Here is a 56013-nt window from a genome sequence, read left to right on the forward strand (position 1 = left end):
GCCTACACCGAACGGCTTTTGTCCTCTGTTCCGGAAATGAATCCGGACTGGCTGACAAGGCTGCTGGCCAGTCGGAAAATCTGACTTCGCAAGGCGGACAGGAAGAGAGCGTCGTCCCGCCGCGATCTCCTCCGCATGAGTTTCGAGCGCGAAGTGGCCCGCGTCGAAGAAATGTACCCTCGCACGGGGAATATCGCGCCTGAAGGCTTCAGCGCCGCGCGGCAAGAAAAACGGATCGTCTTTCCCGAGACCGCCAGGCAGCGTGGCTTGTGAGTCCGAAAGTAATTTTGGAAAGGTCGGGTAAAGCGTGCTCTTGTAGTCGCTTAACAAATCCAGCTGAATCTCGCCCGCGCCATCGCGTGCTAAATAAAAATTGTCGAGCCTAGCTGTCCAGCATCCAGATCGCCTTGCTGGGACCATCTCCCAGAACGGCAAAGCGTACGAGGCGGGGCTGAGCGAGGGTTTTGATCCCGTTCGCACCTATTGGCAAGAGCCGTCTGCAGCAAACCGAGCGGCGCTCCGCAGCTTCCTCGCGGAGACAACTCGCTGGCAGCACACATGGTGAGCCTGATAAAGCTGTGATCTCGCCGGATGGCTATATCCGTGGCGACTCGACCTCGACTGGCGCTGGCATCAAATGGCACTGCATCTCAGCATCAATCCGGACGCTCATGCGATCCGCGAGCTCGACCAGATGCATTAGGGTGTCGAGATGGCTCGCAAGGGCGGTGTCCCTGCTAAGCGGGTCCTGAACGCGATGCGCTTGGCGGCTTTCCTTGCGCATCTCGTACGGCGCAGGCAAACGTCCTAACCTGCTTGTACGCCCAGCCTATCAGCGCAGGAGTCCATCCTTCTCAAAATCTTCCCAGCCGCGCAAACTGGAGTGCGAGTTCTCATCGGGGCCATACCCAGCTGAAGCTGCAGTTCCGCGACCGCTTCCTTGAGCGCGTTTCATAGCGGCTTTCCCCGCGGCTCGCCGCCTATTCTCTGCAACTGTCGCTGCGTCCTGTTCGCGCCAGACCGTAACTAGGTCCCGGTCAAGCACATCCTCTACGTGCTGCGGGTCGAACACGTGAAAGGTGATGTTCCTTGCCCGCCCGCGGAGTTTCACCGTTTTCGTCCCGGCGCTTTGCAAGCGACCATCTTTCAACCAGCGGTGCCGTTCAGCCGTCGAGATCGTCAGTATGTCCTCAATTTCACGGGGAATTACGGGCAGGTTTTCGATCTTCTGCATTGCTTTGGCTACGATCCCGAATGCCACCTGCACATCTGTCTCGGCGCCTTCAGACAGCCGCAGGGTAAGCACGCGGGACTCGATATGGAGCAGTTTCATGAACTCCGTTGGAAGGCGGGCGCGTATTTCGAGAAAAATACCCTTCGCTCTGACGGAAGATCCAAGCGTTGCAGCCGGGCTTAAGGGCCACTCTCCAATCAGCTTCTCTGTTGCTTTGTTTTTTCGGCGCGTGGACATGCCCCTTATATAGGTCACCGATTGTCGGCAGCGATGAGCCGATCGCGAAGCCAACGTGAGTTCTAACCTGCCAGCGGTCTGAACACGATGTCCTACAGGCGCAACCCGTGCTTAGCACGGTCTATTCCTTGCTGGCCGGCAACATTCGGCAGGCTGGCGTCGCTCAGCGACGTCCGCTCCGCAGGAATCTCGCCGTGGCTATATCCATGGCGTGCTGGGCGCAAGCGGTTGGTCGCAGAGCCGTAGTCGTGATTTGGTTTGGTCAGCGCTGGAATGACGCTGCTGTCACTTTTCCGCTTCAGAGGAAATGTGGCGTCGCCATCCTGCTCGCCCGATAAAATGCGCGGATTGGCGCTTGAGACACCGTCGTTCTTTCCGCCTTTGTGGTGCTTTTCTGATTGGCCTCGCGCGTCTGCTTCAGGCTCTTTGCCAGAACGCTTGCCAACTTTATTGTCGTCGGAATTTTTCGCCATCAGGGCTCTCCTTTGCGAAGCAATGGCAACTCTTCGGTCGGTCTGAGGTTCCGGGACCCGCCTGCTTCGCGACGACGGGAATGGCGCCGCGAAATCTATTCCGACATTTGTCACCGTCCGGAACAAACCTTCCGCCAGGAGGTTGGAGTTCATCGTCCTCTTCAGCCAAGGAACCTCAGCATGAGAATCAAACTACGCGTGGCGTCGCTGTCGATCGCCACCGCCATGGCCTTTGTACAGCCTGCCTTGTCAGCAGAAACGGCCCAGGATTTCGTCACGAAGGCCGCGATCGGCGGGATGTTCGAAGTGCAGTCCAGCAAGGTCGCTCAAGACAAGCTCCAAGATCGGACCCTCAAGGATTTCGCTCAGAAGATGATCTCCGACCATGGTGCTGCGAACGGCAAGCTCGAAACTATTGCCGGCGAACAAAAATTGCAGGTGCCCTCCGACCTCGACGCTGCCCACAAGAGCGAAGTCGACAAGTTGCAGTCAGCTGCCGCGCCAGTCGATGCACCGTATGCCGACATGCAGAAGGCGGCGCATGCCGACGCTGTAAGCCTGTTTGAAAGCTACGCCAAGGACGGCGACAATGCCGCTCTCAAGTCGTTTGCAAACGAGACGTTGCCGACGCTCAAAATGCATCAGGAGATGATCGGCAAGGTCGCGGCTGGCGCTCCTGCCGCCGATAGCACCGCGCCAGCCGTGTCCAATGCGGACACCACAAATCCTGCAGCGCCGGTGCCTGGTGCCAACAGCTTCACCGAGGACCAGGCCAAGAGCGCCATCGAGAAGGCAGGTTACTCGGACGTCTCCGCCCTGACGAAGGATGACAAGGGCATCTGGCGTGGAACCGCGAGCAAGGACGGCAAATCCGTACCAATCGCTCTCGACTTCCAAGGCAACGTCGTTGCCGGCAACAATTGATCACAACCAAGGACAAATTAGATGAAAACCGTAACAGGCCTCTTCGACAACTACGATCAAGCAAGCGACGCTGTGGGCGAGCTTGAAGCCACAGGCGTTCCGCACGACGATATCAGCATCGTGGCCAATAACTCGGGCGGCTGGCACACAGGCGAAGCGTCTGAGGCTGGCGAGGATGCGGCAGCCGGGGCTGGTGTCGGTGCTGTTATCGGCGGGGCCGGCGGCCTGCTCACCGGCCTTGGCCTGATGGCGATACCTGGTGTCGGTCCCGTGGTTGCCGCAGGCTGGCTGGCAGCTACTGCGGTGGGCGCGGTTGGCGGTGCTGCGGTTGGTGGCGCCGCTGGTGGCATCATAGGCGCGATGACGGAGTCCGGTGTGCCTGAAAACGACGCACATGTTTATGCCGAAGGCGTTCGGCGTGGCGGAACTATGGTCACAGCCAGGGTCGAAGACGATCTTGTCCCGAACGCGGAACAGATCCTGAAGCAATATGATTCCGTAGACATCGCCGGCCGGCGAAACGAATACGAAGCAGGCGGCTGGACTGGCTTCGATCCAACGGCGGATGTCTACCCAGCAGATGACCTGGAACGCGCCAGAGGTCGTCGCAACGTTTGAGTTGAAATGACAAGTTCGGCTACAGCCGCCTTGTCCTACCTTCGCGATGTGCAGCCACGCTCTCACCCAGCCGCGATCGTCCCTGAGCAGTGAGCAAGAAGTTCGCGCCCAGCTCAGGGTCGAGCCGGTTCAAAAGCGATCTGGTCGCTGCCCTGTCGGGGCTTCGAAAAGTCCGGGTCGTCCCTAATTCTTCGCGCAGATCGCGATGCAACCAAAATCAAGCTCCGTCGTTTTGTCCGGTTCGCTATGGGGGGCGTCTTGGCAGGATTGAATGAGGACACGACGACGAGCGCTGTGTCGCGCAGCGCCGGTGAAATGGCCAACCGCATCGGCTCGTTCGCGTGGAGCGAAACGGCGATCGGGCCAGCATCATCCTGGCCAACAGAGCTCAAGACACTCGTCGATCTGATCCTCAACTCTGCACAGCCCATGTTTGTCGTCTGGGGCGCTGAGCGCATCTGGCTCTACAACGATGCGTTTCTACCTATACTGGGCCGGAAGCATCCAAGTGCTCTCGGGCTTCCCAGCCAACAGGTGTGGGCTGAAGCATGGGACATGATCGGCCCGATGTTCGATCGGGTTTTTGGAGGCGAGTCCGTGCACATGGATGACCTTGCAATCCGGATCGACAAGCATGGCGCGCCGGAAGAGGCGCATTTCGCGTTTTCCTATAACCCGATCCTGGAGCCGACCGCCGGCCGGGTCGGAGGGCTTTTTGGCGTTTGCACGGAAACGACGGACCGGTTTCTTGCCGAGATGCGCGAGCGCCTTGCTGCCGAACGGCAGATCCATCTGTTCGAACAGGCGCCCGGGTTCATCATCATCATGCGGGGTCGCAACCACGTGGTGGAATTCGTGAATGACGCGCATCGTCATGTATTCAACAGTGGCGATTGGCTAGGAAAACCCATCCGAGATGCGTTTCCGAGCCTTGAAGGACAGGGGTTCTTCGAGCAGTTGGATAACGTTCTCAACGGTGGCAAGACATTTGAAGCGCAAGGCGTTCCGGTGCGCTTTCGTCGCTCCCCGGAAAGCCAGGAAGAGGCCCGCTATCTGACCTTCATCTACGCGCCGCTTTACGACGGCAGCAGCACCGTTACGGGAATACTCTGTGAGGGGTTCGACGTGACCGAGACATACCGCGCGCGAAAAAGAAGCGCTGCGCTCGCCGAACTCGGAGACGTGGTGCGTCTAATTGAAGACCCGGATGACCTTGCCTACGCCGCAGCCGAAATCATCGGTAGGGAGCTCGAGGTGAGCCGAGCCGGCTACGGCACGATTGATCTGGCGAAAGAAACCATTTCGATCGAACGCGATTGGAACGCGCCTGGCATCAAAAGCCTGGCGGGAGTGCTGCATTTTCGCGACTATGGCACCTATATCGATGACCTCAAACGAGGCATCACCGTTGTCTTCGAGGATGCGGACAAGGATCCGCGCACAAGCCATAATGCGGCAGCGCTAAAAGCAATTAGCGCCCAATCCTTGATCAACATGCCGGTCACCGAAAAGGGTGGCTTTGTGGCGCTCCTCTACCTCAACCACAACAGGCCCCGGCGCTGGTCTGAAGAAGAGATCGAGTTCGTTCGCGAGATGGCGGAGCGAACGCGTACGGCGGTTGAACGACGGCGAGCGCAGGCAGAATTGCGCCAGAACGAAAGCCGGTTGCGCTTCCTCGATGCACTGGGAAAGGAAACGTCAAAAAGTACAGACGCAGACGCGGTCCTTGAGATCACCACCAGGATGCTGGGCAAGCGTCTCGGCGTCGCGATCTGTGCATACGCCGATATGGACCCCGACCAGGACCACTTCACGATCCGGGGAGATTGGCATCGGCAAGGCTCTTCCAGCATTGTCGGTCACTATAGCCTCGAAGCCTTTGGGCAACTCGCCGTTCTCAGACTTCATCAGGGACTGCCACTGATAATCAATGACAATCGTGTCGAGCTGGCACCGGAGGAAGCGGCCACGTTCCAGAACATCGGTATTGCCGCGACCATTTGCATGCCCCTCGTCAAGGAGGGGCGTCTTACGGCATTAATGGCAATCCATGACAACGTGCCACGGGTCTGGACCCCGAATGAGCTGGCGCTTCTGACCGAGGTCACCGAACGGTCCTGGGCGCATATCGAACGCGTAAGGTCGGATCAAGGCGCTGCCGAAACTGCAGAAAGGCTGAGTCTTGCAACCCGGGCGGCCGCCATCGGGACCTGGGACTATGATCCTGTTGCCAATCATTTGCGTTGGGACACACGGTGCCGTGCGCTTTTTGGCATCGCCTCGAGCTCCGATGTTTCTTATGAGGCGTCCTTTCTCGCAGGACTACATCCAGATGACCGCGATCGTGCGGACGAAGCTGTGAGAAAGGCCCTCTCGCCCGACAGCCTCCACCCTTTCAACATTGAGTATCGAACAATTGGCTTGGAGGACGGGATCGAACGATGGGTGGCGGCAAGCGGTCACGCCATTTTCGAAGACGAAAAGGCGATTCGCTTCATCGGCACCGTGATCGATGTTTCCGACCGCAAGAAAGCCGAGCGCCATCTTAAGATCGTGAACGATACCGGTGCGGCTGTCGCGGCCGAGTTCAATCTCGACAAGATCGTCCAGATTACAACCGACGCCGGCGTCCAGCTGTGCGGAGCACAGTTCGGCGCTTTTTTCTACAATGTCCTCGATGATCAGGGCGGCAGCTACCTGCTCTATGCCCTCTCCGGTGCCCCGCGTTCGGCATTCGAGAACTACCCGATGCCGCGTGCCACGGCGGTGTTCGAACCCACGTTCCTTGGTACGGCCGTGGTTCGTTCAGACGATATTATGAAGGACCCGCGCTATGGCAAGAATTCGCCGCGAAAAGGCATGCCGGAAGGCCACCTGCCCGTGCGCTCATATTTGGCGGTGCCCGTCGTCTCGAACTCCGGTGAGGTTCTGGGCGGGCTGTTCTTCGGCCATGCCGAAATTGGAAAGTTTCTGCCTGAGCACGAGAGTGCCCTGCTAGGTATTGCCGGACATGCCGCCACGGCAATCGACAATGCAAGGCTGTTCCAGGCGGCCGAACGAGAGCTCGCTGAACGACGACGCGCGGAGGCCGCGCTGCAGACGCTCAATTCCACCCTTGAACAACGCGTGATCGAGGAGGTTGCGGAGCGGTCGAAGGCGGAGGAGCAGTTGCGACAGGTGCAGAAGATGGAGGCCGTGGGCCAGCTGACCGGCGGCATCGCCCACGACTTCAACAACATGCTTGCCGTCATCATCGGTGGGCTCAATCTGCTTCAGCGCAAACTGTCGAAAGGCGAGACGGATGTTGGCCGCTTTGTAGAAGGCGCGATGGATGGAGCACATCGCGCCGCCGCCCTGACACAGCGGTTGCTGGCCTTCTCACGACAGCAACCACTCAAGCCAGAGCCAATCAATGCAAACCGCTTGATGGGCGGCATGACCGATCTCCTTATGCGAACGCTGGGCGAGACCATCAAGGTCGAGACTGCCTTCGGCGCCGGCCTCTGGCAGGTCGAGACGGATCCCGGACAGTTGGAAAGCGCCCTTCTCAATCTCTCTGTCAACGCGCGGGATGCAATGCCGAAGGGCGGCAAGCTGACCTTCGAAACGTCAAACGCGTACGTAGACGAGCGATACGCTCGCGAGTCCGCCATCGCCGCCGGACAGTTCGTATTGATTGCTGTGACCGACACAGGCACGGGAATGTCTGCAGAAGTTCTCGCCAAGGCTTTCGACCCCTTCTACACCTCCAAGAGTGTCGGCAAGGGCACGGGGCTTGGTCTGAGCCAAGTCTATGGCTTCGTGCGACAGTCCGGCGGAAACGTCAAAATCTACTCAGAACCGGACGTTGGCACGACGGTGAAGATTTACCTGCCGAGATATTACGGCAGTGCCGAGCCGGATGCCGACCAGACGCAGCCCAGATCGATCGATGGCGGCCTCGCGAGCGAGGTCGTCATGGTGGTGGAAGATGAAGATCGCGTGCGTGCGGTTTCCGCCGAAGCGCTGCGTGAGCTTGGCTACACGGTTGTTGAGGTCAGCGGACCCAGCGAGGCCATCAAGATGATCGAGGCCGGGCAGGAATTGTCGCTGTTGTTCACCGATGTCGTGATGCCGGAGATGTCCGGGCGTCAGCTCGTCGATTTGCTGCGCAAGAAGAACCCGAAGTTGAAGGTCCTCTACACCACCGGCTACACACGCAACGCCATCGTTCACAATGGCATTCTCGATCCCGGCACGCAGCTGTTGCCAAAACCCTTCAGCCTTGAAGACCTTGCCGAAAAGGTGCGGACCATTCTCGACACCCCTTCCTAGGCAGTCAGTCAGGCACGACCGCCGCAGGGCAAACCGGCGGTGCAGAGGAACGATACAAACGCAGCGTCGTTTGCCCTGAACTGAAACAGGGCTAGATAAAATGGTTTCGCCGCGTGCTGTGTGGAAGGGATTGAGAACAGCACATTGTCGACCGACGCACCACCATCATCAGGGTTGGCTTCGCCTAACCTCCGAGAGTTCTCAGGCGAGCAAGGGCAAGGTAAGGCTCGCTTGACGAGGGCCGCCTGGCAGCCAGACGGGCTCACCGCCAACTTTGAAGCTGGGACGCGTTCGAGGACGAGGAATTGTTGCGCTGACAACGAATAGGAACCTTTCGAGCCGTCTTGCGGACGAAACAGCTTGCTGGCTGGACGCGACACTCGCATTGACGCGGTCCAGTAGTAAAGTTCGTTCGGAACTCCCATCGGATGACAGCGTTCTCGCTCAATCTCTCCACCGGCTCGACGGCATCAGGGATTTTCTAATAGTTGATGCTTGCGGCAGGTGGTGCGCTACATCGCCTGCCGAAGAATTGCGACCGCCATGGTTGGAAGCAGGACGAAATGAGATCAATCATGGCGATTCCGGCACCGCGATGACAGGAAAATCAGCAGTCATGCAAAGCGCTCAGCAGCCATGGGCTTCGGCTCGCTGGACAAGTGGTGGGTAAAGTACGGTCCCTCAGAAAGTAAGCGTCCCTTCGCTCAGCTTGGCGGCGATCCTATTGCGAGTTGGGCAAGCCAGGCAGCATCTGCCTCAGCACACGATCGTGGAGGAAGACATGGTGAAAGATAGCCGCGGCGGCGTGCAGGCTGGCGAGCCATATGAGGACATCGCCGAGCGTGCCATGGATATCGGCAAGGGATGCGCCGGGGCCCCATGCGCCAAGGAATGGACCAAGGGCGCCGATGCCGTATACCGTGACCGGGTGGCTGCCAAACCATGCGCCGAGCATCGCCGACGCGGGGACGGCGAAGAGCAGCGCGTAGAGCGCCCAATGCGTTGTCTTTGCCGCGACGTCCATCCAGAGAGGCATGGGCGGCGACTCCGGAATACGGTCGAAAAAACGCCAGGCCAGGCGTATGACGAGCAGCACGAAAACGGTGAACCCGAGCGATTCATGAAGCTGCAGGGTGGCAGCGTTGGCCGGCGCATAGACGCGCGTTGGAGGACCGCCTTGCGAGACAAGGAAGGCTACGAGTACGAGCAGCGCGGTAAGCCAATGAAAAGCCTGGGCGAGGCTGCCGTAGCGAATTCTTGTACCAGCTAGCGACATGAAAGGGCTCCGAAACGGTATCGGAGACTATTTTCTCCGAACCTGGCGTTAATGTGCCTGTGCAGCAATTGTTTATTCAAGCACAACGAAGTTTCGATGCGGCTGAGCCGACGGAGCGGCCCGAACGAGGAAGAGCGTGCTTAGTGATCGTCGATTGGCCACGTCGAGAGCGTTCAGCGGCGCGCGGGGCAGTATCCAAGAAACCTGTGGCCGTCCAAAAGCGCCCCCCAGGATGCGATCCATCAGTTGACTTCAACGAGGCGATGCCCGGCACGGTGACGCCGTTTACTACGTCGCGGACCAGACTGGACAAGAAGGTATCGTCTCGAAGCGCCGGGATAGTCTCTATCGCAGCGGCCCGACGATGAGCTGACGAAAGATCAAGTGCTACGATGAAAAGGAGATGGACATCATTGGCGTTCAGCGCGATCGGGGAGGCGGCAAGGGTTCTTATGGCTGACAACAGCCGCTATCTCGGCACCGGTAACGTCAATCTCTAGATATCGACAAGCGCTTGTGGGACCTAAAACTAATGACAATGATATTCGCCGGTCTTGTGGTTCGTATGGCACCCGTTGCTATCAGTGCCGCCACTATGCGCATAGGCATTGGTCACAAGAGCCATAGTCAAAGCGGTCAACGCGGCCATAATTGCTGTTTTCATATTCCCCTCCGAAGTAATGTCGGCACCAAAGCACTATTCGTGCGTCGGCACAACGCCTGGGGAGAACGTTTCTCGCGTTCGGCAAAAGAAGTTGGCCGGCGCCAGGGTGGGAGCTGTTGGGCTGTGCGGCGCCGGCCAAGCGGACATCAGGTCCGCCGCCCAACACACATCGACGATTCTTCCAGGCGAAGTTATGGTGTGATCACGGAAGAACAGAAGCTGCTACCTTTCGTGGGCTGATACCGCGACACCCTTCGCCGGCAGCTTTCCGAGCTAAGGGACGGTGAACTGGTGGGTTCCGTTTATCGGCGCACAATGCCTGCCCAGCCGATTGAAGCGGAGCACGACATGCCTTCAAAGCATGTAGGATGCCAGGTGCCTGGGCGCGGTTGCGACCGCGCGATCGGTGCTTCAGTCGGCATGAAGCCCGTCAGCAGCGACAAAAGATGCTATCAACCAAACGCATAAAACTCACCGGTACATACATCGGCTACTTGGGTTTCTCCTCAGGCTTTTCATCCCCGAAAGAATTGCCTCCCAGGTGCGGCTCGATATCCGAAGCTTGACGATTCTATCCCACATCCGCCTCACGTCCGCACCCTCAGCGCCTGCTCCAGCCTGTCGGCAATCTGTGTGACGATATAGGCAATCACCATATAGATCACGACGGCAATCACGAAGGCTTCGAGGTAGTAGTAGTTCAGCGCGGCGGTCAACTGGGACTGGGCGAAGATATCGACAACCTCGATGGCGAATCCGAGAGAAAGGGCCTTCATGATGACCATCATCGAAGTCGTCAGGTCAGGAATTGCCGTGAGAGCCACCTGGGGAAATAGGATCCGTCGGAACAGTTGGCCGCCCGTATAGCCCAGCGAATGGGCTGCGTCCGACTGACCGGTGTCGAATGCATTCAGGGCTCCCTTGATAATCTCCGATTGGAACGCGGCGACACAGCCGGTAATCGCAACTACAAGGATGACCCAATTGGGGGTTTCGTGGGCGTTGAAGTTGATCCCCAGCAATGAGAACAGGAACTGGAATGCGGGCGGCAGACCGAAATAGGCGAGGAAAATAACGATGACCATCGGAACGCCCTTGAAGACGATCTTGTAAGTCATGATGAGCTCTCGCAGCCCCGGCACCCGTCTGTATTCGATAAGCGCGAATATGCTGCCGACTATCGTCGACAGGACGAAAATCATGAGCGCCATTCCAATCGTCACGGGTACGGCACTCAGAATTTCCTGCGTGTCCTGGAGCAAAATATCCGTATCAAACATGGTTGAATACCCTTACGTCAGACGCTCGCGAGGAGCTCGTTCTTGATCGGAGTTGTTGTCGTCGCCTCAGGCGCTTGCATCGGTGATCGAAGCTCGAAGAAGCGCACGACGAGCCATGCGACCAGACACATCAGCGAATAGATGACCGCCAAGACGAGGTAGGTTTCGAACTGGAACTGGTTGTAGTCGCGCTCCATGATCAGATGCGCAGTCGCCATGACGTCGGCCGCCCCGATGTACATGACCAGCGCAACGTTATGGATCAGGTAGATGATGGAGTTCCCATAGCCCGGCAAAGCGAAGTGCACCGCTTGCGGGCCGACGACGCGAGTAATTTTCTGTCGGAACGTATATCCAAGGCTGTCGGCCGCATCGTGCTGGCCGCGATCGACGGCCAGGTATGCAGGCCGCATGACTTCCGACAGATAGCCGCCGTGGTAGAGGCTCAACCCCACCATGGCAGCCATCGTCGCTGAAATAAAATCTTTGGCGCCGAACAGGATCACCAACAGCGGAAGCCCATAAAACGCGACGAACAACTGCAGTACGACAGGAACACTCCGGGCATAGGACACGTAGAGGTCCACCAGGTGACTGATGACTGGCACCCTGCGGACCCGGAGGGTTGTCGCGATGAGAGCCAGGCAAAACCCGGAAATGAGGGCTGTAAACGTGATGGCGAGCGTCAGCGGCAGTGCCGAGAGCAACTCGGGAATCATAGCAGATACATCCACTTTGAAACGCTCCTTCTTGCAATTCAGCCTTGCCGCTGACTAGCGAATATGGTCGTCGACGGCCGTGCTATTTCATGTACTGGACGATGCCCTCGCCGAACCACTTCTGCGAGAGCTTTTCGATCGTGCCGTCGTCTTTCAATTCCTTGAGAACCTTGTTCACATCGTCGGCCAGAACCTTGTTCTCGTCAGATCTGTGGATCAGCATGTAGGTGTTGTTGCTGAACACTGGTTCGGACGCCACGATATCGAGTTTCTTTTGCTCGATGACGGTCTGCTCACCGAGATTCGACGGCAGGACGAGAGCGTCGAACTTGCCGTTCTGAACTTCGTCCAGCCGGTTCGGGTAGGGGATACCGGCACTCGATGCCGTGACTTCGAGCTTGTATTGCGGGTTTTCTTTCTGCCAATTCATGATGAACTTGTAGGTTCCACCACCGGCCGTGGTCGGAACGATCCTCTTGCCGACCAGGTCTTTCATTTCCTTAATGCCGCTGTCTTTCTTGCTGTAGATCTTCATCAGGCTGGCGCCCATGGGATTTTCCGGAATGAGGAACTGCTTGGAGCGCTCGGGCGACTTGTAGTAGCCACCGACCGCGATGTCGTACTTGCCCGTGGCGAGGCCGGTTTCCTGGGCAATGTCGGAGACGCCTTCCATTTCGAACTTGTACTGCGGCAGCTTTGCGTTGATCGCCTTCAGAAGATCGGGCTCATAGCCTTGCGGCTCGACGCCGATCGCGCCCCATGCAAGCGGCTTGGATTCGGCAGACGTAGCGATCTTGATCGTGCGAACGGTCTGGCCATAGCTGATCCCCGCCGTTGCAAGGGCAATCGCGATGCCGCCGGCGATGGCCAGGGCATAGCGGCGAGAGAAACTGGATGTGATCGCAGACATGTCTTAGGTTCCCTTCTTGTTGGATTATTGAAAAGCGAGTTCTGACTGCAGAAATTGAGCAAGTCGTGGGCTGGACGGTGCGTCGAAGATGTCAGCCGGGCTGCCATCGGCGGCGACCACGCCACGATCCATGAAGACGATCCGGTTGGAGATGTTCTTTGCGAATTGCATCTCGTGGGTCACAAGCAGCGAAGTGATCCCTGACGAGGTGACATCCTTGATCACCTTTAGAACTTCACCGACGAGCTCGGGATCCAGCGATGACGTAGGCTCGTCGAAGAGTATCACGTCGGGTCGAACTGCCAGGGCGCGCGCAATGCCTGTGCGCTGGAGCTGGCCGCCCGACAGTTGGGAGGGATAGCTATCTCGCTTCGGGGTGAGCCCGACCCGCTCGAGCTCCCGCAAGGCGATCTCCCGCGCCTCGTCCGCGGACTTGCGCTGCACGATCACCAGGGGATCCATCACGTTCTGCAGGACCGTCATGTTCTTGAAGACGTTGAATTGCTGAAAGACCATCGCCGTTCGCAACCGGATCGCCTGGACAGCGGTCTTATCGGCACGCTGGTAATCCATCCGAATCTGATCGAACGCGATGGTTCCTGAGGACGGCTTGGCAAGGTAGTTGATGCATTTCAGCAACGTGGTCTTGCCGGTGCCGCTGGGGCCGATGATCGACACCACGTCACCCCGCTTTACCGAGAGATTGACGCCGTTCAGAACCTGCGTGCTTCCGTAGGACAGCTTTATATCTTTGAGTTCAAGCATTCTGGTTGGTGCCCTTCACAGTGTGGGACGGAGTGCTTTGACCGCATGCGACATCATCACCCGCTCTCCGCATGGCCGAGAACGTGCATCAGCCGGTTTGCCCAGCCGAAGATCGATATGGCGTGGATCAGATCGATGATCTCGCGGTCATCCATGCCAACTGATCGAAGCGCGGCGATGTCGTCTGCCGTCGCTTCCGACGGCGCCGCCGACAGGCGGCGGGCAAAGCTGTAGATTGCCGCATCGCGTTGGCCGAGCGCTTCAGGTTTGTCGAGATAAAGTGCGGTGACCACTTGGTCGCTCTTGGTCAACTCCGCATGCCGGCGGGCGTGGACAACGGCACAGAATTTGCAGCCATTGACGATCGAGGCCCCCAATGCGCCAAGTTCGCGGTCGGGACGGGCGAGCCCGCCTTCGACATACATGATTGCGTTGAACAGAACCGTGCGGGCAAGATAGCTCTCTGGGTCATGCGCAAGGGTGCGCACATATTCCGAAACTTTCTTGGCCGAAGGCGTAACCTTCATCGCTTCAAGCTGTTCCGGCGTGGCTTCGGATAGCTTGACCGGCGCGATGTATGGCTGCCAGTTCAGCGGCTTCAGGCGCACCGAGGAAATCATGCCGACCTCATCAATCGCAAGCCGGTCGCTACCCGCGTCTGGAAGTTGACGAAGGCAATCAGTTCGGAGAGCGCAACGATCTGAGGATTGCTCAATCCGGCCTGGGCGAGCAGGGCGATGTCGCTCGCCTCGGCCTTTTTTGGCGTCACCGTGACCAGGTCGGCGTGCCGGGCGATAGTCGCCAATGGTTCTTCCAGAGCCGTCTCGCCCTGGGCTACAGCCAGAAGCTGCTCTGTAGGATCAAGCTGATCCAGCTGAACATCATATTCGGCCACCAGGACCGGATCGGCATTCAGGGCGGCCATGCGACGGGCAAGAGCAACACGCAAATTCGGCGCCAGCCCCTGATCGTTTGCCGGGTGCAGCACCGAGAGGCGACATTCCTCGGCCCCTCGCACGAATTCGGGCCGAAACCGCCGTGCAGCGAAAAGGGCATCGTCCGGTGAAAGACCCGCTGCCTTGTCCATTGCGTCAATCACAGCGCGGCCTCCTTGTGCAACAAGGGTGTTGAATCGACCCACTCGTCGCCCAGAAGTTCGGGCGTGTCGTAGGCGATCAGATTGGCGAAGTGGGTTTCGACATCCTCGGCAAACAGCGATGCGGCAATGCCGCGCACAAGACGGTCGGCACCGGCGCTGACGGCCGGGATGTCGCCGGAGACCTTGCCGTGCGTCAGCATGGCGGCGTCGTTGAAGCAGTGGATATGTGCAAGCATCGGGCAGGAGCCGGGGACGCGTTCGCGAAACTCGAAGGCAGGACCGAGATCCGGCGCGTCCGACATGCCTGCACGACCCGGCCCCATATCCGGCCTATATCGGCCATCCGACCAGGTGCGGATATGTGGGGCGATCGCCGCGAATTCCGGGCGGCCGTTGAAGTCATTTGAAAAGCCGGTTGCCGCGATCAGGAAGTCGTAGCACATTGGCCCTTGTGTTGTTTCGATCAGCAGGCCATCCGGATCTTCCCTTACCGCTACGATGCCGCAGTCGAGAAAGAACCGGGCATTCGCGTGGCGAGACACGCGAAGCGTGGATGAACGCGGCGGCGGCGTCTGGGTGGAGGCGGTGTAGTCGAAGAACTTCCACTTCCAGGCATCGGGCAATTCATGCATGCCGAGTACGACACCCGGGCTGCCGATGCCGGTCAGCTTGTTGATGCGCGGCATCTCCTTGCGCCGGATCAACATGTCGACAGAATCGGCGCCCGACTCGAGTGCGGTCGCAGCATTGTCCATGGAAGAGGCACCGGCGCCGATAACTGCCACACGCTTGCCTTTCAGCGCATCGAAATCGATGTCGTCGGCAGAATGGGCCCAATAGGCGCGATCGATCCCGTTGAGGAAATCGGGTACGGCAATACCGCCCAGACCGGAGCGACCGGTGGCCAGAACCAGACGACGGGTGAGAACCCGGCCGGATTCCGCGCCTTCGATATCGATCGCAATCAGATCACCAACGGGTTCGACGGCGGTCATGCGCACGCTGTTGCGCAATGGCAGAGCCAGGACCTTGCGGTACCAGACCAGGTAATCCATCCACTGGCCCTTGGGGATTTTGTCCAGCGACCGCCAGGCCTCAACGCCCCATTGCGCCGTGAACCAGGCGCGGAACGTCAATTGCGGCAGGCCGAGCGACGGACCGTGCAGGGTTTTCGGCGACCGGAGCGTTTGCATGCGGGCAAACGTTACCCACGGCCCTTCGAGCCCTGCCGGAGCCGCGTCATAGGCGACGACATTGGTTATCCCCGTCAGCACCAGCTTTGCCGTGGCAGCAAGTCCACACATGCCGGCGCCGATCACGACGACATCACGGACCGGGGCGCCCTCATGCATGCGTGTGGGGACCCAAGGCTTAGCAGGCAATTCGAGGAAGTCGAGATCCTGCGCGAGTTGGGCTTCCAACGCGGCAAGGCCTGTCGATGCTGCCGGGGTAGGAGTATGCTTCATATTCCCGTTCCGTTATTTGTGCCCGACGCGGGATCGTTCACCAATTGGCTGGCCAAGGCCGGATCGAGTTTCTTGAAGCCGACAATCGACCGTTCAGCCACCGCTTCGACCGCCTCCATCAGCGCCTGCGCGACTGGGCGAAGGGGACGTTTTGCGGCAGCCACGACACCCCAATAAAAGAGAACGGTCGCGTCAATCGGGCGGATGGCGACCCCTGGCAAGGCCACGCCATAGGCGGTGAGGGGATCAATGACAGCGGCAACGCCGGTCCGGCGCACAAGCTGCAACGCGCCATAGGCAGTATTCGTGCGGATCACTGGCCCGGTGTCGATACCCCTGGCCGCCAATGCCTTGGAGACATGCAGTTGGAAACGCAGCGGGTTGAGCAAGGTAGCGACGCGGCGACCGGCAAAAGCTGAAAGCGGTATGACGTCAAGTTCAGCCAGCGGATCGTCCTCCCGCACAGCAGCGACATCGGGCGCCGAATAGAGCCGCAGGACATCCAGACCGGGCGTATCGAGCGGCAGGCTTGAAAAGCCGATCTCGGCACGACCGCTGCGCACTTCCTGGGCGACGATGGAGGGAAGAAACTGTCCGAGATGTGTCTCGTGCGGAAGCTCGATACCCTTGAGCTCGGCCATGGCCGTCGGGATTAGGCCAGTGCCGATCGCAGAGGTTGTGACAATCTGCAGGATCCGACCCCGGCCGGCGGCGATCATCTTGGCCCGCGCCGCGAGCTCGGTGAAGGACATCAGCAGTCGCCGCGCTTCTTCTTCAAATGCGACACCCTCTTCAGATAGCTGCACCCGTCGACCGACCCGGTGCAGCAATTCGAAGCCAAGTTCGCCCTCAAGATCCTGAATGGTGCGTGTCACCGCAGGTTGAGAACGCCCGAGCATGTCAGCCGCCTTGGTAATACTGCCGCTGGCAGCAACCGCAAGGAAGGTCTGAAGGTCCCGAGTTTCCATATTCTCCCTACATGTGAAATCCGTATGATTGACATCGTCTCATTCATTTTTGATATATGTCAAGCGGAAACTAATGTTCGCAGCGGCGCTTGCCGGCTCAGAGCCGGAGCCCTTGATCGAAACGGCCAGGGGCAACCGACGTGACTGCAATTCGAAACCTCGTGATGAAAAAACTTGCAGGCGGGGACAGCAAGGATTCTCGAACCATAAAGCCTGCAACAGGAGGAATGTTATGCGCGTGAGTATTCTGGGCGCCGGAGCAATTGCCTATGGCCTTGCGGTCTATTTGGCACAATCGGGACACTCGCCAACACTTTGGTCACCGTCCGGACACCGCACCAGAACGTTGGCTGCTGGCGAATTATTGAAGGCGACGGGGGATATCGAGGCGACGGTGCCGGTGCGCATTGCCAAGGATTGTAGAGATGCTATCGACGACGCGGACGTGGTGGTGATCGCGCTTCCGGCTTACGGCCACAAGATGGTGATGGACGCCGCCGTCCCTCATCTGGCAGATGGAATTCCGGTCATCATCAGTTCGCACAGTTCGTTCGGGGCGCTGTATCTCTCCAAGCGGTTGGCCGAACGCAAAGTCAGGTTGCCGATCGTCGTTTGGGGCACAACACTACTGACTGGGCGCCAGCTCGGATCAACCGAAGTCAATGTCACTTCCATTCGCCAGAAGCTTGATGTTGCGACGCTGCCTTTCGATGCGCTCGACCAAGGGTACGAGCTTTGCACGGCCTTGTTCGGCGATCGTTTCGTCAAGCGGGATGGTCTGCTGGCGATTGCGCTCAGCAACCTCAATCCGCAAAACCATCTGGGAATTGCCCTTCTCAATCTCACACGCATGGAGAAGGCCGAGCAGTGGAGCCAGGGGGGAAATGTCACTCCTGCCGTTGGTCGCTTGATCGAGGCTCTGGATGCCGAACGGTTGGCCATCGCTGCCCATTTCGGTATCGCGGTTCGTACCGTCCAGGAACATTTTTCATTGTCGTTCCACGTCCCCATGGGCACTGTTTCGGAAATGAACCAGGAGATGGATCGTCTAGGCCGCGGCGGGTTTGGCCCGACAACCATCCAGAGCCGCTATATTCTCGAGGATGTTCCGTTCGGCCTGCTACCGACTGCCGTTCTGGGGAAGATCAGCGGAAATCCGGCGACACTCCATGAATCCGGAATTTCCATCTTGTCGGCGGCTTATGGCCGGGATCTCAAGGGAGATAATGATATTCTTCCTGCGCTCGGCATCGAGGAAATGACAAAGGCGGATCTTGAAACCCTTTGCCGCAAGGGTTTTTAACAGCTTCCAGTGCGCTGTAGCCCAGCTGCAGTGAATATTCTCCCAGCCCGGCATCGGCAGGGTCCTTGGCCGCAAGCAGCGTCTCTGCCCGATCAGGAAGGATGATTGAAGCGACGAGCGCGTTGCGCGATCAGGGCGCTATCCATCGGTGTTGGGTGGCATAGGCCTCATTGCCAACCATTGCTCATGCGACATCGTTGGCAGGTCAAACTGGTGGCGGGTGGTCGAATAACCGTGTCCACCCATTCTGCCGACGGCGTCTAGCGCGAGTTGATCGATATAGAAACGCTCCTGGTCAACAAGATCCTCACGAATGTGCATCCGCATAACTTGACCAAGGACAATCTCGCGCGACTTACCCAGGCCAAGCGTCAAATGTCGGCGGCATTCGAAGGCTATAGGCGCTTCGAAAATGTAGGGGCATTGGACCGTCTCACCGGGCACAGGCGTCAGTCCGGCCTCGGCCAGTTCGTCAATGTGGGAAGGAAATGGGACGGCACAGACGTTCATGGCGTCAACCAGCGCATGGTCCACGATGTTGACTGTGAATTCCTCAGTCAGTCGGATGTTGAGCGTCGTATCTTTGAAGGACATGTCACTATGGTTCTCCACACCCAGGGCTAGGATTGGAGGATCGGCCGAGAGGCAATTGAAGAAGCTGTAGGGCGCAGCATTGACAGTCCCGTCGGGGTGTCGTGTGGTCACCAGAGCGATTGGCCGAGGCACCACTGCCCCGATCAGCAGCTTGTAGCGTTCGCGTGCCGAGATGCGGGCGAAGTCGATGCTCACGCGGCTCCGCTGCCCCACCGGCTCGGGCTGGGGGTTGAGCATTATATCCTCCTGAATTTTGCCAAGCTGCTTGAGAGTTGGTCACCCTGCCTGAGCGTATGTACTCAGGATGGAGCGAACGTCGGGCTCAGTTTGATCGCTGATTTGCGCCCGAGCCTCGAGTGCCTCGAGATGGTGTTCCATCGCATGCATGGCGCGCTCGGGATTGTGTTGGCGCAGCGCCTGAATGATTTCGACGTGTTCGTCGACGCCGCATTGATCGGAGTGCGGACGGCTGTACAAGGCTAGGATCAGCGAACAGCGCGATACAATCTCGCTGACATATCGGGTCAGCGGCTTCGATCCCGTGAGTTCGGCCAGCAGAATGTGGAATTCGCCCGCCAGCCGTATCGATAATGGTCCGCTCGTGTTTACTGCGTCCCTTTCAAGTTTGACGTGGCCCTCAAGTGCCGCAAATTGAGCGGGTGTGATCTTTCGCGAAAGCCGGTCCACTACCTCGCGCTCCAGGCAGCGTCGTAGGGAAAATATATCTAACGCTTCCTCGAGCGTCGGCTCGGCGACGCAGGCTCCGCGATTATTCCTCACCTCCACCAGGCCTTCGGCACTCAGTCGGACAAGCGCGTTTCGTACGCTGGTCCGGCTAACGCCGAACTGCTCGCCGATCGCGTCTTCGGGCAATTTCATACCGGGGCGAAGCGCCTGCTCAATGATGGCGCGACGCAGCGACAAGTAGACGTTTTCGGCTCGACTCGATTTGGTCATCGCATCCCCCTAAGCTCCCGCAACTTATCGATCAAGATATATTTTTGTCAATATGGGATACGATTTATCTTGAAATAGGTATACAATTATGCGGTAGTTACGTACACGGACCTGCAGGCGCGGCCGTCGCCGTGCCGCAGACGATAGGCTGCCTCTGGGAGGAGCGCACCGCATGACAACCAATTTGTTGATTAGAAATGTGCGCCCGATGGCTGGCGCCAATGTGGATATTCTTATTGAGAATGGCCGCATTACCCGCGTCGAGCCGGAGCTTTCACCTTTGGGCGGGCTGGTGGAGGACGGCGGAGGTCGCATCGTCGTTCCGGGCTTGGTCGAAGCGCACACCCACCTCGATAAATCGATGATCGGAATGGCGTGGTATCGCAATGAAGTCGGCCCTCGCTTGATAGACAAGATCGAGACCGAGCGTGAAGCCAAGATCCGCTTGGGTATCGATCCGGTCCGCCAGTCGCGTCGACAGGCGCTTGCCTCAGTGGCGCAAGGCACCACCCATATCCGTAGCCACGTCGATATCGACACCGTGCACGGCCTTGCCGGTGTAGAGGGCGTCATGCGCACTCGTGACGAGCTACGAGACCTCGTCGATATTGAGATCGTCGCCTTTCCTCAAGGCGGTATGATGATCCGGCCTGGCACTGTCGAACTTATGCGACGGGCGTTGGAAATGGGCGCCGAGGTGGTCGGCGGGCTGGACCCTGCTGGGGTTGATCGCGATCCCAAAGGGCACCTCGATGCAATTTTCGACCTCGCTCAACGTTTTGGCCGGCCCATAGATATACATTTGCACGAAGCGGGAGAGCTTGGCGCCTTTTCGCTCGAACTCATCATCGAACGCACCCGTGCACTCGGCATGCAGGGAAGGGTGGCAGTCAGCCATGCCTTCTGTCTCGGCATGCACGATGCCGATTATGTCGGCCGACTAATCGACGAGTTGGCGGAGCTTTCGATCCATATTCTTACCACCGGGCCGGCATCGCAGCCGTCGCCTCCGGTCGCCAAATTGCGATGTGCTGGAGTGGTCGTCGGCGCCGGAAATGACGGCATCCGTGACATCTGGGGACCTTACGGCAGTGGTGACATGCTGGAACGCGCGATGTTTGTCGGCTTGCGCAACAATTTTCGCCGCGACGATGAACTCGAATGGGCCCTCGACGTCTGCACGCGCGGCGGTGCCGGAGTTCTTGCGCTGGAAAGGTACGGCCTGATGCCCGGCTGCTGGGGGGACATGGTTTTGGTGGAAGGCGAGACACTCGCCGATGCCGTCGTGTCCCACCGGCCGCGCGCGTTGGTCGTCAAGCGCGGCAAGGTCGTCGCGCGAGGCGGGGTTGCGGTGCAGACCTCACCTGCGCAAATGAGCACAAAAACTTATTAGAAGGGATACGATGTCTAAATTAGATTGTATACGATAATGTAATATGTCTATACAAAAAAGGCCCCGTGCCTTTCGAGGCAACCTAGGCCCCAGGGAACAATAAGCAACGAGAGGAGCAACCAATGTCATTCAACAGGCGTACATTTCTGCAGATCGGGTCAGGCGCGTTAGGGCTCGCCATAACCGATGCTACCTTCACCAAGTTTGCCTTTGCCGAAGGGGCGGCGGGCACATTGCGAGTGGCTATCGCCAAGCCTGCGGGCAATCTCGATCCGCAGAGCCACTACGCGATCTGGGCCATTCAGGACCTGATGTTCGATCCGCTGGTGCGGTACGGCAAGGGCGGCCAGATCGAGCCTTGCCTTGCGACCGACTGGAAGATCGAAGACGGCGGCAAGACACTGCACCTTACATTGCGCAAGGGGGTCACTTTCCAGGACGGCACAGCGTTCGATGCAGCCAGCTGCAAGTGGAATCTTGAGCGCTGGCTGGGACTCGATCAGTTCAGCTGGATGAACTGCTCCAAGTATTTTCAATCACTGGAGGTGGTCGATGACCACCAAGTGGCCCTTCATTTCAAGGAGCCGCCGCTGGCGCTCATGCAGGAGCTTTCATACACGCGGCCGCCGAGGTTCCTTAGCCCCAAATCGGTCGATGCGAATGGCAAATTTGTCGAACCCGTCGGCACCGGGCCTTGGCGTCAAATTAGCGCTGACGATACACAAAGTGTTTTCGAGCGCTACGACGGCTACTGGGGCGACAAGCCGACTTATCAACGTCTCGAAGCCAAGGTCATCCCTGATCCGCGCGCGCGGGTTGCAGCCCTGCGCGCTGGCGAGATCGATCTCGTCGGCGGGTTTTGGATCGCGCCGCTGACCCCCGTTGAGGCAAAGCAACTCGAGGCCGCAGGGCTCAACGTGGTCATCGATCCCGGCAACGTCACACTGGTGATGGCTTTCAATCCCGATCGCACCGAAGCGCTTAAGGATCCGCAAGTGCGCAAGGCCATCAGCATAGGGATCGATCGCGCGGCGATTTCCCAGGCGCTCTACCAAGGCTTTGCCCGACCGGCGGGCAACCTGTTCTCCGATGCATTGCCATTTGCTGGCACCCAGCATGATGCCCCAGTTCGCGACGTTGCGGCCGCATCAGCGCTCCTGGAGAAGGCGGGTTGGACGGGTGGGCCCGTGCGTTCCAAGAACGGCACGCCACTGACGCTTGAGATTGTCGTCAGTCCCGACGCCGTTCCCGGCTCTCGCGTCGTGGCCGAAGTCATACAATCCGAGATGAAGGAAATCGGCATCGATTTGATCGTCCGCTCTGTCGACCACGCTTCCAAGCACACCGACATGCTCGAAAGGAAATACGATCTCGGCTTCTTCTTGACCTATGGGGCTCCTTACGATCCGTTCGGCACGGTGGTGGCCTTGTGCCTCTCGACCTTCAACAACGATGTCGAAGGCAAGCTGTTCACCGATCCGGCCAACCTGGACCCGCTGATCAACGCGGCGACGGCAGCAACTGGTGATCAGATAGAGCCATCGATCCAAAAGGTTTACGACTGGCTGCGTGACAACGACGCGATAGCGCCGTTGGTTTACGTTCCCAGCATCTGGGCGCACTCCAAGCGGGTCCAGGGCTTCACCAGCCCGGTCACCGAATACGACATGCCATACGAAAATATCGTGCTGGCCGAGTAGAGGGAGGGCGCTTTGATCCACTTCATCAGCAAGAGGCTGAAGCACTCCCTCGTACTGCTGTTCATGGCGTCTCTGGTTTGCTTTACCCTGGTTGTTTCGGCTCCGGGAAATGTCGCTGTTCTCATCGCTGAACTCAGAGGAGCAGTCGCAACACCGGGTTATGTCGAAAAGGTTGCCGAAGAGATCGGACTGCATAAGCCGCTGCTGATGCGCTACGCGGGTTGGCTTGGCGATGCAGTCCGAGGAGATTTTGGCATCTCCTACAGAACGGGCCAGGAAGTCAGTGCGGACTTGCCAAAGCGCATGTTGGTCACCGGTACCCTGATCGTTGGCAGCGGCGTGGTTGCGACCCTGCTCGGCCTGGCTCTCGGATTCCTGGGTGCCTTCTGGCCCTACGCACTGCCGGACCGCGTTTCGCGCGGTTTGGCTCTTCTCGGCGCATCGACACCGACATTCTTCGTCGGTGCGCTGATGATCTATGGATTCTCCGTCACCTTTCAGCTCTTTCCATCCTTCGGCTTCGGCGGTCCGGAAAGTTGGGTGCTGCCATGGGTCACTGTCGCGGTGCTGCCCGCCGCCGTGCTCAGCCGTGTCGTTCGTGTGGGACTGGAAGAGGCTATGGCCAGCCCCTTCGTGTTGACGGCCAAAAGCAAAGGTCTGGGACGGACCGCCATCCTGTTCCGGGACGCGCTGCCAAACATCATACCTGTGTTCATCAATGCACTGGGAACCCAGGTCGGCCTGATGACCGCAACGGCTATCATCGTTGAACCGCTGTTCGCCTGGCAGGGCGTGGGCGACTACTTTCTCCAAGGCGTGAAGTTCCGGGACTTCATGGTCGTGCAGGCCTGCCTGTTGATCTTCCTCGCCTTCTTCATCGTGGTGAATCTGATCGTAGATCTCGCAGTTCTGATGACCGATCCCCGTATCCGGCGCCAATGGAGCTGACCATGAATAGATTCAAGCCTGCACTTGCCCGGTTGAACAAGATGCCCCGCGTGGCCTTGATCGTGATCGGCCTTTTCGTCGCCCTGGGCAGCTTCGCGCCATGGCTCGCCCCACAAGATCCCAGCGCACAGAACTTGCTGGAGACCGGCCAGGGACCAACTGCCCCACACTGGCTCGGCACCGACCATCTTGGGCGCGACACGCTCAGCCGCCTGATCATCGCTGCGAATACGTCATTGGTCAGCGTTGGCTCGGTCCTCATCATTGCAATGACGGTCGGTGTCGCCATGGGGACCATCGCGGGTTATCACCGCGGTTGGGTAGACGACCTGCTGATGCGCATCGTCGATGTCGGCCTGTCCATCCCAAGCCTGATCACTGCCCTTGCCGTGATCGGGATCGTCGGGCCGGGCTACTGGACCATGGTACTGGCTCTGTCACTGGCATGGTGGCCGATGAGCGGTCGTATCAGCCGGGCCGTGGCCGTCAGCATCATGAGCAAGCCGCATATCGAGGCCCTGCGTGTGCTGGGCGCCAGCCCATGTCGCATTTACTTCGGCCATTTGCTGCCCGGCACCATCGGCGCGGTGATGGTCTATGCGACGGCGGATGCCGGGACAGCCGCTTTGGCTGTCGCAACGCTCAGCTTCCTTGGTCTGGGCATTCAGCCGCCCACGCCAGAATGGGGACAGATGCTTGTTGATGCTTTGCCGTATCTCGAGTCCGATCCGCGCCAGGTTATCCTGCCCGGCGTAGCCCTGACTGCTGCGGTGATCGGTTTCAACATCCTCGGCGAATCCATAGCACTTAATCGCATTCCCAAGCCGCTTTCGAGGCGGACGCTTGCCTTGCGCAGAATTGAGATCGCCGGCTGGGCCAAGGAGAATTCCGATGCATGACGAACTCCTTTTGAAAGTCAGCAATCTGACGGTCGATCTCCTCACCGCCAAGGCCGCGGTACGTCCCGTCGATGGCGTCAGCTACACCGTCCGGCAGGGAGAATGCCTTGCCATCGTCGGCGAAAGCGGTAGCGGCAAGACTGTAATGAACTTCGCGCCGCTCGGGCTAATGCCGACCGGCGTGACGACGAACTTGTCGGGATCGGTGCGCTTCGACGGGCGTGAATTGATCGGCTTGCCGGAATCCGAGATCCGTAAGATACGAGGCAAGTCGATCGGATTCATTTTCCAGGATCCGATGAGCGCGCTGAACCCCGTCCGCCGTGTTGGAAGGCAGATCGCCGAGATGGCGGAACTCCATCTCAAGATGACCCCGCGCGCCGCGGAGGAGCGGGCGTTGGAACTCATCAAGCTGGTCGGCATCTCGGATCCAGCAGCGCGACTTCGTCAATTCCCCCACGAACTGTCGGGTGGTCTCAGGCAACGCATCGTAATTGCCATTGCGCTGGCCGGCGAGCCGAAACTTCTGATCGCGGACGAGCCTACGACCGCTCTCGATGTGACGGTCCAGGCTCAAATCCTGCGACTGCTCAAGGACCTGCAGCGGCGGCTCAACATGGCCATGGTGCTGATTACTCACGATATGGGGGTAGTCGCCGGAGCGGCCGACAACATCGTTGTCATGTATGCGGCTCGGGCCGCCGAACGAGGTCCCGTGGACAAGGTCCTCGTGACCCCACGCCATCCGTACACGAGAGGGCTGATCAACGCGATCCCGCGGCGAGAAGACCCGATCGGTTCGGAGTTTCGCGGTCTTCCCGGGATACCGCCAACGCTGGGCGCGCCATTCAAAGGCTGTGCCTTTGCCCCGCGCTGCGAGCTCGCAATTCCCGCATGCACCGCAAGCCGCCCTCCACTTGCGCGGTCGGCCGACAGCGCTGTTGTCGTGGCCTGCGCGGTTGTCAACCAAAGGAAGGCAGCAGCATGACGCACGGTCCTGTTCTGAAAGTCGAAAATCTGCAGACGCGCTTCAAAAGCGTTCAGCGAGGCAAGTTCATCCATGCCGTCGACGACGTCTCGATCGAGCTCTATCCGGGCGAGATCGTCGGTCTGGTAGGCGAGTCCGGTTGCGGAAAGTCGACGCTCGGCCGCACCATTGTGGGTCTCGAAAAGGCAAGTGCGGGACGAGTCCTGCTTGATGGAGTGGACCTCACCACACTCTCCGGTGCAGCACTGCGCGAAAGCCGCAGGGCGCTTCAATACGTGTTTCAGGATCCATATTCGTCCCTGAACGACAGACAGACGGTCGGTGAGACGATCGATGAAGCGTTGCTGATCAGCGGGTTGAAATCACAATCCGACCGCAGCCATCGTACCAAGGCGCTCCTGGATCAGGTCGGACTGGCGGAGGCTTTGAAGGATCGGCACACGCGGGAACTGTCCGGAGGGCAGCGCCAGCGCGTTGCGATTGCCCGATCCCTTGCCGTGAATCCAAGAGTGCTGATCTGCGATGAACCAGTTAGCGCACTCGATCTGTCCATCCGAGCCCAGGTGATGAACCTTTTCCTGCACCTGCAGAAAGATTTGGGGGTGGCGTGCCTGTTCATTGCCCACGACCTTGCGTTGGTCAGGCAGGCTGCATCGCGCGTCTACGTGATGTACCTCGGCAAGATCGTGGAGCACGGGCCATCGCAGGAACTCTACGATCACCCTGGCCATCCCTATTCGCAGATGTTGCTGGCCTCGACACCGGAGGTGGATCCGATCGCTGAAAAGCAGCGCAGGGTTCCGGTCATGATCGGGGAGGTGCCGAGCCCTACGAATCCACCATCCGGCTGCAGGTTCCGGACTCGCTGCCCCTTGGTGGTCGAAGAATGCAAACAACAGATGCCACCGGCCTTGAAGCTATCTCCTGGGCACAGTTCGGCTTGCGTGTTTGCCAAGGATCTCCATCGCGGCAAACGTTCGGCGCTGATTTGGCCAACAGCCAATGCGGCATGATCACGTTGAGACAGCCTAGCGGCGCACCAATTCACCACGCCGCCGCCCACCCGACACGAATGCTCACGGGACGGTGGTGCGCCAAACAGTGAGGTCGTGGCAATGAACAGCGCGCCACTCCGGCGCCAAACGGCGCCGGATAAGATTGACGTATCGTTCACATCATCCGTTTGATGTCGGTGTAGGCACCGTTCGTCTTCAGCGTCACGGTGACGTCGGCATCGGTGCGGTTACGCCAGAACCAACCGTGATTACCGTCAAACGCTGCCTCAAGTACGCCCTCGTCCTCTGCAGCCCCGCGTCCCTTCTCGTATGAAATGTTTTCGCCGCCGCCGTCACCATGGGTGTCGAAGTTCACCGCCGCGCCATTGGCCGTCCAAGAGTATTTTGCCTGTGCGCCCTTGGCCATGACGAGCTTGATCTCAGCTCCTTCGCCGGGCTTCAGGGTGACCGACATTTCGTCCGTCCGGAGTTCCTGGGCAGAGGCTGAACCAATCACCAGTTCAGCGAAGACGCGCTCCAGAAGACTCGACTGCTGATCTCGGGCTGGCACTGCGGTTGGAGTGCCGTTTTGCAGTTCGCGAAGGCGGTCCTGCTCGGCCTCTTCGGCCAGTTGTGTCTTGATCTCGCCCATCTCGGTGAGCTCGAGCGCTCGCCCAACGCCGGTGGGGTCGATGGCGTATTCGGCCGGCAGCACGATGGTCACAAGGATGGCAGCTGCCGCGAGAATTGCGATGACGGTAGAGCGAAGGAGCTGCATGGATGTCGGCAGTTCGGCGCGGGTCGGGATGTCGGTATTATACATAGGAGAATTCCTTTTTTGTGGATCTTTACTTGGAGGTTCAGGAGACGACCCAGCCGGTGAGCTGATAGCCGATCAGCACAAACCCGGCGGTCATCGTGATGGTGTTGGCGGTGTATGCGTGGCGCCAGAAACTATCGGTCCGGCGCCAGTAGCCCATGACAATAAGGATGGCAGCGAGCGCCAGAAGCTGGCCAATCTCAACGCCGACGTTGAAGGCAAGAAGATTGGGCACTAGCCCGTCGGGCGAGATGTTGTATTCGATGATCTTCGTCGACAGACCAAAGCCGTGGAAAAAGCCGAAGATCAGCGTCGCGATCTTGGTGTTCGGCTGGAAACCGAGCCACCTCTGGAAAGCGCCCATATTGTCGAGCGCCTTGTAGACGACCGACAGGCCGATGATTGCGTCGATGATGTAGCTGTTGATGCCAACGTTGAAATAGACGCCAAGCAGCATGGTCGTGGAATGGCCGAGCGCGAACAGGCTCACATAGATGCCAATGTGCTTCATCCGGTAGAGGAAGAAGATCACGCCGAACAGAAACAGGATGTGGTCGTATCCCGTCACCATGTGCTTGGCGCCGAGATAGATGAAGGGCAGCAGATTGATGCCCGTGATCTCCTGGATATAGCCCTTGTCGCCTTCGGCAACGGCATGGGCGAGGGCAGCTCCCCCAAACAATGGGAGGGTCAGGAGAGCGAGCAACACAGGTAGGGCGGGTCGCCAGCGCGCGCAAGGCGAGCATGGCAGGCCCTGATAGCAGGATCCTTGCATGAGAATTCCAATCTTCGTCGTTGAGGGTGGCCGCGCAAGCGGCCGCGATCATGCGGTGAGGATCGGTCTCGGAGGGCGATCGAGCCGGGAACTTGCTTCCGGGTCGGACAAGGACGGCGGATAAATCACCCAGGTCCGCCCGGCCGCAGGAACGGCCGGGGAAAAGTCCGGAAGCGTGCTCGCCGTCTCGTGCGAGTGGTCGGCGGGATTGTGGCCGTGAGAATGGCCGGATCCCTGCTCCTCGGTTGCACCGTCATCGTGGACGTGCCCGTGGGCTTCGATCTGTCCCGCCAGTTCGGCGTGACGGTCGGCCTCGGCGGCAGCGAGCGCGATGGGATCGTGCGAGACCGAACCGCCCATAGGCGACAGCAGCATGCCGAGCGCCATCGCGAAAGCGATGACGAGGCGAAAGGCTGCGCTATTGATCCAATTCGGCATGCTTAACGATTATTCTCTAAAATCCTAACGAATGGTTGCGTGCACCAGAATCGAGGCCACTTTGAGGCTTGGAATATCCTCTCTGGGGGGATAGCATCAAGGTATGAATGAGCGTCCCCACGTCCACGAAACCCATCCTGCCATCATCAAGCGGCTGAAGCGCGCCGACGGCCATCTGCGCGGGATCGTCGAGATGATCGAGGCCGGCCGACCGTGCCTCGACATCGCCCAGCAACTTCATGCCGTGGAGAAGGCCATCGCCCAGGCGAAGAAGACGCTGATCCAAGACCACCTCAACCACTGCCTTGAGGACGTCGTCGGACCGCTGGCGCTCGAGCAGCGCCGCTCGATCGACGAGTTCAAAGATATCACCAAGTACCTGTGAGAAGCGCCATAATGGACAAAGTTCGCGATTGGTTCGGATTCGGCCCGATGACGCATGGCATGGGCGGCCACGGACATGATCACGGCGAGGGCGGCCATGGTCACACCCATGGCGTCATCGACCCGACGATCGCCACGACGACGCGCGGCATCTGGGCGATCAAATGGTCATTCGTGGTTCTGGCCATCACGGCGGCGCTTCAGGTCGTGGTCGTGTTCCTCTCCGGCAGCGTGGCACTGCTGGCCGACACGATCCACAATGTCGGCGACGCGGTCACCGCCATCCCATTGTGGGTCGCCTTCATGCTGGCCCGTCGCCAACCGAGCAAGACGTTCACCTACGGGCTGGGCCGCGTCGAGGATCTGGCCGGAATTCTGATTGTCCTAATCATCCTGTTCAGCGCCATCGTTGCCGGCTACGAGGCGATCGACCGGTTGATCAATCCGAAGCCAATCACATTTCTTGGCTGGGTCGCCATAGCCGGTTTGATCGGCTTCATCGGCAACGAGGCCGTCGCCGTGTTCCGTATCCGGGTCGGCCGCGAGATCAACAGCGCGGCGCTGATCGCGGACGGTTACCATGCCCGCACCGACGGCTTTACCAGTCTGGCGGTCGTGCTGGGCGCTATCGGCGTATGGGTGGGTTTTCCGCTTGCCGATCCGATCGTCGGACTGTTGATCACGCTGGCGATCTTCGCCATCGTCTGGCAATCTTCGAAAGCCGTGTTGACCCGCATGCTCGACGGCGTCGAGCCCGGCATCGTCGATGAAATCCATCATGCCGCCGAGCATGTGTCCGGGATCGAGCGCGTCCAAAGCGTGCAGGCGCGATGGATCGGCCATCGTCTGCATGCCGATGTCGCCATCAGCGTTCCGGACATGCTGACGGCCAAGGACGTGCTGGGTGTAACCGAAGCCCTCAAAGAGGAGCTGTTCGCCCACTTGCCGGCGTTGGCGGAAGCCAATGTGCGTCTGGAAAGCCCGGCCGGATCTGCCGAAAAGGGCACGGAACCCTCTCACGCTCATGGTCATCATGCGCCGGAGCCGTTCAAGGTCGACTGCGATCTGGCTGCGGGGACACTGGAGATCGTCGACACGCCGGCCGGCGAGCGGATGCGGCTGACTATCGATCGGCATGCCGATGATCTGACGGCGACGGTGATCATCGACCGGCCAGAGGGGCCGGAGACGTTGCACCTCGATCCTGTCGCCGACAACCATCATCGCCTTGAGAGCACGTTGGCCCCTGCCGAGCCGCATGAATTCGAGGCAAGACTGGTCCTGAAGGCCAAGGATCGCGAACAGGTGCTGCCGTTCAAGATGGTCGAACCCGAAGGCCACCATCACTGAGATCCGTGTGCCGGCTCGTACTCCGTCTCTGGCTCGACGAGCCGTCTCGAACTGCAAGAAGACAAAAATATGCTTCAGGTCTTGGCCAATCGCACCTACCGTCATCTCTTCCTGGCCCAGGTCATCGCCCTGATTGGCACTGGCCTTGCCACCGTGGCGCTCGGGCTGCTGGCCTATGACCTTGCCGGCGCCGATGCCGGCGCGGTGCTCGGCACGGCGCTCGCCATCAAGATGATCGCCTATGTCGGCGTGGCACCCGTTGCTGCCGCGTTCGCCGAGCGCCTGCCACGCCGTATCATGCTGGTTTCGCTCGACCTCATCCGGGCCGCGGTCGCCGTGTTCCTGCCCTTCGTCAGCGAAATCTGGCAGATATATCTTCTCATCTTCATCCTGCAGTCGGCGTCAGCAGGCTTCACCCCGACCTTCCAGGCTTCGATCCCTGACGTGCTGCCCAAAGAGAAGGACTACACACGGGCCCTGTCGCTCTCGCGACTGGCCTACGACCTGGAAAGCGTCGTCAGCCCCATCCTCGCGGCGGCGCTGCTTTCGGTCATAAGCTTCCATAGCCTGTTCGCCGGCACGGTTGTCGGGTTCCTGGCGTCAGCGGCGCTGGTCGTCTCCGTGGTGCTGCCCAGCCCGCAACCCTCCGAGCCGCGCGGCATCTATGAGCGCACGACACGCGGAATCCGCATCTATCTGGCAACGCCGCGATTGCGCGGCCTGCTGGCGCTCAATCTGGCCGTCGCGGCGGCCAGCGCCATGGTGATCGTCAACACAGTCGTCCTGGTGCAGGCGGAATTTGGCCTCTCCCAAACCGACACGGCGCTGGCGCTCGCAGCCTTCGGCGGTGGTTCGATGATTGCAGCCCTTGCCCTGCCGAGGCTGCTGGAGAACGTCCCGGACCGGGTTGCGATGCTTTCGGGCGCCGCGATCCTGGTCGCGGGCGTGCTGGCCGGGCCGCTCGCCAGCAGCTACTATCTCCTGCTGCCGCTCTGGTTCGTGCTCGGGCTAGGCTATTCGCTGGCGCAGACGCCATCGGGCAGATTGATCAGGCGTTCTGCCGATGCCGTCGACCGGCCCGCTCTGTTTGCAGCCCAATTCGCACTTTCGCATGCCTGCTGGCTGATCACCTATCCGATTGCCGGCCGCGTCGGCGCGGCGATGGGATTGCCCTTCACGTTCATTCTGCTCGGTGTCATTGGCGCCGTCGCCCTGGCTGCCGCGGTCTGGCTGTGGCCCAAACACGATCCGGATGTGCTTGTGCACACGCATGTCGATCTGCCGGAGGACGACCGGCACATCGGCGACGCGGTATGGTCGGAAGCAGGCTACGAGCATTCGCATGGTTACGTCGTCGATGATCGGCACCCGCAATGGCCAAAAGCAAGTTGAGCGTTCAAAATGCTTGGCGAACTCGCCGTCTACGGTGGTCTCTTTCTGACCGCGTTCGCTGCAGCGACCATTCTGCCGATGCAATCAGAGGCGGCCGTTGCCGGGCTGCTTCTAACCAAAAGCTATGCTCCAGCTTTGCTCATCGTCTCCGCAGCCGTAGGCAACGTGCTGGGCTCGATCGTCAACTGGTGGCTCGGGAGGTGCGCGGATCGTTTTCGCGACCGCAAATGGTTCCCGATAAATCCCTCCGCGCTGACGCGCGCGACGCAATGGTACCAGCGCTATGGACGATGGTCGCTGCTGTTGAGCTGGCTGCCCCTCGTCGGCGATCAGCTGACGATCGTGGCGGGCGTCCTGCGGGAGCCGTTCTGGAGCTTCCTCGTGATCGTTACGATCGCGAAGGTAGGCCGCTACCTAGCACTGGCGGCGATGACGCTGAGCTGGATGTAGCGGCTCGTTGCAACATTTCCGCGACCATCGCTTCCGACCTTTCTCTTGAGCCGACGCAGACCGAATAAGTATAGACATATCGCATATCCGAGTTAGCATGATTCAAAATCAATCAAAAAATGGGGAACTGACATGATCACTCTCGACCGCCGCAATTTCCTTGTTTCCACTGCCGGACTTGCCTTCGCCGCCGCGCTGCCACGCAGCGCCTTCTCCGAAACCAACGACACGCTGAAGATTGCCATCGCCGCGGAGACCGGCGATCTCGATTTGCTGCAGAACGTGTCGACGCTGAGCACCTACACCATCGTCTTCGATGCGCTGATCCACTACGGCCAGAACGGCGCGCTTGAGCCGGGACTTGCCACCAAATGGACTGTCGCGGACGATCAATTGTCAATCGCTTTCGATCTGCGTGAAGGCGTGACTTTCAGCGACGGCACACCGTTTGACTCGGCTGCGGCCGAATGGAACCTCAAGCGCTGGTTGGGGGTGAGCGACTTTTCCTGGATCGGCATCTCCGACGCTTTCGATAGCATCGTCACCGATGGACCGAACAAGTTGACGGTCAAGCTGAAGCGGCCAGTGCCGGCGGCACTGCTTGAACTCACCATCGTGCGGCCCGTCCGTTTCCTGTCGCCCAAGGCGGTCGACAAGGATGGCAAGCAGACGGCGCCGATCGGCACCGGACCGTGGATCGTCGAAAAATACGATTCGAGCGGCACCACCCTCATTCGCAACGACAAATACTGGGGCGAGAAGCCGCTCTTCAGCCGCATGGAATTGAAGGTGGTTCCGGACGAACTCGCTCGCGCCAATGGTCTGCGCTCAGGCGACCTCGATGTCATCGGTGGCGACTGGGTGGCGACGCTGTCGCCGCGCCGCGCTCGCGCACTGGAAAGCGACGGCATGAAGGTCGTGGCCGAACCGGGCACGGCGACGCTGCTGCTCGGCTATTCGCCGAAGTCGAAGATCATCGCCGAGAAGGCCGTCCGTGACGCCGTCTATGCATCGGTCGACCGGGCGGCGATCGCCAAGGTGCTGTTCGAGGGCTTTGCCGACCCGGCCGCCGATCTGTTCCCGGCGAACGTGCCTTCCTCGGGCAAGCGGCATGACGTGCCGGTGCGCGACGTGGCGGCGGCCAAGAAGATCCTTGCCGATGGCGGCTGGGTCGACAGCGGTGGTGCCTGGACCAAGGCCGGCTCTACGCTGGCCATCGACTTTCTCGTTTCCGAAGAATCCCTGCCAGGGTCGCGGCGCATCGCCGAAATGATCCAGGGTCAGTTGTCCGAGGTCGGTTTCCAGGTCCAGGTGTCCTCGGTGGACAATGCCACCATGCATGAACGGCGTCCGGCCTTCGACTACGACCTGGCTTTCTTCACCACCTATGGAGCGCCCTATGATCCGCACGGCACACTCGGCAACGCCTTCGTCTCGACCGCCGACAGCGGCCCTGACGGCAAGATCTACGTCTCCGACGCGCTCGACGGCGTCGTCAAGGCTGCGCTCGAGGCGAGCGGCGCCGAACGCGACCTGAAGATGCAGGCCCTCTACGACTGGCTCCACGACAACACCGCCATCTGTCCTCTCGTCGTCAGCCAGAGACTGTGGGCACACAATCCGCGCGCGGAGAATTTCTCGCTCCCGGCGACCGACTATGATCTGCCGTTCAAGGCGATCACGCTGAAGGCCTGAAGACTTCGAGCCCAAGCGAGGCCTGACGATGAAGCGCACGATCCTGCGACGGATGCTGCTTGCCTGCCTATTGATCCTGGCGGCATCCGCGCTGACATTCGCCCTAGTTGCGGCCGCTCCGGGCAATGTTGCGGCGCTGATTGCCGAGCGTGCGGCGGGCCCCGGCGCGGACGCCGAAATGATCGCCAAGATCGGCAACGAGCTTGGCCTTCACGACCCGCTGCCGATCCGCTATGGACGCTGGCTGGCCAGCGCGCTGGCCGGCGATTTCGGCATTTCACTGCGAACGGGAAAGCCGATTTCTCAGGAGTTTGCCGCCCGCATTCCGATGACGACGGCTCTGCTTGCCGGCGGCGGCGTTCTCGCCTTCATCCTGTCGATTATGCTTGGCATCGCTGGCGCCGTCAGCAATGGCGGCGTGATGGACAGGTTCCTGCACGCATTTTCCTTGATCGGCGCGTCGACCCCGAACTTCTTCGTGGCGGCGCTGCTGGTCATCGTGTTTTCGGTGATGCTTGGCTGGGTGCCCACCTTCGGCACCAGCGGCTTCACCTCATGGCTTCTGCCATGGGTGACGATCGCGCTGTTCCCGGCCTGCGTTCTCAGCCGCGTCGCTCGGGTCAACCTCCAGGAAGCGATGTCGCGGCCGTTTGCGACGACGGGCTTCGCCAAGGGCTACACGAGAACCCAGGTGCTGCTGCGCGAGGCGCTGCCCAATATCGCCATTCCGTTCCTGACGACGTTCGGAGCCCAGTTCACGCTGATGATCATCGGATCGATCGTCGTCGAGACGGTGTTTGCATTGCGTGGCGTCGGTGCCTTCTTCATCGAGGCCATACGCTTCCGCGACTACATCGGCATGCAGTCGGTGCTGCTGCTGTTTGTCGTCTTCTTCGTCATGGTCAATTTCATTGTCGACATGATTTGCATCGTTGTGGATCCGCGAATGCGCCGGGCGCGGGGGGCATGAGGCGATGAACATTTCCGCAATCAGGGACATCAAGGACTGGCCGTGGCTGGTGCTGCTCCCCGTCATCGGCTTCGTGCTCGTCGGCATCTTCGCTCCGGTGATCATGCCTTACGACCCAAGCGCACAGGACTATTCTGCGACACTCGAGGGCGTGAGTTGGAGCCACTGGCTCGGCACCGACTATCTCGGACGTGATGTCCTCAGCCGCATCGTCGGCGGCGCGCGCATTTCCCTGGTGGCGATGGTGATCGTGCTTGTCGCCGCTCTGGCGATCGGCGTGACGATCGGCTCCTTTGCCGGCTACGTCGGGGGACGTGTCGAGCTTGTCCTGATCAGCCTCATCGATATTGCGCTGGCGCTTCCGAGCCTGGTGATCGCGCTGGCGCTGATCGGCATTCTGGGCACCGGCTATTGGTCGATGATCACGGCGCTCACCTTGGCGTGGTGGGCGAACTATGCCCGCATGAGCCGCGCAGTCGTCACGGCCGAGTTGCAGCAGCCTTATATCGAGGCGGCCAGGGTCATGGGCGCTGGCCATCTGTGGATTTTTGTCCGCCATATCCTGCCGCATGTACTTGCCCTGGTCGTCGTCTATGCAAGCGCCGATGCCGGCGCTCTTGTACTGGCCATCGCTACGCTCAGCTTTCTTGGACTTGGCGTCGCGCCGCCAACGCCGGAGTGGGGTCAGATGCTCGTCGACGGCATGAGCTACATCGAGGAGGTTCCACGGCTCGTGGTCCTGCCCGGCCTAGCGCTGACGCTGGTCGTGGTCAGCTTCAATCTTCTGGGCGAAGCTTTCGCATTGCAAAAGGTGCCGCGGCCGGTTCGCGGCGCGACGTTGCGTAAACGCCGAAGGGCGCGCGCTCGCGAAGAAGCCGAGCGCAACGCCGTCGAAACCGGGACGATTTCAGCATGAGTGACAATCAGCCGCTCTATGCGATCGAGAATTTGGTCATCGATCTCTACGCCACCACCGTCTCGGTGCGGGCTGTGGATGGGGTGTCGTTCAACGTCCGTCCTGGAGAAACGGTCGCGGTCGTCGGCGAAAGCGGTTCGGGAAAGACCGTCATGACGCTCGGGCCGCTCGGTCTGCTGCCCGAGGGCGTGACGGTGGATATGAAGGGGTCGGCGCAAGCGGACGGAAGCGAATTGCTCAGCATCGGCTCCCGGCAATTATCGGATCTGCGCGGACGCTATTTCGGCGTGATCTTCCAGGACCCGATGAGCGCGCTCAACCCGATGCTGAAAATCGGCCCGCAACTGGCCCGGCAGGCGCGCCGTTTCGCCGGCCTGTCGCGCGAGGCTGCGCGCAAGCAAGCGGTTTCGCTTCTGGCACGCTCCGGCATTCCGGACCCTGAGGATCGCTACAACCGCTATCCGCACGAGATGTCGGGCGGCATGTTGCAACGCGCGATGATCGCGCTGGCGCTGGCGGCCCGGCCGCGCGTGCTGATTGCCGACGAGCCGACTACAGCGCTGGACGCCACCGTCCAGGCACAAATTCTGGAGCTCATCCGCCAGATTCAGCACGAGGACGGCATCGCGGTCGTGCTGATCACGCACGACATCGGCGTGGTTGCTTCCGTCGCCGACCGCGTCATCGTGCTTTACGCCGGACAGGTGGCGGAGGAGGGGACGGCGATGGATGTGCTGACCCAGCCGGTCCATCCCTATACGCGTGGGCTGCTCGCATCGGTGCCGGATTTTCGTGCTGACGACAATGTGGCTACGCGCGAGATACCGGGCCTGCCGCCAAGCCAGATCAGGCTGGAGCCGGGTTGCCGTTTCGCCGACCGCTGCGAATTGGTCGAAGCCGGTTGCCGAAAACACCGACCTCCGCTTCAGACGATATCGATCTCGGCAAATCCGCATCGCGTGGCCTGCCCGGTCGTGCTTCGGCGAGAAGGGATTGCTGTCCATGTCTGATGTCCCGGCGATCGAAGTCAGGGGATTGAAGGTGCATTTCGCCAATCGCTCGGGCACCGGCGCGGTGAGGGCGGTCGACGGTATAGACCTGTCGGTCGCGCGCGGCGCGTTCCACGGCATTGTCGGCGAGTCCGGCTGCGGCAAGACCACGCTGGCGCGCACCATCGTCGGTTTGCAGAAGGCGAGCGAGGGCACTGTCTTGATTGGAGGAAGGGATCGCGCCGAATGGCTGAAATCGGACAGGAAGTCGTTCAGCCGCGAAGTCCAGTTCGTCTTCCAGGATCCGTTGGGGTCGATGAGCCGTCGGCAGAGCGTCTATCAGACGCTGGAGGAGCCGCTGCAGATCCATCGCCTCGGCTCGTCGGCGGAGCGCCGCCGCCGCATCGCCGAGCTTCTGGATCTGGTTGCGCTGCCCGCGACCGTGCTCGACCGTTTGCCAAGGTCGCTCTCCGGCGGCCAGCGCCAGCGCGTTTCGATTGCGCGCGCACTCGCCCTCAAACCATCCATATTGGTCTGCGACGAACCGCTCAGCGCGCTCGACGTTTCGATCCGAGCGCAGATCGTCAACCTGTTTACGTCGTTGCAGAAGCAGCTTGGTCTGACCATCGTCATTGTCGCGCATGACCTGGCGATCGTGCGCGAAGTCTGCTCGAACGTGACGGTGATGTATCTCGGCCGCATTTCGGAAGCCGGTGTGACCCGGCCGCTGTTTCGCGAGCCGGCCCACCCCTACAGCCAGGCGCTGCTGTCGGCTGTTCCTTCTCCCGATCCTCGCATCGAAGCCGGGCGCCGCCGGATCATTCTAGCCGGCGATCCGCCAAGTCCGAGCGCGCCACCTCCGGGGTGCCGGTTCAACACGCGCTGTCCAGTCGCGATTGATGTCTGCCGGGTCGAGGAACCCCTGTTGCGGATGGTGCCCCACGGCGGCGTTGCCGCCTGTCACCTTGCAGATAGCGCGCGCCGCCCGGTGATCTGAAGGAGGGTCATTGCTGGCTCTCTTGACCAAACTGCCAGAGGGTCCATCTTGATAGTGTGGATTGTTCCGTTCTCCTGACTGAGGCGCGCTGAATGTCGAAGGCATTTTTTGTCCTGGCGTTTGCGGCTGTGTGGCTGACATCGCCGCTGGCGCATGCCGATAATGTCGATCTGGCGTTGGAAGCTTTTCACGCGATTTGTCTTGCCCATGGGCCTGACTTCGAGCGAACCGCCGCTGTAGCCGGGAGACGCGGATGGACACCGCTGTCCGGCGACGCAGCGCTTGCTCCGGTCGATGACGTAGATGCTTTCCAGGGCTGGGAGGCGACTGGCGACGACCTGCCTGCCAGAACCATGATCGCGGTGACAAAAGCCACCTTGAACGGCAAGGCCGTGCAAACCTGCTCAATCAGGCTGTTCGATGTCGACCGTGCGGCTTTCGAGGAGCATTTCTTCGCCCGGACTGATGCGGAAAAAATCGGCGAGGACAGAAACGGGGCTCACGTCTCCAAACTCTACATATTGATTGCCGGCAATCGCAAGCAGCTTGTCCATTTGACGTCGCCAAGGTCCCGGATCAAGTCGAGCATGATCATTGCAAGCTCGATAGTCGATGATTAATCGGGGTGAACAGGCGGCCGATGGCGACCAAGGGTAGTGATTCCGACGGTGCTACTCGTGGCGCCACACCTTGTAGGCCGAGATGACGAGGATAGCAGCCAACAGAGGCAGCAGCACTTTCTCTGGCACGATGCCCAACAACATGCCGCCGATCCATGTCCCGACAATCGACCCCGCAGCAATCAGGACCACGAACCATTTGTTCCTCGCAATTACGCCAAAGCTTTGGTCCTGCGAATAGCGGGTGAAACCGACCATCATCGTCGGAAGGCTCACTGCAAGCGACATGCTCCCGGCAAGCTTGATGTCGATCCCGAAAAGCAGGACGAGCGTGGGGACAAGCAGTTCCCCACCGGCTACACCAAGCAACGACGCCACGACGCCGATGGCGAACCCGATGATGATCCCGGCAATGATCAAGGCCGGCCCGCTGAAAGGCGGCAGGCTTGTTAAGCTCTGATCGTGGCCAAAGACCAAGACGAGGGCGATAAGCAACAGTAGCGCGGCAATTACCTTATAGAGCGTTTCGGATTTGAGCCCTGTTGCCCATCCCGCACCGAACCAGGCACCGGCTAGGCTACCCGCCAGCAGATTGAGAATGACCGGCCAATGAGCCGCGACGGCGCTTAGAGGCACTGTAGCGGCCCGGAAGGGAAGGGCAGACGCAACCACCACCAAACTGGTGGCCTTGTTCAGAATTACCGCTTCAAGAGCGGCAAACCGGAACAGCCCGATGAGGAAGGGAAGGCGGAACTCTGCCCCGCCAAGGCCAATTAGTCCGCCAAGCGAACCGACGACAGCGCCAACCACAAATGCCAGTATTCCGCGTCTTTCGACCATGCGGACGATATGCAGCAAGGGTGTGTGAAATTCTAGTCCTCAATCCTCGATGGCCCGTCTCTCGCAAGAGACGCGGTCTTTTTTGCGTTTGCAAGGAACTCGCGGTAGGAACCATTCCTCGGCATCGATCCGGAGAAGGAAGTTGAGCGATAAGCAAAAGATCATCTGGATGATAGCGCTGGCAATCCTTGCCGGCATCGCGGTGATCATGCTCAACCACTGGCTGAAGGGCGACTTTGGGGTAGCTGCTCCGGTATAAGTCACGCTGCATGGATGGCACGCAGAGAGGCCGTCCCATTTCGGCCTGCTTGCAATGCCAGGTGTCCTGCCTGATCCGGAAGCGATGAAATGCGAGTGAAAATGCGACTGGCAGGGATGGTATCAGGCGCGGCGCTGTTGCTCGCTTCCGCCGCGGCGGCGAGCGCCCATCCGCATGTCTTTGCCGAAGCGAAGCTCGACCTGACCGTCGGTCCAGACAGGACCGTTAAGTCGCTTCGGCATCTCTGGCGTTTCGACGACCTCTTTTCCAGCACTGTGCTGATGGAATTCGACAAGAATTCCGACCTTGTCCTTGATGCAAAGGAACTCGATGAAGTCGCTCTTACCGTCCACGCATCGCTGGCCGAGTATAACTACTTTCAAATGGTGACCTTGAACGGCAAGGACGTGACGATGGCGCCACCGCCGAAATTCAGCGTCAGCTATGAAAACGATCAACTCGTCGTCCAGTTCGAAACGCAGCCGAAGGACCCGTTGGCCCTTGCTGGAAAAGTCAGCATCGGCGTCTATGATCCGACCTTCTACACGGCAATCGACTTTACCAATGACGACAAGATTGCGGTGGCGGGTCTGCCGCAAGGCTGCTCACGTGCGGTCGTGCGTCCCGATCCGGACACGGCCATAGCGCAAAACCAGAAAAGCCTGACAGACGCTTTCTTCAGTGACCCGACGGGGACCGATCTCGGCAAGATTTTCGCGACACGTCTTGAATTGACGTGTGGCTGACACGGAGCCGATCTGATCGCCATGTTCCGAACCCTCGTCGAATTCCAGCGAACGATCTACCTGGCGCTGGCATCTAGCTGATCAGGCTCGCTGCCCCAGGACCATCACCTTTCATGAATCGGAGCGTGGCATACCCCAGGCGCCGATGCCTTTTCCTGCCATCTTCTGGAACAGGTCGTCTGCCTGTGTCGGTGAAAGGTTCAAGTCGGTGGCGACCCACCAGGCGAGCACCGCAAGAAATGCGCCGGCTATGAACTGAATGGCGAATTCGGCAGGCATGCCGCGATCGCCGATCCGTTTCTCGACGAGTTCTTCCCGGACGGCTCGCCGGATACGCTCACGCAGTTCGTCGTGGATCGTATCGCCGCTGCTTGCAAGCAATGCGTGGTGAAGCGGTCGGAATGCATGGGCGTGCTCGAACATGGGCAGGCTGAACTCGAACAGGCGGCTACCTGTTTCTTGACTTGCCGCCTCGCGCCTGCGGCCGATAGACCGCAGATGCGCCTCGATGGTCGCGCTGCGCAGAGCATCCTTGTCGGCATAGTGGGTATAGAAGGTCGACCTGCCGATATTGGCCCTCCGGCAAATGTCGTCGACGGTGATGGCAGCATATCCCTGCTCCGGGATCAGGGCGATGAGCGCGTCCTGCAGCAGGCCGCGCGTCCGCGCGACGCGTCGATCGATCGTGTTCCGCTCGCCCGCACGTTCGATTTTCATGGCCATGGCCCTCTGCAGTGCCCGGTTTCGGACATTCGGCGGTCCGGTGTCTGACAACACCATTTCCAGACATTGTGTCCATTATGATACGCCAAGTCCAGGAGCTCAAATCGGGGTTTGGGCACGCCGCAAGGAAACAGAAGGTCGCCAGACATGCATTCATCTGATCATCACGCCGGTAACGGACCGCATTCGCGCAAGAGGGTGATAGCGTTGGTTCTGCTTGCCAAACTGTCGCTGGTTGCCGGCTTCCTCGTCCTCGCCAAATTGGGCATGGGCTATGTTCAGGCTGGCGCTTGGACGGCGGCATTCCACGGACTCGTCCTCGCGGTGATCGCGGGACTGGCGCTGTGGGGCAGCCTGCGTCACAGGGGGCTCGTCGGCAACGGTGTGCAGAGCGCGAGCGACAGGGGCATTGGCATCGTCCTGCACCGGGCGGCCGCCTATGACTTGCTCGCGCGCGTTCTGACCCTCGGGCGCGAGGGCCGCTTTCGCGAGTTCATGCTTCGCCCGGCAAAGCTCCAGCCCGGCGAAGCGATGCTCGATGTCGGCTGTGGAACGGGCACCCTTGCCATTGCCGCGAAGCGGCTGGTCGGTTCGGACGGAAGCGTCACCGGCGTCGATGCGTCGGCCGAAATGATCGAGAGGGCGCGCGCCAAGGCCGAGCTGTCCGGTCTCGATCTGACTTTCGTCAACGGGACGGCGCAGGAGCTTCCCTTCAAAGACGCGCAATTCGACATCGTCGTCGGCACGCTGATGCTGCATCACCTGTCGAAGCCCGTTCGATCGGCCTTCATCCGCGAGGCGGCACGCGTCTTGAAGCCAGCAGGCCGGCTGTTGCTCATCGATTTCGGCAGGCCGGTGCGCAAGTCCAGATTGCCCAGGCTCCACAAGCATGGTCATGTCGATATGCATTCGGTCGCCTCGCTGTTGACCGAGAGCGGATTCCAGGTCAGCGATATCGGCGCCGTCGGTACCAAGAACCTGAACTATATTCGCGCAACGACGAACAAGGACCAACCAGGCCAAGCGTCGCAGTGATCATGCTCAGACGCTAGTTGCATGGCGACCTGTTCTGGCATGTCCCATTTCGGCCTGCTTGCAATGGCAGGTGTCCTGCCTGAACAAGAAACCCGAAGTGAGTCTTCGCCATGTGCCTTGAATTGACCTGCGGATGATGTTCCAAACCCTTGTCGAGTTTCAGCGCACGATCTACCTCGCGCTGGCCGAGCAGATCAAATTGCTGTCGGCGGGCGGCGACTGGCTGGCGTTCATGGCCTTCTTGCCGATGGGAGTGCTGTTTGGTGCGGCGCATGCTCTGACGCCAGGTCATAGCAAAGCCGTGCTGGCGACGTATCTGGCCGGTTCGGATGCCAAGGTTTCGCGCGGCCTTCTCGTGTCGCTGACACTCTCGTTCACGCATGTGACGATAGCCGTGCTGATCGCAGCCCTCTCGTTGCCGCTGGTCTCGATTGCTTTGGGTAGCGTTGGCCGGGCGCCGCTTTTGGAAGATGTCAGTCGCGGCCTGCTCGGCCTGATCGGCGTCTGGATGCTCTGGCGCGCTTTGAGCCATGGCCATCACCACAAGCATGAAGGTGAAGCCGTCGGCGTCATGGCGGGCTTGATCCCGTGTCCACTCACGCTTTTTGTGATGACCTTCGCGATATCCAGAGGCGTTCCGGTCGCCGGCATCCTCTTCGCAATCACCATGATGGTCGGCGTGGCGTTGACGCTGTCTTGCGTAGCCGTGTTGTCGATCCTGTTTCGGGAGCGTCTCGTGCATTTTTTCGACAGCAGGCCACGCCTGTTCGATATCATTTCTCGGACCATCGAAGGCGGGGCAGGCCTTGTGCTCGCCGGTGTAGCCATTTGGCAAATCTCTGCGCGCTGAAAGACGTTCAAGCAGACAGCCGGACGCAAAGCGTGGCCTCGCCGATGGATGGCGGGCTGGACGGCGCAATAGCGCCATACGTCCGAACTCAGCGTGACCGTTTGCCCGAGCCGCGTTGCAAGCTCGCCAGAGGCCGACCTAGCTCTTCTTGACCGCAACTTTGTCGAGGGCTGCGCGCAGACCTTTCGCCAGCTTCTGTGCATCATCGTTCGCCCAGAAATGCATGAAGAAGAGCCGGGGCTGCTCATCGAGCATGTGGCTATGCAGCGCGGTGATCTCGATGCCGTCGTCCTGCATGGCTTTGATAACCGGATCGACCTCCTTTGCCGTCAGCACAAAATCACCCGTGATCGCCGCCTTGCCGCCACCTGTCGATTGGAAATTGATCGCTATGGCCGAGCCCATGGCCGCCGGCACTTCCATTCCATTTTCCTCGACCGGCTCGGCGCGCGGTATAGTGAACTGATAGACCGCGCCATTGGCCTTACCCTTGTAGCCCATGGTTTGGTCGACAGCGGCGGCGTCGAACTCGATCGGTGGGCCGGCTTGCGGTTGGGCGCCGCCTCCCATTGGTGTTTTGCTCAGCGCCAATCCGGCATGAAGTGCTGTTGCGAGCGTGACCGGGTCGCCTTGGCCTAAGACATGCATATAGAGTGTCATCGGCTCCGCACGCAGCAAGTGGTTGTGCAACCCGGTGATTTCGATGCCGCTTTCTTCAAGCTTCATCATGACCGGGTTCACCTCGTCCTGTGTCAAGACGATGTCACCCATGACCATGGCCTGTTTCCCCATGGGTTCGAACGCGACCCAGCCTCCGAGCGCAAATCCTGGTTTCAGGGCCACGCCATCGAGCGATACCTTCAGGTCGGTTCGTGGCAAGCCCACCCGATAGACACCGCCAGGCATTTCGGCTCCGGATTTGCCAAGCGCCTGTGCGACTGTTTGCCAATCGGGTGCCGCCGATGCCGGTTGGAGCAGCGCCGACATCGCAATCAGCATTGCTCCGGTCACGAGTTTTGCATGCATGGGATTTCTCCTTGTGATCAGCCCCCATTGCCCAATTTGTTATGCGACCGCCGGCTTCGAGGCCGGTGGCCAGCTGTGCGTTTCCGCTCTGCGGCCCGAGGCCCAGGCATAGAGCGCGTCGTAAATGACGAAGCCGTGCTTCAGCACCTCGTGGTCGTCAGGCGTCAGGTCCCGGAGGCCCATGGAAATCGCGAGCAGCCCCGCCGACTGTGGCGTGAGATCATGCCGATCCGTGTCGGCGCCACGCACGATCGCGGCAATTGTCACGATCGCCGGATCGCGCTCAAGGCCGTATTTCGAGACGAAGGTGTCGAAGCTGCAGCCGTCACCGACATGCGTGAATTCGACGCCGGGTACGTCGTAGGGCGTCGCACCTGTCTCCTGGGCAATAGGGATCACTTGATCGGGCGGCACGAACAGGAACTCCGGTTCCTTGTCGATGAAACGTGCAATCAGCCAGGGGCAGGCAATGCGGTCGATGACCGGACGTTCGCGGGTAACCCATTTCATGACGCAATCCTTTCTTCGCTCATTGCTAGAGGAACGGTTGGCGCGCCGATCGCATGCCAGGCGGCGATGCCGCCTGAAAGCGCACTTGCATCGACGCCGCGGCGGCGCAGTTCGGCGACGGCGTCACCGCTGACCTGGAAGCCGTAGACGCAATAGACGATGACCGGCTTGCCCCTCGGCAGCTCATCCGCCCAATCGGCGATCTTCTCGGGGGCTCGGAGCTTGGCCCCCGGCAGCATATCGCTGCGCTTTGCCAGATCCTCGGCGAGGCAGACGTCGAGCACCACGAGATCTTCTCCCTGAACGAGGCGCGCCCGCAGTTCCTCTGGCGCGATCGCTGGAACCGCGTCGTCCGATGCCGATCCTGTTGAAGGATCATGCTGCGCGATGGCCCGGCGGTGGCGGGCAGCGACCCGTTCCCAATGGATGTTCTTCATGAAGGCATCGACATAGGCGCCGGCCTTGGCGCCGAAATCCATGTGGTAGGCATGTTCGTACATGTCGAGCGCGAGGATCGGAATGCCGCCGGCAAGGCAGTTGGTGTGATCCGCTGCCCATTGGATCGTCAGCCGATCGCGGCGCTCCGACCAGGTCAGCAGGGTCCATCCCGAAGCGCCGGCTTGCGCCTTCGCACAAGCCATGAACTTCGCGCGCCAGGCCGCCACACTGCCAAAGTCGCGCTCCAGGGCAGCCGCGAGATCGTCTCCGGCATCGCCGGAGCCACCGAGCCCATCGAAATAGATTTCGTGCAGGATCGCCGAGTTGGCCGCGACCAACTCTTCGCGCTTCAGCCCGTTGATGTCGAAGACGGGTGCCGCGCCCCAGTCGAGCCCGTCGAGCCGTTGTTCGATGGCGTTGAGGCGGCGAACGGCACCGCCGTAATTGTTTTCATAGTGGCTTGCCAACAGCCGCTCGGAGAGGCCGACGAGGCGAGGGGGCTTGAACGGCAGCGGCATGATCTGGTGTGGCATCGGTTTCCCCACTCTGCGGCACGGCCCATCCGTGAGGACGCGAACGCTATGCCTGAATGGAAAATGATACAAGTGTTGCATTGATCTTTGTTCGTGATACGGTTCACCTATGAGTGAGGGGCAATCGCAGGAACAGCGCTGGCTGCTCCTGATCCATCAGCTGCCAAGCAAACCCGCCTATTTTCGGGTGAAGATCTGGCGACGGTTGCAAGGCATCGGCGCGGTCGCAGTCAAAAGCACCGTCTACGCCCTGCCGGCCAATGCCGAGATGCAGGAGGATTTCGAATGGCTTCTCAAGGAGATCGTCGCTGGCGGCGGCGAAGCTATGTTGTGCGAGGCACGCCTGCTTGACGGTCTGTCGGACGCGCAGGTGAGGGCGCTGTTCGACGAGGCGCGTGACGCCGATTACGCCGAGATCGCCAACGACGCACGCGATCTTGCCGCGGGGATCAGAGCGGACGCGATGTCGGAAAAGCATGCGGAGGCGCGATCGCAACTCGGCCGCCTGCGCAAGCGGCTCGCCGAGATCGTGGCGATCGACTTTTTCGGCGCTACTGGTCGCCTCAGCGTCGAAGGACTGATCGCCGATCTCGAGACACTGGTAAAAGAGGACAAGGCGATGGCCAAGGAACCGACGAAGCCGACCGAGGCGAGCGACCTCAAGAGCCGGGTATGGATCACGCGCCGGGACGTGCATGTCGACCGCATTGCCTGCAGCTGGCTGATCCGGCGCTTCATCGACCCGGACGCGGTCATCCGCTTCGTGGCGGGAAAAGGATACGTGCCGAACGAGGGTGAATTGCGCTTCGACATGTTCGAGGGTGAAATCACCCATGAAGGCGACCGCTGCAGCTTCGAGGTACTGCTGGCCCGCGCCGGCATTACCGATACGGCGTTGCAGGCCATCGCCGAGGTCGTCCACGATATCGATCTCAAGGACAGCAAGTTCGGCCGCGAGGAAACCACCGGCATCGCCAGCCTGATCGCTGGTATCGCCATGGCGAACGCGGGAGACGAGCAACGGATCGCCGAGGGCGCTTCGGTGTTCGACAATCTCTATCGATATTTCCGTTCGAAACGTGGGTGATCCTAGCCATGGCCAATGCGGAGAGTATCGTGACAGCGCCAAACCGACCAAACGACACGCCGGGTCATGGCGTTTCGTTCGCTGAGGCCACGCGGGTGTGGGCCCGAGTGGCCGCGCTCAGCTTCGGCGGGCCGGCGGGCCAGATTGCCATGATGCATCGCATCATAGTCGAGGAAAAGCGCTGGATCGGCGAGACCAGGTTCCTGCATGCGCTGAACTATTGCACGCTGCTGCCCGGACCGGAGGCGCAGCAGCTGGCCATCTACATCGGCTGGCTCATGCACAAGACCAGAGGCGGCCTTGTCGCCGGGATTCTGTTCGTGTTGCCAGGCGCGATTGCCATCATGGCGCTCAGCTGGATTTACGCCATCTTCGGCAACGTCGGCGCCGTTCAGGCTCTCTTCTTCGGTTTGAAGGCGGCGGTCCTCGCGATCGTGCTTGAGGCGGTCTTGCGGATCGGCAGGCGGGCGCTCAAGAACAACGCAATGGTCGGGCTCGCGGCGGCAGCCTTCATCGCTCTCTTTTTCTTCGATGCGCCGTTTCCACTGGTCATCTTGATCGCGGGCGTGATTGGTTACGTGGGGGGAAGAGCTGGGTGGGCTGCATTCCAGTCGGGCAATGGACATGGCAAGGTCGGCGGCAAGCAGGTCGCCGATGCCGATACAGCGCTCGGCGAAGGGGTGCCGGCGCACGCCCGGCCGTCCGTCAGTTGGTCGCTGAAGATCGCGGCAGTTTTTCTGGCGCTGTGGTTCGTGCCGGTCCTGGCACTTCTGGTGTTTCTTGGGCAAGGCAATGTCTTCACCGACATTGCGATCTTCTTCTCCAAGATGGCGATGGTTACCTTCGGTGGTGCCTATGCGGTGCTCGCCTATGTCGCGCAACAGGGCGTGGATCACTATGGCTGGCTGAAGCCTGGAGAAATGCTGGATGGCCTCGGCATGGCCGAGACGACGCCCGGTCCGCTGATCATGGTCACCCAGTTCGTCGGCTTCATGGGAGCCTATCGGGCGCCGGGCGTACTCAACTCCCTTGTCGCCGGAACGCTCGGCGGTCTTCTCACGACGTGGGTGACCTTCGTCCCCTGTTTCCTGTGGATCTTCCTCGGCGCGCCGTTCATGGAAACGATGCGCAGCAACAAGGCCTTGTCAGCAGCATTGTCTGCCATCACGGCGGCGGTGGTCGGCGTGATCTTGAACCTGGCGGTGTGGTTCGCGCTTCACGTGCTGTTTCGCGAGCTGCGTGAGGTCACCTGGCTGGGCATGACGCTGGACGTTCCCGTGTTCAACTCCATCAACCTGCCGTCTCTGGTGCTGACGCTCGGGGCGCTGCTGGCGGTATTCCGTTTCAAGATCGGTATGATCCCAGTGCTCGCCGCATGCTCGATCCTCGGCTTGCTCTACGGGGTGGCCAGCGGATCGATTTAAGCTGAGCGGTCGGTGTAACCATTCTCCCGGCAGGAGGCATCCTTGACAGCCCAAAGGCCGATGAATGCTCCGCACGAACCGGCTGCGAGACGGAGGGTTGCACTCCTGCCTTCCGGTGCCGGGCCGGCAGCTACGCACCTGCTGGCCTCAAGAGGATTGCGGGCGTTCGGCGATGGACTCGTCAGTCTTCTGCTTCCGGCCTATTTGGCCGCGCTCGGCTTCAACGCTTTCGAGATCGGGGTCCTCGCGACGGCGACGCTCGCGGGTTCGGCCGCGCTCACCTTGGCAGTCGGGTTTGTCGCGCACCATTTCTCTCGCCGCTCTCTGCTGATTGCAGCCGCCGTCCTGATGGTCGTCACGGGGATCGCCTTCGCGTTGGTTCACGATTTCTGGCCGCTGCTCCTTATCGCATTCGTCGGAACGCTGAACCCATCCTCGGGCGACGTAAGTGTGTTTCTGCCGTTGGAGCATGCGCAACTTGCCCATAGCGTCACCGATCGCGACCGCACCGCGCTCTTTGCCCGCTATAGCCTTGTCGGTTCACTCATTGGGGCCGTCGGTGCTCTGGCGGCCGGAGCCCCCGATATTCTCCGACATGTTGCCGGGCTGGATATCAAGCAAGCGCTCCAGATCGCCTTCCTGCTTTATGCCTTTCTGGGAGTAGGTGCGCTGCTCCTTTATCGGCAACTGCCGGACGAGCCGCTCGATGCGAATGCGGTACCGGCGGAGCCATTGCGCAAGTCTCGAGCCATCGTCCTCACGCTCGCTGCGCTCTTTAGCCTGGATGCCTTTGCGGGAGGCTTCGTGGTCCAGTCATTGTTGGCTCTTTGGCTTTTCCAACAGTTCGGCCTATCGCTCGCTGCTACAGGTGCGATCTTCTTCTTGACGGGCATCCTGTCAGCCGGGTCGTATCTGCTGGCAGTGCAAATCTCCAAACGGATCGGGCTCGTAAACACCATGGTGTTTACGCACCTGCCTTCCAGTCTTTGCCTTTTGCTCATTCCCTTCATGCCGAGCCTCGGTCCGGTCATCGTCCTACTGCTGATCAGGAGCGCCTTGTCGCAGATGGATGTACCGACCCGCACCTCCTACGTCATGGCGGTGGTGACGCCGGGTGAGCGGGCCGCAGCGGCGAGTGTCACTGCCGTGCCTCGCAGCCTCGCGGCGGCCGCCAGTCCGATGCTTGCCGGCTCGCTGCTCGCAATGTCCGGTTTCGGTTGGCCGCTGGTCATCGCGGGCGTCTTGAAGATTGTCTACGATGTGCTTCTGCTTGCAATGTTCCGCAAGGTTCGCCCGCCGGAGGAACGACGGGACGGGCAGTAGCAGGTGCAAAATGCGGCCGAGCAGATCACCCGCCCCGTCGAGGGCTTGGTTGACGCTGCGTGGATCGCCCTCGCGATCCACGAAATCTTGCTTCGCTGATTTGACGAAGGCACGACTGAATGCGCGTTCCCCCGAGGAAGTCCTCAGCCGAGAATTAGGCCTGCCACGGCCACTTTGAACATTCATTCCGAATCTGCGCAGGGCTCAGACCCAAGTCTGCCAGCTGATGATCTTCGAGTTCGGCCAGCTGTTCCCGTTGGCGATGGATTTCGATCCAGCGCGCCACCGATGCCATCGAGCGCACTAAATTTTCAAGGACGCGATGGGCACTTGCCTGTGGGGACGAACGCCTCGGCGTCTCAATCAGCAGGGGGTTCAACATTTCTCATCCTTCCGCAGTGCGCTTGTTGACGTGGGGTGCGGAAATGCTCCAATCTGCCCGCGGGCGCAAAGCATGGTTTCTCTTGCTTGGCCCAATTTTTCTCATGACATGGTGTGAAATTGGCCCGCCGACTGCCATCACTCAACGCCCTCAAAGCCTTCGAGGCGGCGGCGCGCCACGAGAGCTTCACCAGGGCGGCGGACGAACTTTCCGTCACGCAGGGTGCGGTGAGCCATCAGGTGAAGGCGCTCGAGCTCGAATTGGGCATCAGGCTGTTCGATCGCGAACGTCAAAAGCTGAGCATCACGCGAGCGGGCCTCTCCTATCTGGAGGTGGTGCGCGATGCCTTCGACCGCATAGCTCTCGGCACACAACGCATCCAGCATCTATCTCGGGCCGGAGCGCTGACGGTCAGCACGTCGCCCGACTTTGCCGCCAAATGGTTGGTAAACCGCCTTGGCAGGTTTGCCGAGACGCACCCCGACATCGATCTCAGGATTTCCGCAACCATGCATCACGTCGACTTCGCCAGGGAGGACGTCGATCTTGCCGTGCGGCATGGCGATGGCAATTGGGCGGGGCATGATGTTGTCCGCCTGTGCTCCGAGCAACTGTTCGTGGTCTGCAGTCCCAAACTTCACCAGCGGATGCGCGAGCCGTCCGATGTGCTGAACTTTCCGTTGCTGCATCTTGATGACCGAAAGGACTGGTCGGAATGGCTCGAGGCCGCCGGCGTGGTCGATGCCGAACTCTCCCATGGGCCAGTCTTGAACCGCGCCAGCATGGTCATAGACGCCGCTATCGACGGCCAGGGCGTCGCACTCGCCCGCACCACGCTTGCGGCATGGGACCTCATCAACGGGCGCCTCGTGAGACCGTTCGCCACGACGCTGCGATTGTCCAAGACCTACTGGATCGTCTGCCCCAAGGCGACGTCGATGCTCCCTAAAATTACGACATTCCGTGACTGGCTGTTGGCTGAAACTGCCGATGATGTGCGCCGCCTCAAAACGCTCGGTCCATAGGCCTAAGATCGAATCGTGAAGATCAAGCAGTCGGAAAAGTTACTCGCAAAGGGCTCAATCGTTCAACGGGCTTCTGCGACGGGCGAACGTCCGGTTACCGGCCGCGAGAAGTAATTCGGACGAGCGGCGATAAACGCAGATAAGAGTCCGCTAGCGCGCCAGCGCGACCTTCAGCATGGTGAGCCGCGATGTCCGGGGTGGCTATTTATACTGAGTTCAACCGCGGCGAGACCGGATGCTGGCTCGCACCAGGCCCTAACTGCGCCTCGGGAGATGATGAGATGACCGATCTTCAGAAGATCACTTGGATGATAGTGCTGGCGATCCTCGCCGGGATCGCGGTGATTTTACTGAATCACTGGATCAGAGGCGACCTGTCCGCAGCGCTGCCACTGACTTTGCTCACCGAAAAGCCGGTTTGAGCTCGGCCGCTTGCAGAGAGGATTTGGTCATTCTGCCACCATCAAGCGGCAGTCAGCTACCCTACCGTGTAGCTCCGCAATGATGCTCAAGCCGAACGGCGGTTGCGCGATAGCGCCAAATACGCTTCAGAGATGCCCGTAGCTTTTCATACAGAGGATATCATGCCGACGGACGATGGTAGTCTACGCGACATTCTTGGAATTTTGTTGGTTCTCGTACTCGTAGGCGCAAACGGCTTCTTTGTCGCCGCCGAGTTTGCCCTGGTAGCGGTTAGACGCAGCCGGGTCGACGAGCTTGCAGCTGCCGGGCGCTTGAACGCCGGGCGGCTTCAAAAAACCTTGGTCAATCTAGATGCCAATCTGGCCGCGACCCAGCTCGGCATCACCATTTCATCGCTGGCGCTCGGCTGGGTTGGCGAACCTGCACTCGCCCATCTGATCGAGCCACTACTCTTGGGAGTAATGGGGTCCCTGGCCACTGCAGCTTCGCACACGATCGCCGTCGCAATCGCCTTCATCATCATAACCGCTCTTCACATCGTCCTGGGCGAGTTGGCGCCGAAAAGCCTGGCGCTTCAACGCAGCGAAGGCACGGCACTCTGGGTCGTACGCCCGCTCGGCCTGTTTCTGTTTCTGCTGAGACCAGCGATCCTCGCTCTGAACGGTCTCGGCAATCTGGTGCTGCGTCTCTGCGGTCTGCGCCCAGGCACAGGGGAGGAGTCGTTGCATTCGCCTGAAGAGCTGAAGCTGCTCGTGGCGGCAAGCCAGGAGGCAGGGCTGCTCCATCAAACTCAGCAGGAACTTGTCGAGCGTGTCTTCAACATCGGAGATCGGCGCATCGCGGATATCATGACACCGCGACGCGATATCGACTGGATCGACGCTGACGACAGCCCAGACGAGATTCTGCGCACCATCCGCGAATGTCGTCATGAGCAGCTTCTGGTCGGCCGTGGCGGGATTGACGAACCGCTCGGCATGATCCTGAAGAAGGATCTCCTTGGCCAGGTGCTCGATGGAAAAACGCTCGATCCCATGGCGGTTATCCGCGAACCCGTGATCGTCCACGAAGGAACGCAAATCTTCCGCGTGCTCGATCAGTTCAAGCGGGCGCCGTACGCCTGGCGATCGTCATCGACGAATATGGCGCCCTGGAGGGGATCGTCACCCAGACCGATCTGCTCGAAGCCATCGCAGGCGACCTTCCGGACCTGGAAGGTGAAGACCCCGATGTCGTCGAACGTGATGACGGTTCCCTGCTGATCGACGGCATGATGCTGGCGCACGATGCCTTCGCTCGCCTGGGCTTTCGATCAGGGGCGGCAGAGGGTGATTTTCATACGATCGCCGGGTTCGCCTTGTCCCAGCTGGGTCACCTTCCGGAAGCTGGTGAGCACTTTGACTATGAAGGCTGGCGCTTCGAGATCCTTGATATCGACGGAAGGCGGATCGACAAGCTGCTCGCCCGGCGTGAGTCGCCTACATCCAAGCCTGCAGCCATTTGAGGCCGAACGCACCTGGCGCGAGTATCCCTGTCGCCCAGAGGATGGCCGAGGTGACGTTGGCGATCTGAAACGTCAAAGCAGGCATCTCGCAGATACCCGCAACCAGCGGAACGGATGCCCGCAACGGACCGGAGAAGCGGCCGATAAACACCCCAAGCCCACCCCAGCGTTCGAAGAACCTATGGCCACGCGGAAGCAGATCTGGGTAACGCTTCAGCGGCCAATAGTGTGAAACCCGGTCTCCCAGCTGCGTGCCAACCCAGAAAGACAGCCAATCGCCAAGTGCCGCGCCGACGATAGCGGCGAGCCACAACGGCCAGAACGCGATCCCACTTTCGCCGATCAGAAAACCGACGCCAACTAGGATCACGGTCGCGGGAAGTAAGAGCGAGATGAAGGCCAGCGATTCGCCGAAGGCCAGCATGGTCACGAGCGGAATGCCCCATGCCTCATGCGCCCGCATAAAAGCGATGGTCGCTTGCGTGATCTCGTCGAGCATCATTCGTTGCTTTCCGCTTCACCCCTCACCAAGGCGACAAATCCCGATACTTAGAACCAACCCCGCCACTTGAACCACGCCAACGGAATGAAGGCGCTGAGAGCGATCATGGCCAGTCCATAGGGGTAGCCGAAGGCCCAGTCGTATTCGGGCATGGTCTTGAAGTTCATGCCGTAGATGCCCGCGATTGGGGCTGTCTCCATTGGGAAGATCATCACCGCGTTCGGACCGCTCTTGTCGGCAAGCCGCATCACTGACCGCGTCGCCGGCGCCATGCCAATGTCAGTCAGTACATCGGCGAAGCTTGCCGGCCCACCGCCTGCAGAGCGCGTCGCCGAGGGAACGCCGTCCTGCACCAAGAGGGAAAGGTCCGCCTTCTCGCTTTGCGGCGGCGGCTTCGGTGAGTACGGCGATCATGCGCTTCATGCCGAAGCTGCTGTCGCTAAACGCGAGCGGGCCCCTTTCCAGCTTTTCCTCCAACGGCGGCTTAGGCGGCGCAAGCCGCTCGGACACAATGTGGGCGATCGAATACGTTGACGTCGACGAACTTGTCGGACCGTTCCTGGTCACGATGCACTTCGTCGCCCGGCGAGACGCGCGGCACCGTCGAGACCTGCAGCGGCTCCAGCGTCTCGCTGCCTTGGCGCCTGATCTGGATTCGAGGCTGACGTCCTCTGGCCGATTGTCCGAGGCGGCTGCGAGCCGTGAAAGCCCGGCAGCACTAGGCCGGCAGGAAACCTTAGCGCCGGCTGGTCTGTCGCATCCTTGACGGCGCCGGCAATGGAGTGGCAGCAGTCACAAAGAGCCAGATTGTCACCCTGAACCAGCTGAAACGAGTGAGTATCTCGGCTTGCCGCAACCATCGTCTGGTTGACCCCCACGCGATCCGGATTTATTTTGGGAGTTCTCCGATCGTGGCGTCGGTTTCTAGGCTGGAGGCGCCTATGCGGATAAGCACTTCTTTCTTGGTGCTGGCGACTACGCTGGCCTCTTCGAATTCGTTTGCCGACTCGGTCCAAACGTCGGAAGACATCGTCAAGTTTTTCGCCAATGCGACTGATCTGGGCCCGTCGCGTGGAATATGCATCGGCACTGAAGACGAGTGCAAGAGCAAGGCCGACGCGTCAGTGCCAACCGGCCTCGACATGTTGATCAATTTCAGCCTCGATTCTGCTGAGTTGCAGCCGGAGGCGCGAACCAAACTCGGCGAATTTGCCAAGGCGCTGAAAGACAACCGTCTAAGGGCGCATAACTTCATCGTCGAAGGCCACACCGACGCCTCGGGCTCGGCTATCTACAATCAAGGACTTTCGGAACGACGGGCGCAATCAGTGACGGCATTCCTCCTATCGAACGGAATCGAACCCTCACGCATCAGGGCAATTGGCGAGGGCAAAAGCCATCCGAGAGTCGCCGATCCCTACGACCCGGTCAACCGGCGGGTCGAGATGCGGATAAACTTGCCATAGTCATATTGGACTGCCGGGGGGTTCGTCGCGTTGACATTCTCGCGGGACGTTCTGAGTTCAATTGTGCTCGAATGGCACTTAGGCCAACTCTAGAAAATACCACCCTCCGAATTTCGCCACCAATGTCGGGCGCTGCTCCGTCCGCGCGGCGCCTGACCTCCGGGTGATGGCTTGCCAACGCGCTTAAGCGCGCGGTGGCCAGCGTTGATTGCTCATCCTTGACCGTCAAGAAGGGCTCGCAATTCATCGAGTTTGGTGTTTACGAACCAGCCGTAGTAATTCTCCACCGGCAGCTTTCGTCCGGATCCCTTTGCTGCAGCTTCGCGAAGTTCGGCTGCGCGACGTTGCGGCTGGCCGACATTGTAGAGCGTTGCTGTAATGCCCGGATTCCCAGAAATATCGAACCCCTCCTCGGCATACGCGTCGATCGCCTCCCGCAGGATGGCGGTCGTGTAGATCACGCTGCGCTTCGGATCCATGATGTCGCGGTAGATTGCCTGCGGCCGATCGGGTGAGAGCTTTTCAAAGCCGCTCACCCGATTGACCAGGTCGGTTACTTCCAGCGCCGCCAGTGGGCTGATCTGGCCAAGCCCGAACGTCTGGCCGGCGAAGAACGGTTGAAAGAACGCCCTTTGAAAGGTCACGTTCTCATAGCCGACATTGCCGACAGTTTTTCCAAGGAACTGTTTGTTCCAGACATCGGTGCGACAATCCCACAGTGCCGAACTGCCTTTGGAGTTGGCGCAGCGGGAAAATTCCCGACGATCCAAAAACGACTCCAGCGAAATGCCTTTGTAGCGGAATCCGAAATCCGCGTTAGCGTAGGCCAGCGCTTTGACATAGTAGGTTTGCGCCGCATCGACGCTGCTGACGTTGTAGGTATGTTCGCCAACAAGCGCGCCGACAATGTGGATAGGATCCATGCCATAGGCGGCTGCCGCATCCTTGATCTGCTGCAGGAGCTTCTTGTCGTTCCTCAGTAGTGCCAGGATTTTCTCGTATTTGGCGTCGTAAGTCGTGTTGAAGGCGCGTGTTCGGTTTGCGGACGCTGCGGGGATCGGCGGTTGCTGCTCAAACCGATTTCCGGGAGGAACGACCGTGATACCTTTCGCCAGGGCTTCGAGGCCCAATCCGTTGGCAATACCCAAGACAAGGGCGGTCAGCGCCATGAGCGCGTGCCTAGCATTTTTCATGTGTCGCCCCCGATGAGCAGGGGATACACCCACGCTCGCCGCCCGTCCTGTATGAACCGATCAAGCTCAATCAGCGTGGCACGCCGGTTGTCAACGCATGACCGCGATCGCCGGGCATGATCGCGCCCTGGGTGTGACGTATCGGTCACTATGCTGGTGCTGACGCCAGCAAATCGTTCGCGGGACCGGCATCTCGGCCAACCT

55 protein-coding genes and 3 pseudogenes are annotated in these 56013 nt (G+C 60.1%); 31 read left to right on the top strand and 27 right to left on the bottom strand.

Going from position 1 to position 56013, the window contains the following annotated elements; translation table 11 throughout:
* Positions 1-105: 105 nt before the first annotated feature.
* The 3 genes and pseudogenes from NKJ04_RS29575 to NKJ04_RS29590 all read right to left on the bottom strand — a co-directional run.
* Positions 106-381: pseudogene (locus tag NKJ04_RS29575) on the bottom strand (alpha/beta fold hydrolase); the annotation flags it as partial.
* Positions 382-832: 451 nt separating this feature from the next.
* Entirely contained in the window at positions 833-1471 is a 639-nt protein-coding gene (locus tag NKJ04_RS29585) for a hypothetical protein (RefSeq protein ID WP_352678996.1), read from the bottom strand.
* Between the two features lie 92 nt (positions 1472-1563).
* Positions 1564-1944 (bottom strand): hypothetical protein, encoded by a 381-nt coding sequence (locus NKJ04_RS29590; RefSeq protein WP_352678998.1) that lies wholly within the window; start codon positions 1942-1944, stop codon positions 1564-1566.
* A gap of 180 nt (positions 1945-2124) precedes the next feature.
* On the opposite strand from NKJ04_RS29590, the gene NKJ04_RS29595 reads away from it, so the two are divergent.
* From NKJ04_RS29595 to NKJ04_RS29605, 3 genes are all read left to right on the top strand, one after another.
* Positions 2125-2868 carry a DUF4142 domain-containing protein gene (locus tag NKJ04_RS29595; RefSeq protein ID WP_352679129.1) on the top strand — a complete coding sequence of 248 codons (744 nt, stop codon included), beginning with the start codon at positions 2125-2127 and terminating at the stop codon, positions 2866-2868.
* Positions 2869-2889: 21 nt separating this feature from the next.
* Positions 2890-3486 carry a hypothetical protein gene (locus NKJ04_RS29600; protein ID WP_352679001.1) on the top strand — a complete coding sequence of 199 codons (597 nt, stop codon included), beginning with the start codon at positions 2890-2892 and terminating at the stop codon, positions 3484-3486.
* Positions 3487-3732: 246 nt separating this feature from the next.
* Positions 3733-7800: a GAF domain-containing protein gene (locus tag NKJ04_RS29605; RefSeq protein WP_352679004.1), complete on the top strand. Its 4068-nt coding sequence runs from the start codon at positions 3733-3735 to the stop codon at positions 7798-7800.
* A 721-nt stretch (positions 7801-8521) separates the two neighbouring features.
* Here NKJ04_RS29605 and NKJ04_RS29610 read toward each other — a convergent pair.
* The 10 genes from NKJ04_RS29610 to NKJ04_RS29655 form a co-directional block, all read right to left on the bottom strand.
* The gene (locus NKJ04_RS29610; protein WP_352679007.1) at positions 8522-9076 is read right to left on the bottom strand and encodes a cytochrome b; all 555 of its coding nucleotides are present in this window, start codon (positions 9074-9076) and stop codon (positions 8522-8524) included.
* 529 nt (positions 9077-9605) lie between these two features.
* Entirely contained in the window at positions 9606-9740 is a 135-nt protein-coding gene (locus tag NKJ04_RS29615; RefSeq protein ID WP_352679009.1) for a YHYH domain-containing protein, read from the bottom strand.
* Positions 9741-10327: 587 nt separating this feature from the next.
* Complete coding sequence (locus NKJ04_RS29620) at positions 10328-11020, bottom strand: amino acid ABC transporter permease (RefSeq protein WP_352679011.1); 693 nt, start codon at positions 11018-11020, stop codon at positions 10328-10330.
* A gap of 17 nt (positions 11021-11037) precedes the next feature.
* Positions 11038-11754 (bottom strand): amino acid ABC transporter permease, encoded by a 717-nt coding sequence (locus NKJ04_RS29625; protein WP_352552263.1) that lies wholly within the window; start codon positions 11752-11754, stop codon positions 11038-11040.
* A gap of 67 nt (positions 11755-11821) precedes the next feature.
* Positions 11822-12649, bottom strand: a complete 828-nt coding sequence (locus NKJ04_RS29630; protein ID WP_352552261.1) for a transporter substrate-binding domain-containing protein — start codon at positions 12647-12649, stop codon at positions 11822-11824.
* Between the two features lie 24 nt (positions 12650-12673).
* Positions 12674-13414 (bottom strand): amino acid ABC transporter ATP-binding protein, encoded by a 741-nt coding sequence (locus NKJ04_RS29635; protein WP_352679014.1) that lies wholly within the window; start codon positions 13412-13414, stop codon positions 12674-12676.
* A gap of 56 nt (positions 13415-13470) precedes the next feature.
* Positions 13471-14034 (bottom strand): peroxidase-related enzyme, encoded by a 564-nt coding sequence (locus NKJ04_RS29640; RefSeq protein WP_023809595.1) that lies wholly within the window; start codon positions 14032-14034, stop codon positions 13471-13473.
* Positions 14031-14501 carry a CMD domain-containing protein gene (locus NKJ04_RS29645; protein WP_206535270.1) on the bottom strand — a complete coding sequence of 157 codons (471 nt, stop codon included), beginning with the start codon at positions 14499-14501 and terminating at the stop codon, positions 14031-14033. Before NKJ04_RS29645 ends, NKJ04_RS29640 begins: the two co-directional genes overlap by 4 nt.
* A gap of 8 nt (positions 14502-14509) precedes the next feature.
* Positions 14510-15979: an NAD(P)-binding domain-containing protein gene (locus NKJ04_RS29650; protein ID WP_352679017.1), complete on the bottom strand. Its 1470-nt coding sequence runs from the start codon at positions 15977-15979 to the stop codon at positions 14510-14512.
* Positions 15976-16947, bottom strand: coding sequence for a LysR family transcriptional regulator (locus tag NKJ04_RS29655; RefSeq protein WP_352679020.1), 972 nt, complete (start codon positions 16945-16947; stop codon positions 15976-15978). The genes NKJ04_RS29650 and NKJ04_RS29655 overlap by 4 nt, the downstream gene beginning before the upstream one ends.
* A 232-nt stretch (positions 16948-17179) precedes the next feature.
* Here NKJ04_RS29655 and NKJ04_RS29660 point away from each other — a divergent pair, with 232 nt between their 5' ends.
* Positions 17180-18250 carry an NAD/NADP octopine/nopaline dehydrogenase family protein gene (locus NKJ04_RS29660; RefSeq protein ID WP_352679023.1) on the top strand — a complete coding sequence of 357 codons (1071 nt, stop codon included), beginning with the start codon at positions 17180-17182 and terminating at the stop codon, positions 18248-18250.
* Positions 18251-18388: 138 nt separating this feature from the next.
* On the opposite strand, the gene NKJ04_RS29665 is transcribed toward NKJ04_RS29660, so the two are convergent.
* Both NKJ04_RS29665 and NKJ04_RS29670 read right to left on the bottom strand, forming a co-directional pair.
* Positions 18389-19081: a flavin reductase family protein gene (locus NKJ04_RS29665; protein WP_352679026.1), complete on the bottom strand. Its 693-nt coding sequence runs from the start codon at positions 19079-19081 to the stop codon at positions 18389-18391.
* 39 nt (positions 19082-19120) lie between these two features.
* Positions 19121-19801: a GntR family transcriptional regulator gene (locus tag NKJ04_RS29670; RefSeq protein ID WP_352442495.1), complete on the bottom strand. Its 681-nt coding sequence runs from the start codon at positions 19799-19801 to the stop codon at positions 19121-19123.
* 172 nt (positions 19802-19973) lie between these two features.
* On the opposite strand from NKJ04_RS29670, the gene NKJ04_RS29675 reads away from it, so the two are divergent.
* The 6 genes from NKJ04_RS29675 to NKJ04_RS29700 all read left to right on the top strand — a co-directional run bounded on the left by NKJ04_RS29675 (position 19974) and on the right by NKJ04_RS29700 (position 26742).
* Positions 19974-21194 (top strand): amidohydrolase family protein, encoded by a 1221-nt coding sequence (locus NKJ04_RS29675; RefSeq protein WP_352679030.1) that lies wholly within the window; start codon positions 19974-19976, stop codon positions 21192-21194.
* A gap of 122 nt (positions 21195-21316) precedes the next feature.
* Complete coding sequence (locus tag NKJ04_RS29680) at positions 21317-22894, top strand: nickel ABC transporter substrate-binding protein (protein ID WP_352679033.1); 1578 nt, start codon at positions 21317-21319, stop codon at positions 22892-22894.
* Positions 22895-22906: 12 nt separating this feature from the next.
* Complete coding sequence (locus NKJ04_RS29685) at positions 22907-23842, top strand: ABC transporter permease (protein WP_352679036.1); 936 nt, start codon at positions 22907-22909, stop codon at positions 23840-23842.
* Entirely contained in the window at positions 23833-24741 is a 909-nt protein-coding gene (locus NKJ04_RS29690; RefSeq protein WP_352679039.1) for an ABC transporter permease, read from the top strand. Before NKJ04_RS29685 ends, NKJ04_RS29690 begins: the two co-directional genes overlap by 10 nt.
* On the top strand, positions 24734-25729 hold the full coding sequence (locus NKJ04_RS29695) for an ABC transporter ATP-binding protein (protein WP_352445366.1): 996 nt from the start codon (positions 24734-24736) through the stop codon (positions 25727-25729). Before NKJ04_RS29690 ends, NKJ04_RS29695 begins: the two co-directional genes overlap by 8 nt.
* Positions 25726-26742 carry an ABC transporter ATP-binding protein gene (locus tag NKJ04_RS29700; protein WP_352679042.1) on the top strand — a complete coding sequence of 339 codons (1017 nt, stop codon included), beginning with the start codon at positions 25726-25728 and terminating at the stop codon, positions 26740-26742. The genes NKJ04_RS29695 and NKJ04_RS29700 overlap by 4 nt, the downstream gene beginning before the upstream one ends.
* 157 nt (positions 26743-26899) lie before the next feature.
* Here NKJ04_RS29700 and NKJ04_RS29705 read toward each other — a convergent pair whose 3' ends face one another.
* From NKJ04_RS29705 to NKJ04_RS29715, 3 genes are all read right to left on the bottom strand, one after another.
* Positions 26900-27547, bottom strand: coding sequence for a hypothetical protein (locus NKJ04_RS29705; protein ID WP_023708301.1), 648 nt, complete (start codon positions 27545-27547; stop codon positions 26900-26902).
* Positions 27548-27584: 37 nt separating this feature from the next.
* The gene (locus NKJ04_RS29710; protein ID WP_502897983.1) at positions 27585-28253 is read right to left on the bottom strand and encodes a HupE/UreJ family protein; all 669 of its coding nucleotides are present in this window, start codon (positions 28251-28253) and stop codon (positions 27585-27587) included.
* Between the two features lie 114 nt (positions 28254-28367).
* Positions 28368-28757 carry a hypothetical protein gene (locus tag NKJ04_RS29715; protein WP_352679048.1) on the bottom strand — a complete coding sequence of 130 codons (390 nt, stop codon included), beginning with the start codon at positions 28755-28757 and terminating at the stop codon, positions 28368-28370.
* A 103-nt stretch (positions 28758-28860) separates the two neighbouring features.
* On the opposite strand from NKJ04_RS29715, the gene NKJ04_RS29720 reads away from it, so the two are divergent.
* The 10 genes from NKJ04_RS29720 (at position 28861) to NKJ04_RS29765 (ending at position 38520) form a co-directional block, all read left to right on the top strand.
* Complete coding sequence (locus tag NKJ04_RS29720) at positions 28861-29142, top strand: metal-sensing transcriptional repressor (protein ID WP_023669876.1); 282 nt, start codon at positions 28861-28863, stop codon at positions 29140-29142.
* A gap of 11 nt (positions 29143-29153) precedes the next feature.
* Positions 29154-30491: a cation diffusion facilitator family transporter gene (locus NKJ04_RS29725; RefSeq protein WP_502897984.1), complete on the top strand. Its 1338-nt coding sequence runs from the start codon at positions 29154-29156 to the stop codon at positions 30489-30491.
* Positions 30492-30560: 69 nt separating this feature from the next.
* Entirely contained in the window at positions 30561-31883 is a 1323-nt protein-coding gene (locus tag NKJ04_RS29730; RefSeq protein ID WP_352679051.1) for an MFS transporter, read from the top strand.
* Between the two features lie 9 nt (positions 31884-31892).
* Positions 31893-32333 (top strand): YqaA family protein, encoded by a 441-nt coding sequence (locus tag NKJ04_RS29735; RefSeq protein ID WP_352679054.1) that lies wholly within the window; start codon positions 31893-31895, stop codon positions 32331-32333.
* A 132-nt stretch (positions 32334-32465) separates the two neighbouring features.
* The gene (locus NKJ04_RS29740; protein WP_352679057.1) at positions 32466-34028 is read left to right on the top strand and encodes an ABC transporter substrate-binding protein; all 1563 of its coding nucleotides are present in this window, start codon (positions 32466-32468) and stop codon (positions 34026-34028) included.
* 28 nt (positions 34029-34056) lie between these two features.
* Positions 34057-34998 (top strand): ABC transporter permease, encoded by a 942-nt coding sequence (locus tag NKJ04_RS29745; RefSeq protein ID WP_352552244.1) that lies wholly within the window; start codon positions 34057-34059, stop codon positions 34996-34998.
* Positions 34999-35002: 4 nt separating this feature from the next.
* Positions 35003-35914 (top strand): ABC transporter permease, encoded by a 912-nt coding sequence (locus NKJ04_RS29750; RefSeq protein WP_352679061.1) that lies wholly within the window; start codon positions 35003-35005, stop codon positions 35912-35914.
* The gene (locus NKJ04_RS29755; protein ID WP_352679064.1) at positions 35911-36924 is read left to right on the top strand and encodes an ABC transporter ATP-binding protein; all 1014 of its coding nucleotides are present in this window, start codon (positions 35911-35913) and stop codon (positions 36922-36924) included. The genes NKJ04_RS29750 and NKJ04_RS29755 overlap by 4 nt, the downstream gene beginning before the upstream one ends.
* The gene (locus tag NKJ04_RS29760) at positions 36917-37900 is read left to right on the top strand and encodes an ABC transporter ATP-binding protein (RefSeq protein WP_352679067.1); all 984 of its coding nucleotides are present in this window, start codon (positions 36917-36919) and stop codon (positions 37898-37900) included. The genes NKJ04_RS29755 and NKJ04_RS29760 overlap by 8 nt, the downstream gene beginning before the upstream one ends.
* 92 nt (positions 37901-37992) lie before the next feature.
* A complete protein-coding gene (locus tag NKJ04_RS29765; protein WP_352679070.1) occupies positions 37993-38520 on the top strand; it encodes a hypothetical protein in 528 nt (175 codons plus the stop codon).
* Between the two features lie 51 nt (positions 38521-38571).
* On the opposite strand, the gene NKJ04_RS29770 is transcribed toward NKJ04_RS29765, so the two are convergent.
* Complete coding sequence (locus NKJ04_RS29770) at positions 38572-39360, bottom strand: sulfite exporter TauE/SafE family protein (RefSeq protein ID WP_352552274.1); 789 nt, start codon at positions 39358-39360, stop codon at positions 38572-38574.
* 360 nt (positions 39361-39720) lie between these two features.
* On the opposite strand from NKJ04_RS29770, the gene NKJ04_RS29775 reads away from it, so the two are divergent.
* Complete coding sequence (locus NKJ04_RS29775) at positions 39721-40365, top strand: DUF1007 family protein (protein ID WP_502897986.1); 645 nt, start codon at positions 39721-39723, stop codon at positions 40363-40365.
* 111 nt (positions 40366-40476) lie between these two features.
* Here NKJ04_RS29775 and NKJ04_RS29780 read toward each other — a convergent pair whose 3' ends face one another.
* A complete protein-coding gene (locus NKJ04_RS29780) occupies positions 40477-41088 on the bottom strand; it encodes a TetR/AcrR family transcriptional regulator (RefSeq protein ID WP_352679073.1) in 612 nt (203 codons plus the stop codon).
* 207 nt (positions 41089-41295) lie between these two features.
* Between NKJ04_RS29780 and NKJ04_RS29785 the strand changes: the two genes are divergently transcribed.
* Positions 41296-42123 (top strand): class I SAM-dependent methyltransferase, encoded by an 828-nt coding sequence (locus NKJ04_RS29785; RefSeq protein ID WP_352679076.1) that lies wholly within the window; start codon positions 41296-41298, stop codon positions 42121-42123.
* 136 nt (positions 42124-42259) lie between these two features.
* A complete protein-coding gene (locus tag NKJ04_RS29790) occupies positions 42260-42973 on the top strand; it encodes a HoxN/HupN/NixA family nickel/cobalt transporter (protein WP_352679135.1) in 714 nt (237 codons plus the stop codon).
* A gap of 138 nt (positions 42974-43111) precedes the next feature.
* Here the strand turns inward: NKJ04_RS29790 and NKJ04_RS29795 are convergent, their stop codons facing one another.
* From NKJ04_RS29795 to NKJ04_RS29805, 3 genes are read right to left on the bottom strand one after another with little or no spacing between them, the layout of a single operon-like run.
* On the bottom strand, positions 43112-43999 hold the full coding sequence (locus NKJ04_RS29795; protein WP_352679079.1) for a DUF1259 domain-containing protein: 888 nt from the start codon (positions 43997-43999) through the stop codon (positions 43112-43114).
* A gap of 39 nt (positions 44000-44038) precedes the next feature.
* A complete protein-coding gene (locus tag NKJ04_RS29800) occupies positions 44039-44509 on the bottom strand; it encodes a chromate resistance protein ChrB domain-containing protein (protein WP_352679082.1) in 471 nt (156 codons plus the stop codon).
* Complete coding sequence (locus NKJ04_RS29805) at positions 44506-45480, bottom strand: Fe-Mn family superoxide dismutase (RefSeq protein ID WP_352679086.1); 975 nt, start codon at positions 45478-45480, stop codon at positions 44506-44508. The genes NKJ04_RS29800 and NKJ04_RS29805 overlap by 4 nt, the downstream gene beginning before the upstream one ends.
* Positions 45481-45589: 109 nt before the next feature.
* Between NKJ04_RS29805 and NKJ04_RS29810 the strand changes: the two genes are divergently transcribed.
* From NKJ04_RS29810 to NKJ04_RS29820, 3 genes are read left to right on the top strand one after another with little or no spacing between them, the layout of a single operon-like run.
* Positions 45590-46567: a chromate resistance protein ChrB domain-containing protein gene (locus tag NKJ04_RS29810; RefSeq protein WP_352679089.1), complete on the top strand. Its 978-nt coding sequence runs from the start codon at positions 45590-45592 to the stop codon at positions 46565-46567.
* Between the two features lie 8 nt (positions 46568-46575).
* Entirely contained in the window at positions 46576-47991 is a 1416-nt protein-coding gene (gene chrA, locus NKJ04_RS29815; protein WP_352679092.1) for a chromate efflux transporter, read from the top strand.
* A 42-nt stretch (positions 47992-48033) separates the two neighbouring features.
* Complete coding sequence (locus tag NKJ04_RS29820; RefSeq protein ID WP_352679095.1) at positions 48034-49314, top strand: MFS transporter; 1281 nt, start codon at positions 48034-48036, stop codon at positions 49312-49314.
* A gap of 154 nt (positions 49315-49468) precedes the next feature.
* Here NKJ04_RS29820 and NKJ04_RS29825 read toward each other — a convergent pair whose 3' ends face one another.
* Positions 49469-49696, bottom strand: a complete 228-nt coding sequence (locus NKJ04_RS29825) for a DUF1127 domain-containing protein (protein WP_352679098.1) — start codon at positions 49694-49696, stop codon at positions 49469-49471.
* 113 nt (positions 49697-49809) lie between these two features.
* On the opposite strand from NKJ04_RS29825, the gene NKJ04_RS29830 reads away from it, so the two are divergent.
* From NKJ04_RS29830 to NKJ04_RS29840, 3 genes and pseudogenes are all read left to right on the top strand, one after another.
* Complete coding sequence (locus NKJ04_RS29830; protein WP_352679101.1) at positions 49810-50721, top strand: transcriptional regulator GcvA; 912 nt, start codon at positions 49810-49812, stop codon at positions 50719-50721.
* A 281-nt stretch (positions 50722-51002) separates the two neighbouring features.
* On the top strand, positions 51003-51143 hold the full coding sequence (locus NKJ04_RS29835) for a hypothetical protein (protein WP_352679104.1): 141 nt from the start codon (positions 51003-51005) through the stop codon (positions 51141-51143).
* Between the two features lie 162 nt (positions 51144-51305).
* A pseudogene (locus NKJ04_RS29840) lies at positions 51306-52648 on the top strand (hemolysin family protein).
* On the opposite strand, the gene NKJ04_RS29845 reads toward NKJ04_RS29840, so the two are convergent.
* Both NKJ04_RS29845 and NKJ04_RS29850 read right to left on the bottom strand, forming a co-directional pair.
* Positions 52623-53150: a DedA family protein gene (locus tag NKJ04_RS29845; RefSeq protein WP_352679107.1), complete on the bottom strand. Its 528-nt coding sequence runs from the start codon at positions 53148-53150 to the stop codon at positions 52623-52625. The pseudogene NKJ04_RS29840 and the gene NKJ04_RS29845 overlap by 26 nt on opposite strands.
* Positions 53151-53197: 47 nt before the next feature.
* Positions 53198-53335: pseudogene (locus tag NKJ04_RS29850) on the bottom strand (CorA family divalent cation transporter); the annotation flags it as partial.
* A gap of 212 nt (positions 53336-53547) precedes the next feature.
* On the opposite strand from NKJ04_RS29850, the gene NKJ04_RS29855 reads away from it, so the two are divergent.
* Positions 53548-53916 carry a hypothetical protein gene (locus tag NKJ04_RS29855; RefSeq protein ID WP_352679110.1) on the top strand — a complete coding sequence of 123 codons (369 nt, stop codon included), beginning with the start codon at positions 53548-53550 and terminating at the stop codon, positions 53914-53916.
* A 16-nt stretch (positions 53917-53932) separates the two neighbouring features.
* On the top strand, positions 53933-54616 hold the full coding sequence (locus NKJ04_RS29860; RefSeq protein WP_352679113.1) for an OmpA family protein: 684 nt from the start codon (positions 53933-53935) through the stop codon (positions 54614-54616).
* A gap of 212 nt (positions 54617-54828) precedes the next feature.
* On the opposite strand, the gene NKJ04_RS29865 is transcribed toward NKJ04_RS29860, so the two are convergent.
* Entirely contained in the window at positions 54829-55785 is a 957-nt protein-coding gene (locus NKJ04_RS29865; protein WP_352679116.1) for a DUF1402 family protein, read from the bottom strand.
* Positions 55786-56013: the final 228 nt, after the last annotated feature.

Origin of the sequence: Mesorhizobium sp. M0618, assembly GCF_040320765.1 — a bacterium.
Lineage (GTDB): Bacteria > Pseudomonadota > Alphaproteobacteria > Rhizobiales > Rhizobiaceae > Mesorhizobium.

Excerpts from the sequence above, each read along its gene's own strand:
- NKJ04_RS29585 (WP_352678996.1), bottom strand. The coding sequence starts at position 1,471 with ATGTCCACGCGCCGAAAAAACAAAGCAACAGAGAAGCTGATTGGAGAG.
- NKJ04_RS29590 (WP_352678998.1), bottom strand. The coding sequence starts at position 1,944 with ATGGCGAAAAATTCCGACGACAATAAAGTTGGCAAGCGTTCTGGCAAA.
- NKJ04_RS29595 (WP_352679129.1), top strand. The coding sequence starts at position 2,125 with ATGAGAATCAAACTACGCGTGGCGTCGCTGTCGATCGCCACCGCCATG.
- NKJ04_RS29600 (WP_352679001.1), top strand. The coding sequence starts at position 2,890 with ATGAAAACCGTAACAGGCCTCTTCGACAACTACGATCAAGCAAGCGAC.
- NKJ04_RS29605 (WP_352679004.1), top strand. The coding sequence starts at position 3,733 with ATGGGGGGCGTCTTGGCAGGATTGAATGAGGACACGACGACGAGCGCT.
- NKJ04_RS29610 (WP_352679007.1), bottom strand. The coding sequence starts at position 9,076 with ATGTCGCTAGCTGGTACAAGAATTCGCTACGGCAGCCTCGCCCAGGCT.
- NKJ04_RS29615 (WP_352679009.1), bottom strand. The coding sequence starts at position 9,740 with ATGAAAACAGCAATTATGGCCGCGTTGACCGCTTTGACTATGGCTCTT.
- NKJ04_RS29620 (WP_352679011.1), bottom strand. The coding sequence starts at position 11,020 with ATGTTTGATACGGATATTTTGCTCCAGGACACGCAGGAAATTCTGAGT.
- NKJ04_RS29630 (WP_352552261.1), bottom strand. The coding sequence starts at position 12,649 with ATGTCTGCGATCACATCCAGTTTCTCTCGCCGCTATGCCCTGGCCATC.
- NKJ04_RS29635 (WP_352679014.1), bottom strand. The coding sequence starts at position 13,414 with ATGCTTGAACTCAAAGATATAAAGCTGTCCTACGGAAGCACGCAGGTT.
- NKJ04_RS29640 (WP_023809595.1), bottom strand. The coding sequence starts at position 14,034 with ATGATTTCCTCGGTGCGCCTGAAGCCGCTGAACTGGCAGCCATACATC.
- NKJ04_RS29645 (WP_206535270.1), bottom strand. The coding sequence starts at position 14,501 with ATGGACAAGGCAGCGGGTCTTTCACCGGACGATGCCCTTTTCGCTGCA.
- NKJ04_RS29650 (WP_352679017.1), bottom strand. The coding sequence starts at position 15,979 with ATGAAGCATACTCCTACCCCGGCAGCATCGACAGGCCTTGCCGCGTTG.
- NKJ04_RS29655 (WP_352679020.1), bottom strand. The coding sequence starts at position 16,947 with ATGGAAACTCGGGACCTTCAGACCTTCCTTGCGGTTGCTGCCAGCGGC.
- NKJ04_RS29660 (WP_352679023.1), top strand. The coding sequence starts at position 17,180 with ATGCGCGTGAGTATTCTGGGCGCCGGAGCAATTGCCTATGGCCTTGCG.
- NKJ04_RS29665 (WP_352679026.1), bottom strand. The coding sequence starts at position 19,081 with ATGCTCAACCCCCAGCCCGAGCCGGTGGGGCAGCGGAGCCGCGTGAGC.
- NKJ04_RS29670 (WP_352442495.1), bottom strand. The coding sequence starts at position 19,801 with ATGACCAAATCGAGTCGAGCCGAAAACGTCTACTTGTCGCTGCGTCGC.
- NKJ04_RS29675 (WP_352679030.1), top strand. The coding sequence starts at position 19,974 with ATGACAACCAATTTGTTGATTAGAAATGTGCGCCCGATGGCTGGCGCC.
- NKJ04_RS29680 (WP_352679033.1), top strand. The coding sequence starts at position 21,317 with ATGTCATTCAACAGGCGTACATTTCTGCAGATCGGGTCAGGCGCGTTA.
- NKJ04_RS29690 (WP_352679039.1), top strand. The coding sequence starts at position 23,833 with ATGGAGCTGACCATGAATAGATTCAAGCCTGCACTTGCCCGGTTGAAC.
- NKJ04_RS29695 (WP_352445366.1), top strand. The coding sequence starts at position 24,734 with ATGCATGACGAACTCCTTTTGAAAGTCAGCAATCTGACGGTCGATCTC.
- NKJ04_RS29700 (WP_352679042.1), top strand. The coding sequence starts at position 25,726 with ATGACGCACGGTCCTGTTCTGAAAGTCGAAAATCTGCAGACGCGCTTC.
- NKJ04_RS29705 (WP_023708301.1), bottom strand. The coding sequence starts at position 27,547 with ATGTATAATACCGACATCCCGACCCGCGCCGAACTGCCGACATCCATG.
- NKJ04_RS29715 (WP_352679048.1), bottom strand. The coding sequence starts at position 28,757 with ATGCCGAATTGGATCAATAGCGCAGCCTTTCGCCTCGTCATCGCTTTC.
- NKJ04_RS29720 (WP_023669876.1), top strand. The coding sequence starts at position 28,861 with ATGAATGAGCGTCCCCACGTCCACGAAACCCATCCTGCCATCATCAAG.
- NKJ04_RS29725 (WP_502897984.1), top strand. The coding sequence starts at position 29,154 with ATGGACAAAGTTCGCGATTGGTTCGGATTCGGCCCGATGACGCATGGC.
- NKJ04_RS29730 (WP_352679051.1), top strand. The coding sequence starts at position 30,561 with ATGCTTCAGGTCTTGGCCAATCGCACCTACCGTCATCTCTTCCTGGCC.
- NKJ04_RS29735 (WP_352679054.1), top strand. The coding sequence starts at position 31,893 with ATGCTTGGCGAACTCGCCGTCTACGGTGGTCTCTTTCTGACCGCGTTC.
- NKJ04_RS29740 (WP_352679057.1), top strand. The coding sequence starts at position 32,466 with ATGATCACTCTCGACCGCCGCAATTTCCTTGTTTCCACTGCCGGACTT.
- NKJ04_RS29745 (WP_352552244.1), top strand. The coding sequence starts at position 34,057 with ATGAAGCGCACGATCCTGCGACGGATGCTGCTTGCCTGCCTATTGATC.
- NKJ04_RS29750 (WP_352679061.1), top strand. The coding sequence starts at position 35,003 with ATGAACATTTCCGCAATCAGGGACATCAAGGACTGGCCGTGGCTGGTG.
- NKJ04_RS29755 (WP_352679064.1), top strand. The coding sequence starts at position 35,911 with ATGAGTGACAATCAGCCGCTCTATGCGATCGAGAATTTGGTCATCGAT.
- NKJ04_RS29760 (WP_352679067.1), top strand. The coding sequence starts at position 36,917 with ATGTCTGATGTCCCGGCGATCGAAGTCAGGGGATTGAAGGTGCATTTC.
- NKJ04_RS29765 (WP_352679070.1), top strand. The coding sequence starts at position 37,993 with ATGTCGAAGGCATTTTTTGTCCTGGCGTTTGCGGCTGTGTGGCTGACA.
- NKJ04_RS29770 (WP_352552274.1), bottom strand. The coding sequence starts at position 39,360 with ATGGTCGAAAGACGCGGAATACTGGCATTTGTGGTTGGCGCTGTCGTC.
- NKJ04_RS29775 (WP_502897986.1), top strand. The coding sequence starts at position 39,721 with ATGCGACTGGCAGGGATGGTATCAGGCGCGGCGCTGTTGCTCGCTTCC.
- NKJ04_RS29780 (WP_352679073.1), bottom strand. The coding sequence starts at position 41,088 with ATGGCCATGAAAATCGAACGTGCGGGCGAGCGGAACACGATCGATCGA.
- NKJ04_RS29790 (WP_352679135.1), top strand. The coding sequence starts at position 42,260 with ATGTTCCAAACCCTTGTCGAGTTTCAGCGCACGATCTACCTCGCGCTG.
- NKJ04_RS29795 (WP_352679079.1), bottom strand. The coding sequence starts at position 43,999 with ATGCATGCAAAACTCGTGACCGGAGCAATGCTGATTGCGATGTCGGCG.
- NKJ04_RS29800 (WP_352679082.1), bottom strand. The coding sequence starts at position 44,509 with ATGAAATGGGTTACCCGCGAACGTCCGGTCATCGACCGCATTGCCTGC.
- NKJ04_RS29805 (WP_352679086.1), bottom strand. The coding sequence starts at position 45,480 with ATGCCACACCAGATCATGCCGCTGCCGTTCAAGCCCCCTCGCCTCGTC.
- NKJ04_RS29810 (WP_352679089.1), top strand. The coding sequence starts at position 45,590 with ATGAGTGAGGGGCAATCGCAGGAACAGCGCTGGCTGCTCCTGATCCAT.
- chrA (WP_352679092.1), top strand. The coding sequence starts at position 46,576 with ATGGCCAATGCGGAGAGTATCGTGACAGCGCCAAACCGACCAAACGAC.
- NKJ04_RS29825 (WP_352679098.1), bottom strand. The coding sequence starts at position 49,696 with ATGTTGAACCCCCTGCTGATTGAGACGCCGAGGCGTTCGTCCCCACAG.
- NKJ04_RS29835 (WP_352679104.1), top strand. The coding sequence starts at position 51,003 with ATGACCGATCTTCAGAAGATCACTTGGATGATAGTGCTGGCGATCCTC.
- NKJ04_RS29845 (WP_352679107.1), bottom strand. The coding sequence starts at position 53,150 with ATGATGCTCGACGAGATCACGCAAGCGACCATCGCTTTTATGCGGGCG.
- NKJ04_RS29865 (WP_352679116.1), bottom strand. The coding sequence starts at position 55,785 with ATGGCGCTGACCGCCCTTGTCTTGGGTATTGCCAACGGATTGGGCCTC.